At 45.2% G+C, this 57,671-nt stretch carries 57 protein-coding genes and 1 riboswitch (1 of these 58 cut by a window edge); of the genes, 42 read left to right on the top strand and 15 right to left on the bottom strand.

Annotated features, from left to right (window positions below; translation table 11 throughout):
* Positions 1–81 precede the first annotated feature (81 nt).
* From JI667_RS11775 to JI667_RS11760, 4 genes are all read left to right on the top strand, one after another.
* The gene (locus tag JI667_RS11775) at positions 82–948 is read left to right on the top strand and encodes a DMT family transporter (RefSeq protein WP_206853638.1); all 867 of its coding nucleotides are present in this window, start codon (positions 82–84) and stop codon (positions 946–948) included.
* A 132-nt stretch (positions 949–1,080) separates the two neighbouring features.
* The gene (locus JI667_RS11770) at positions 1,081–1,620 is read left to right on the top strand and encodes a serine hydrolase (RefSeq protein ID WP_206853636.1); all 540 of its coding nucleotides are present in this window, start codon (positions 1,081–1,083) and stop codon (positions 1,618–1,620) included.
* Positions 1,621–1,913: 293 nt separating this feature from the next.
* On the top strand, positions 1,914–2,165 hold the full coding sequence (locus JI667_RS11765) for a hypothetical protein (protein WP_206853633.1): 252 nt from the start codon (positions 1,914–1,916) through the stop codon (positions 2,163–2,165).
* Positions 2,166–2,206: 41 nt separating this feature from the next.
* Positions 2,207–3,238, top strand: a complete 1,032-nt coding sequence (locus JI667_RS11760) for a beta-carotene 15,15'-monooxygenase (protein WP_206853632.1) — start codon at positions 2,207–2,209, stop codon at positions 3,236–3,238.
* Positions 3,239–3,261: 23 nt separating this feature from the next.
* Here the strand turns inward: JI667_RS11760 and JI667_RS11755 are convergent, their stop codons facing one another.
* Genes JI667_RS11755 through JI667_RS11740 form a run of 4 tightly spaced genes read right to left on the bottom strand, consistent with a single transcriptional unit; the run spans position 3,262 to position 7,068 of the window.
* On the bottom strand, positions 3,262–3,915 hold the full coding sequence (locus JI667_RS11755) for an ABC transporter ATP-binding protein (protein WP_206853630.1): 654 nt from the start codon (positions 3,913–3,915) through the stop codon (positions 3,262–3,264).
* 1 nt (position 3,916) lies between these two features.
* A complete protein-coding gene (locus JI667_RS11750) occupies positions 3,917–4,975 on the bottom strand; it encodes an ABC transporter permease (RefSeq protein WP_206853628.1) in 1,059 nt (352 codons plus the stop codon).
* A gap of 51 nt (positions 4,976–5,026) precedes the next feature.
* Positions 5,027–6,397, bottom strand: a complete 1,371-nt coding sequence (locus JI667_RS23155; protein WP_206853625.1) for a HAMP domain-containing sensor histidine kinase — start codon at positions 6,395–6,397, stop codon at positions 5,027–5,029.
* The gene (locus JI667_RS11740; protein ID WP_206853608.1) at positions 6,394–7,068 is read right to left on the bottom strand and encodes a response regulator transcription factor; all 675 of its coding nucleotides are present in this window, start codon (positions 7,066–7,068) and stop codon (positions 6,394–6,396) included. Before JI667_RS11740 ends, JI667_RS23155 begins: the two co-directional genes overlap by 4 nt.
* Positions 7,069–7,640: 572 nt before the next feature.
* Here JI667_RS11740 and JI667_RS11735 point away from each other — a divergent pair.
* From JI667_RS11735 to JI667_RS11725, 3 genes are all read left to right on the top strand, one after another.
* Positions 7,641–8,702, top strand: a complete 1,062-nt coding sequence (locus JI667_RS11735) for a C45 family peptidase (protein WP_206853605.1) — start codon at positions 7,641–7,643, stop codon at positions 8,700–8,702.
* Positions 8,703–8,913: 211 nt separating this feature from the next.
* Positions 8,914–9,483 (top strand): helix-turn-helix domain-containing protein, encoded by a 570-nt coding sequence (locus tag JI667_RS11730; protein ID WP_206853591.1) that lies wholly within the window; start codon positions 8,914–8,916, stop codon positions 9,481–9,483.
* Between the two features lie 37 nt (positions 9,484–9,520).
* Positions 9,521–10,768 carry an ATP-binding protein gene (locus JI667_RS11725; RefSeq protein ID WP_206853588.1) on the top strand — a complete coding sequence of 416 codons (1,248 nt, stop codon included), beginning with the start codon at positions 9,521–9,523 and terminating at the stop codon, positions 10,766–10,768.
* A 47-nt stretch (positions 10,769–10,815) separates the two neighbouring features.
* Here JI667_RS11725 and JI667_RS11720 read toward each other — a convergent pair whose 3' ends face one another.
* On the bottom strand, positions 10,816–11,490 hold the full coding sequence (locus JI667_RS11720) for an NAD(P)H-dependent oxidoreductase (RefSeq protein WP_206853585.1): 675 nt from the start codon (positions 11,488–11,490) through the stop codon (positions 10,816–10,818).
* A gap of 155 nt (positions 11,491–11,645) precedes the next feature.
* On the opposite strand from JI667_RS11720, the gene JI667_RS11715 reads away from it, so the two are divergent.
* From JI667_RS11715 to JI667_RS11680, 8 genes are all read left to right on the top strand, one after another.
* Positions 11,646–11,939: a hypothetical protein gene (locus JI667_RS11715; protein ID WP_306465458.1), complete on the top strand. Its 294-nt coding sequence runs from the start codon at positions 11,646–11,648 to the stop codon at positions 11,937–11,939.
* An 11-nt stretch (positions 11,940–11,950) separates the two neighbouring features.
* Entirely contained in the window at positions 11,951–12,523 is a 573-nt protein-coding gene (locus JI667_RS11710) for a GNAT family N-acetyltransferase (protein ID WP_306465457.1), read from the top strand.
* Positions 12,524–12,735: 212 nt separating this feature from the next.
* Complete coding sequence (locus JI667_RS11705; protein ID WP_206853582.1) at positions 12,736–12,987, top strand: FeoA family protein; 252 nt, start codon at positions 12,736–12,738, stop codon at positions 12,985–12,987.
* A 2-nt stretch (positions 12,988–12,989) separates the two neighbouring features.
* The gene (locus JI667_RS11700) at positions 12,990–13,715 is read left to right on the top strand and encodes a FeoB small GTPase domain-containing protein (RefSeq protein WP_206853580.1); all 726 of its coding nucleotides are present in this window, start codon (positions 12,990–12,992) and stop codon (positions 13,713–13,715) included.
* Entirely contained in the window at positions 13,702–15,093 is a 1,392-nt protein-coding gene (locus JI667_RS11695) for a nucleoside recognition domain-containing protein (protein WP_206854458.1), read from the top strand. Before JI667_RS11700 ends, JI667_RS11695 begins: the two co-directional genes overlap by 14 nt.
* Before the next feature lie 114 nt (positions 15,094–15,207).
* Positions 15,208–15,816 (top strand): methyltransferase, encoded by a 609-nt coding sequence (locus tag JI667_RS11690; protein ID WP_206853564.1) that lies wholly within the window; start codon positions 15,208–15,210, stop codon positions 15,814–15,816.
* A 75-nt stretch (positions 15,817–15,891) separates the two neighbouring features.
* A complete protein-coding gene (locus JI667_RS11685) occupies positions 15,892–16,809 on the top strand; it encodes a ketopantoate reductase family protein (RefSeq protein ID WP_206853560.1) in 918 nt (305 codons plus the stop codon).
* Positions 16,810–17,015: 206 nt separating this feature from the next.
* A complete protein-coding gene (locus JI667_RS11680; protein ID WP_206853556.1) occupies positions 17,016–17,177 on the top strand; it encodes a hypothetical protein in 162 nt (53 codons plus the stop codon).
* Between the two features lie 71 nt (positions 17,178–17,248).
* On the opposite strand, the gene JI667_RS11675 is transcribed toward JI667_RS11680, so the two are convergent.
* The 6 genes from JI667_RS11675 to JI667_RS11650 form a co-directional block, all read right to left on the bottom strand.
* The gene (locus JI667_RS11675) at positions 17,249–18,568 is read right to left on the bottom strand and encodes a (Fe-S)-binding protein (protein WP_206853553.1); all 1,320 of its coding nucleotides are present in this window, start codon (positions 18,566–18,568) and stop codon (positions 17,249–17,251) included.
* The gene (glcD, locus tag JI667_RS11670) at positions 18,565–19,977 is read right to left on the bottom strand and encodes a glycolate oxidase subunit GlcD (RefSeq protein WP_206853549.1); all 1,413 of its coding nucleotides are present in this window, start codon (positions 19,975–19,977) and stop codon (positions 18,565–18,567) included. The genes JI667_RS11675 and glcD overlap by 4 nt, the downstream gene beginning before the upstream one ends.
* 93 nt (positions 19,978–20,070) lie before the next feature.
* Complete coding sequence (gene anmK / locus JI667_RS11665; protein WP_206853546.1) at positions 20,071–21,237, bottom strand: anhydro-N-acetylmuramic acid kinase AnmK; 1,167 nt, start codon at positions 21,235–21,237, stop codon at positions 20,071–20,073.
* Positions 21,230–22,135: a BadF/BadG/BcrA/BcrD ATPase family protein gene (locus tag JI667_RS11660; RefSeq protein ID WP_206853544.1), complete on the bottom strand. Its 906-nt coding sequence runs from the start codon at positions 22,133–22,135 to the stop codon at positions 21,230–21,232. Before JI667_RS11660 ends, anmK begins: the two co-directional genes overlap by 8 nt.
* Positions 22,128–23,234: a DUF871 domain-containing protein gene (locus JI667_RS11655; RefSeq protein ID WP_206853541.1), complete on the bottom strand. Its 1,107-nt coding sequence runs from the start codon at positions 23,232–23,234 to the stop codon at positions 22,128–22,130. The genes JI667_RS11660 and JI667_RS11655 overlap by 8 nt, the downstream gene beginning before the upstream one ends.
* A gap of 12 nt (positions 23,235–23,246) precedes the next feature.
* Entirely contained in the window at positions 23,247–23,585 is a 339-nt protein-coding gene (locus tag JI667_RS11650) for a PTS lactose/cellobiose transporter subunit IIA (RefSeq protein ID WP_206853538.1), read from the bottom strand.
* Positions 23,586–23,747: 162 nt separating this feature from the next.
* On the opposite strand from JI667_RS11650, the gene JI667_RS11645 reads away from it, so the two are divergent.
* From JI667_RS11645 to JI667_RS11615, 7 genes are all read left to right on the top strand, one after another.
* Positions 23,748–24,614 carry a MurR/RpiR family transcriptional regulator gene (locus tag JI667_RS11645; RefSeq protein ID WP_206853536.1) on the top strand — a complete coding sequence of 289 codons (867 nt, stop codon included), beginning with the start codon at positions 23,748–23,750 and terminating at the stop codon, positions 24,612–24,614.
* Between the two features lie 2 nt (positions 24,615–24,616).
* Positions 24,617–24,922, top strand: coding sequence for a PTS sugar transporter subunit IIB (locus tag JI667_RS11640; protein ID WP_206853534.1), 306 nt, complete (start codon positions 24,617–24,619; stop codon positions 24,920–24,922).
* A gap of 27 nt (positions 24,923–24,949) precedes the next feature.
* Positions 24,950–26,230, top strand: coding sequence for a PTS sugar transporter subunit IIC (locus JI667_RS11635; RefSeq protein ID WP_206853520.1), 1,281 nt, complete (start codon positions 24,950–24,952; stop codon positions 26,228–26,230).
* A 270-nt stretch (positions 26,231–26,500) separates the two neighbouring features.
* Positions 26,501–26,791 carry a hypothetical protein gene (locus JI667_RS11630; protein WP_206853507.1) on the top strand — a complete coding sequence of 97 codons (291 nt, stop codon included), beginning with the start codon at positions 26,501–26,503 and terminating at the stop codon, positions 26,789–26,791.
* Positions 26,792–26,806: 15 nt separating this feature from the next.
* Positions 26,807–28,138, top strand: a complete 1,332-nt coding sequence (locus tag JI667_RS11625) for a 6-phospho-beta-glucosidase (protein ID WP_206853504.1) — start codon at positions 26,807–26,809, stop codon at positions 28,136–28,138.
* 613 nt (positions 28,139–28,751) lie between these two features.
* The gene (locus tag JI667_RS11620; protein ID WP_206853501.1) at positions 28,752–29,675 is read left to right on the top strand and encodes a DMT family transporter; all 924 of its coding nucleotides are present in this window, start codon (positions 28,752–28,754) and stop codon (positions 29,673–29,675) included.
* 18 nt (positions 29,676–29,693) lie between these two features.
* Entirely contained in the window at positions 29,694–30,245 is a 552-nt protein-coding gene (locus tag JI667_RS11615; RefSeq protein WP_206853498.1) for a cysteine dioxygenase, read from the top strand.
* A gap of 43 nt (positions 30,246–30,288) precedes the next feature.
* Here the strand turns inward: JI667_RS11615 and JI667_RS11610 are convergent, their stop codons facing one another.
* Entirely contained in the window at positions 30,289–31,836 is a 1,548-nt protein-coding gene (locus tag JI667_RS11610; RefSeq protein WP_206853496.1) for a glycoside hydrolase family 10 protein, read from the bottom strand.
* A gap of 272 nt (positions 31,837–32,108) precedes the next feature.
* Here JI667_RS11610 and mnmH point away from each other — a divergent pair, with 272 nt between their 5' ends.
* The 13 genes from mnmH (at position 32,109) to JI667_RS11545 (ending at position 49,758) form a co-directional block, all read left to right on the top strand.
* Positions 32,109–33,149 carry a tRNA 2-selenouridine(34) synthase MnmH gene (mnmH, locus tag JI667_RS11605; RefSeq protein ID WP_206853477.1) on the top strand — a complete coding sequence of 347 codons (1,041 nt, stop codon included), beginning with the start codon at positions 32,109–32,111 and terminating at the stop codon, positions 33,147–33,149.
* Positions 33,150–33,161: 12 nt separating this feature from the next.
* A complete protein-coding gene (locus JI667_RS11600; RefSeq protein ID WP_206853459.1) occupies positions 33,162–33,395 on the top strand; it encodes a hypothetical protein in 234 nt (77 codons plus the stop codon).
* Positions 33,396–33,699: 304 nt separating this feature from the next.
* Positions 33,700–38,298: a glutamate synthase large subunit gene (gltB, locus tag JI667_RS11595; RefSeq protein ID WP_206853455.1), complete on the top strand. Its 4,599-nt coding sequence runs from the start codon at positions 33,700–33,702 to the stop codon at positions 38,296–38,298.
* A gap of 17 nt (positions 38,299–38,315) precedes the next feature.
* Positions 38,316–39,803, top strand: a complete 1,488-nt coding sequence (locus JI667_RS11590; RefSeq protein ID WP_206853451.1) for a glutamate synthase subunit beta — start codon at positions 38,316–38,318, stop codon at positions 39,801–39,803.
* A 568-nt stretch (positions 39,804–40,371) separates the two neighbouring features.
* Positions 40,372–41,418, top strand: coding sequence for an ArsR/SmtB family transcription factor (locus JI667_RS23150; RefSeq protein ID WP_206853448.1), 1,047 nt, complete (start codon positions 40,372–40,374; stop codon positions 41,416–41,418).
* Positions 41,419–41,430: 12 nt separating this feature from the next.
* Positions 41,431–42,345 (top strand): ABC transporter permease subunit, encoded by a 915-nt coding sequence (locus JI667_RS11580; RefSeq protein ID WP_206853444.1) that lies wholly within the window; start codon positions 41,431–41,433, stop codon positions 42,343–42,345.
* Positions 42,342–43,244 carry an ABC transporter permease subunit gene (locus JI667_RS11575; RefSeq protein ID WP_206853441.1) on the top strand — a complete coding sequence of 301 codons (903 nt, stop codon included), beginning with the start codon at positions 42,342–42,344 and terminating at the stop codon, positions 43,242–43,244. The genes JI667_RS11580 and JI667_RS11575 overlap by 4 nt, the downstream gene beginning before the upstream one ends.
* Positions 43,245–43,360: 116 nt before the next feature.
* Entirely contained in the window at positions 43,361–44,803 is a 1,443-nt protein-coding gene (gene nagE / locus JI667_RS11570) for an N-acetylglucosamine-specific PTS transporter subunit IIBC (protein WP_206853438.1), read from the top strand.
* Between the two features lie 203 nt (positions 44,804–45,006).
* Entirely contained in the window at positions 45,007–45,741 is a 735-nt protein-coding gene (locus JI667_RS11565; protein ID WP_206853434.1) for a DUF2161 domain-containing phosphodiesterase, read from the top strand.
* Between the two features lie 90 nt (positions 45,742–45,831).
* Complete coding sequence (gene shc, locus JI667_RS11560) at positions 45,832–47,730, top strand: squalene--hopene cyclase (RefSeq protein ID WP_244668296.1); 1,899 nt, start codon at positions 45,832–45,834, stop codon at positions 47,728–47,730.
* Positions 47,731–47,760: 30 nt separating this feature from the next.
* Positions 47,761–48,618, top strand: coding sequence for a heme-dependent oxidative N-demethylase family protein (locus JI667_RS11555; RefSeq protein ID WP_244668295.1), 858 nt, complete (start codon positions 47,761–47,763; stop codon positions 48,616–48,618).
* Entirely contained in the window at positions 48,590–48,841 is a 252-nt protein-coding gene (locus JI667_RS11550; protein WP_368077902.1) for a 2Fe-2S iron-sulfur cluster-binding protein, read from the top strand. Before JI667_RS11555 ends, JI667_RS11550 begins: the two co-directional genes overlap by 29 nt.
* A 110-nt stretch (positions 48,842–48,951) precedes the next feature.
* Positions 48,952–49,758, top strand: coding sequence for an arylamine N-acetyltransferase (locus tag JI667_RS11545; RefSeq protein ID WP_368077901.1), 807 nt, complete (start codon positions 48,952–48,954; stop codon positions 49,756–49,758).
* A 16-nt stretch (positions 49,759–49,774) separates the two neighbouring features.
* On the opposite strand, the gene JI667_RS11540 is transcribed toward JI667_RS11545, so the two are convergent.
* On the bottom strand, positions 49,775–49,960 hold the full coding sequence (locus tag JI667_RS11540) for a hypothetical protein (protein ID WP_206853426.1): 186 nt from the start codon (positions 49,958–49,960) through the stop codon (positions 49,775–49,777).
* A 169-nt stretch (positions 49,961–50,129) separates the two neighbouring features.
* Complete coding sequence (locus tag JI667_RS11535; RefSeq protein ID WP_206853423.1) at positions 50,130–50,786, bottom strand: VC0807 family protein; 657 nt, start codon at positions 50,784–50,786, stop codon at positions 50,130–50,132.
* Positions 50,787–51,014: 228 nt separating this feature from the next.
* Between JI667_RS11535 and JI667_RS11530 the strand changes: the two genes are divergently transcribed.
* From JI667_RS11530 to JI667_RS11520, 3 genes are read left to right on the top strand one after another with little or no spacing between them, the layout of a single operon-like run.
* Positions 51,015–51,899 (top strand): ABC transporter permease subunit, encoded by an 885-nt coding sequence (locus JI667_RS11530; RefSeq protein ID WP_206853420.1) that lies wholly within the window; start codon positions 51,015–51,017, stop codon positions 51,897–51,899.
* Positions 51,892–52,896, top strand: coding sequence for a hypothetical protein (locus JI667_RS11525; protein WP_206853417.1), 1,005 nt, complete (start codon positions 51,892–51,894; stop codon positions 52,894–52,896). The genes JI667_RS11530 and JI667_RS11525 overlap by 8 nt, the downstream gene beginning before the upstream one ends.
* 11 nt (positions 52,897–52,907) lie before the next feature.
* Positions 52,908–53,162, top strand: a complete 255-nt coding sequence (locus tag JI667_RS11520) for a hypothetical protein (RefSeq protein ID WP_206853403.1) — start codon at positions 52,908–52,910, stop codon at positions 53,160–53,162.
* A gap of 40 nt (positions 53,163–53,202) precedes the next feature.
* Here JI667_RS11520 and JI667_RS11515 read toward each other — a convergent pair whose 3' ends face one another.
* Positions 53,203–53,676 carry an acyl-CoA thioesterase gene (locus JI667_RS11515; protein WP_206853400.1) on the bottom strand — a complete coding sequence of 158 codons (474 nt, stop codon included), beginning with the start codon at positions 53,674–53,676 and terminating at the stop codon, positions 53,203–53,205.
* Between the two features lie 156 nt (positions 53,677–53,832).
* A riboswitch (cobalamin riboswitch) is annotated at positions 53,833–54,022 on the bottom strand.
* A 221-nt stretch (positions 54,023–54,243) separates the two neighbouring features.
* Here JI667_RS11515 and JI667_RS11510 point away from each other — a divergent pair.
* The 4 genes from JI667_RS11510 to JI667_RS11495 form a co-directional block, all read left to right on the top strand.
* Positions 54,244–55,758 (top strand): flotillin family protein, encoded by a 1,515-nt coding sequence (locus tag JI667_RS11510; RefSeq protein ID WP_206853397.1) that lies wholly within the window; start codon positions 54,244–54,246, stop codon positions 55,756–55,758.
* A 169-nt stretch (positions 55,759–55,927) separates the two neighbouring features.
* Entirely contained in the window at positions 55,928–56,398 is a 471-nt protein-coding gene (locus tag JI667_RS11505; RefSeq protein WP_206853394.1) for a DinB family protein, read from the top strand.
* Between the two features lie 123 nt (positions 56,399–56,521).
* Positions 56,522–57,316 carry a DUF4397 domain-containing protein gene (locus JI667_RS11500; RefSeq protein WP_206853391.1) on the top strand — a complete coding sequence of 265 codons (795 nt, stop codon included), beginning with the start codon at positions 56,522–56,524 and terminating at the stop codon, positions 57,314–57,316.
* On the top strand, positions 57,316–57,671 hold the 5' portion of the coding sequence (locus tag JI667_RS11495) for a class F sortase (protein ID WP_206853389.1). The gene runs 253 nt beyond the window's last position; only the first 356 of its 609 coding nucleotides appear in the window; the start codon lies at positions 57,316–57,318; the stop codon falls past the right edge of the window. The genes JI667_RS11500 and JI667_RS11495 overlap by 1 nt, the downstream gene beginning before the upstream one ends.

Raw genomic sequence — 57,671 nt, 5'->3', positions numbered from 1 at the left:
TGAGAGTTCGGATTTTTTTCTTTGCCCCCTTTTTTTGTTACACTGATTGAGTTGTTAAATTGTTGATTATCGGAGGAAGTCATGTCAAATCGAAATAAAGGAATTTTGTTATTATTACTATCAGCGTTCGGCTTCTCCCTGATGGCGGCTTTTGTGAAGTTATCCGGGGATGTGCCGACGATCCAGAAAACTTTCTTCCGGAATATCGTCTCTGCCTTCATTGCATTCGGTTTTGTCCGGTATCATAAGGAAAGACTATTTGGGAAAAAAGAAAATCAAAAGCTTCTATTGCTCCGTTCCTCATTAGGCGCCGTTGGAATTGTGCTGTTCTTCTATGCGATCGATCATCTCGTGTTATCCGATGCCGATATGCTGAACAAGCTGAGTCCATTTTTGACTATTATCTTTTCCGCTCTGTTCTTGAAAGAACGAACCCGCGTATTTCAGGTGGTGGCGATCATCATTGCGTTCATCGGGACATTGTTCATCATCAAACCGGCTTTTTCTTTTGATGTCATTCCGTATCTGGCAGGAGTGTTTTCTGCTATATTTGCCGCAGGAGCGTACACAGTCCTCCGGGTGCTCGGGAGCAAGGAGAAGTTTTACACAGTCGTCTTTTACTTCTCCTTCTTCACGACCGTCGTGCTGCTGCCGTTTGTCATCGGGTTTTATGAACCAATGAGCGCTAAGCAGTGGGTTTACCTGTTATCGGCAGGTGTCTTTGCGACAGTCGGTCAATTCGGGATCACGATTGCGTACAAGTATGCTCCTGCAAGGGAGATTTCGATCTTCTTCTATTCGACGGTTGTATACTCCGCTCTTATCAGCATCTTCCTGTTCGGACAGATTCCTGATGTATACAGTATCATTGGATACATTGTGATTTTCGGCGCGTCACTTTACATGTTCTTGAAAAATAATGAAGCCGGTAAAAATCAGGCAGCATGAACGAAATACTAAACCTATCCATTACACAGTGGATAGGTTTTTTTACGTTGGTGAAATGAAACATTTTTCATTTTGGAACCGTATATATAGTATCAATGTATCAATATTTAGATAGGAGAGGAGGAAATGAAGATGGCTTTATTCATTAGTGGAATCGTTTTGGTTATCGCTTTGATCATAATTGTGGCCGGCGTTAGGCAGCAAGCGGGGAAAAGAGATGAGGGCTATCTATTACACTATTTGAAACATAATGAGAATTGGAGCCTAACGGTGAATCGGAATGGGGAAACGCTCGTGTCCGTCAGGGAAGATGAGATGTTCCCGCTAGCAAGTGCGATGAAGACCATCATCGCCATAGAGTATGCAAAGCAATGCGGGGAACAGAGATTGGATCAATCCCTGAACGTTTCCCTGGAAGAACTTGATCATTATTATCTCCCTAATACGGATGGGGGAGCCCATGAAGACTGGATAGCATATTCCAAAGAAAAGGGACTGCTGCTTGGAAATAGTACTAACCTCGAAAACGTGGTGAAAGGAATGATAGTATTCAGCTCCAACGCAAACACTGACTATTTAATGGACCTTCTTGGAATCGAGGAAATTAACGAATCACTGGACGAGTTGGGGATTAACATGAGGCTCTTTACCCGGTCAATGGGGCCATGCTGATTCCAACGTATTTGAAGATGAAAAATCCTTTCTATACTAAAGACTATATCGAGACAAAGGTAAAGGAAATGTCAAAAGAGGAATACATATGAATCGCTCAAATTGTTTCACAACAGTTAAAAGAAGGTGAAAAAGCTCTGTACCTTGAGAATGAGCATTCAAGTAAGCGGCTGGACAAAATTTGGTCCGACAGATTGACCCGAAGTACCACTTTTGAATACGCCACTCTCATGGGGAAATTGAATTCAAAGACCTTTTTTCAACGTGAAACACAAGAGCGATTGGATGCTGTAATGGAAGGGATTATGGAGAATCCTTCCAATCGTGAATGGTTAAAGCATGCCGGACAAAAAGGGGGATCCACAGAGTTCCTCTTCACGAATGCTGCGTACGCAACAGATAAAGAAGGAAATTCAACAGAAGTTGCGTTCTTTATAAACGAGTTGGAAGCAGGGGAGTCAGAGACAATATCAGGGAGTATGAATTCATTCATGCTGACTATTCTAAGAGACGAAGATTTCCGAAACAAGCTGAAAGAGTTATAATGTAAGTAAATGGAATAGATGTGGAATTGGGAGGTGTGAACATGGTTCTCCGAAATTCGAAATGGTCACTATGGGCACTTGCCCTGTTAACACTCGTGCTCTTCAGCAATGTCCTGCTGTATCAACCAATCGTGCAACAGTTTCTGGTCATTGAACTTGATCGAGGTGCCGTACTGGGATCTTTAGTAGATCTGGTCATCATTTCACCGGCACTTGCCTATGCGGCGTTTAAAGTGTCAAAGAAGCAGGCAGCCGGATTCCTCGTATTTGGATTGGTACTGGCAAGAGTCATCATTCCAGAAGAATTCTTCGCTCCCTATACGATCCTCCTGTACTCAGGGATTAGCTTTGAAGCCTTGTTCTTTCTGGCGGAACTGGGGCTGATCTTCCTTCTACTCAAGAGAATTCCGGTCATCCGGGCCGAAATGAGATCATCCCAAACAGGTCCGATCTTTTCATTCCTTCCTGCGGTGGAAAGAAAGGTAAGCAGACTCCCACTCATTCGAATCGTGGCATCTGAGATCCTGATGATGTATTACGCCTTCTTCAGCTGGCGGAAAAAAGTCCCTTCTCATGACGGGGTGGTCACGATGCATCATAATACCAGTGCCATCGCCATGCATATCATGCTCATTCATGCCGTTGCCATTGAAACAATCGGTCTTCACTGGTGGCTTCACTCTAAATTTCCGATCCTGTCATTCATTCTGCTCGTTTTAAACGTGTATAGCATTATCCTCGTACTTGCAGAGATCCAGGTTACACGTTTGCATCCTGTAGAAGTGAAAAATGGCTCGATGCACATGGCTCAGGGACTTGGGCAGCGACTGATTCTGCCCCTGTCAAATATTGAACGGATAGAATGGGTAGAGAAGAAGCCAAATAAAGGCACCATGATCTTTATGCAGAAAGACTTTGAAGAGATTCTTCCTCAAGTGATCCTGTTCTTGAAGGAGCCTGTCGAAGCGACGTTGTTCATGGGTAGAAAAGAAGAGGTGTCCAAAGTGGCTTTGAGAGTGGATGATCCAGAGAAATTGAAGGGACTAATGAAGCAAAATGAAGAAAGTGCCTGACAGGTATCCTGGCACTTTCTTCTTTACCCCATCCGATACACCCAGTCACATTCCCCGATCATTGACTCATCATGGGTGACCATGATGGTGGCAATATTCCTTTCTTTCGTTTCTTTCACTAATAATTCCACTACGGATTTTCCCCTTTCCCGGTCGAGGCTCGCTGTGGGTTCATCGGCAAGAATCAGCTTCGGTTCATTCATTAGGGCACGTGCAATGGCGACCCGCTGCTGTTCGCCGCCTGAGAGCTGTTTAGGGTAATGGAAGCGCCGTTCTTCAAGTCCAAGATGAGACAATAATTCCAATGCCCGTTCCTGAAGGCGGTCCTTCTGGCTGGTGAGCTTTCCGACGAGCAGTAATTGTTCTTCGACGGTCAGAAATGGAACCAGATTGGATTGTTGAAAGATAAAGCCTATTTCCTTGAGGCGCAGGGACGTTTGTTCTTTTTCATTCATCTCATGGACGTTTCTCCCGTTGATGATCACTTCACCACTTGAAGGACTGGTCAACGCCCCGATGATGGACAGGAGTGTGCTTTTTCCAGAACCGGAAGGCCCAAGGATCGCACCGAACTCCCCGCTGTTGACCCTCATGGAAATATGATCAAGGACCGTGAGTCGTTCATGTCCCTGTTTGTATGTCTTCGTAACCCCGTTTAATTCCAAAATCGATGTCATCTTAATTCACCCCTCCGATTGCTTCTAAAGGATCTACATTCATAATGCTCCTGAAGGATAGGAGGGAACCGATCCAAGCCATGGCCATAATCAAACCGCTGTATAAGAGGATCATTCCGGAAGTTATTTCAAACGGGACATCCCCGGGAATCAGTTGTGTCAATCCATACGTAAGGGTATTTCCTGTCAGGATTCCGAAGATCGAAAGAATGGAAATCTGGACAAAAAGGGCGCGAAGGAGAATGCCTGCTTTTGTCCCTATTGCTTTCAGTACCCCGTATTGATGAAGCTTTTGCAGCGTCATGACATAGAAGAACGTTGCCAGTACGATCGCCGAAATGATGAGCAAAAAGATCACCATCATCTTTAAAGACCCCTGTTCCGCCGAAAAACCCGGTACGTTTGAAAGAATGTCATCCTTGGTTGCCGCCTCCAGATTGAAAGGGATATCATCTCCTTCATGGTCTGTGAAGAGAAGTGCCTGATATCTAAGGTCATCACCAAGCAGATCCTTCCACGTCTCAATCGACGTGAACATGGCCGGCGTATGCCCGTAACTGAAGCGTTCTTTCGTAAATCCCCGTATGATCCAAGTTTTCTCTCCATAGGTGAAAGTGTCCCCAGGCTTGTATCCTTCTTTTTTTAGGCCGGGGTCTGCAATGATCTCGTAAGGTGCAAGTTTCACACTTTCTTCTCCTGCCGGCATGAATGGGCCGTCATAATCTATGGCGAAGAGACTGATATTCACGGTTTCCCCTTCATGGGTCATTTCCACCATCTTCAATCCAAGGGGAGAGCCCCCTTTTACAGCGTCGATATCGTCAGGTGTCATCATAGATCGTTCAAGTTGATGTTGATCGCTTTTTTCGACCACGTATGTGTCAGCGGTCATGTTCTTTATGGCAGAGGCGTTATCCACGGACAAACCATTGGCCAATCCGGATATCGATAACACCAGGCTGGTAATCAATGTGATGATGCCTGTAATTAATAAGAACTTCATTTTGGCATAGCGAATTTCTTTCCATGCGAGAAACAAAAAAATCACCTTCCCTTTCATACCTTCCCCTTCATCATAAAAGGAAAGTATGAACGGAAGATGAACATAGGATTAAGGAAGCGTCAGTGTAAAGGTAGTCCCACCGTCTGGAATGCTTACTACATGAATTTCTCCATGATGAAGAGTGATGATTTTCTTCACAATGGAGAGACCGAGTCCGCTGCTGTTCCGTTCATGACTGCGTGACTCATCCACTTTGTAAAAACGTTCAAAGATCTTACCGATATGTTCTGGAGGAATGCCGATTCCGTTATCCTCTATCCTAAACATGATGCCTTTTACTTCCTGGTGAAGGGAAAGACGGATTTCACCTTCAGGGGGTGTGTATTTAATGCTGTTGGATAAAAGGTTCTCGAAGGCCTGGTAAAGCAGATCTTCGTTTCCTGGATAGGTTACCTCATCTGCCTCCAGTGAAAGGGCAAGGTCTTTTTCTTCCCACAGCCATCTCGTTTGACTAATGAGAGTTTGCAGCATCCCCGTCAAATTAACAGATTCACAATTGATGACTCCATGATCCTTATCAAGAGAGGCAAGGGTCAAAAGCTGTTTGCTAACCTTGGACAACCGTGTGCTTTCAGATTCAATCACCTTGGAGTAGGCATCCTGCTCTTCTTTGGAAAGGGACGGGGAACGCATCAGATTCGCATACCCTTTCATGGAGGACAGGGGAGTTTGAATCTCATGTGACACATTCGAAACGAATTCCTGCCGCATTTGTTCGACCTGCATCAGCTGCCGGCTCATGAACATGAATGATTTGGCAAGTGTCCCGATCTCATCCTGTCGGTTCTCCTTCAGCTGTATGGAATAATCCCCGTCAGTGATTTTCTTTGTAGCGACAGTGAGCTCCCTGATCGGCTTCACCAGATACCTTGTACTGAAGAAGACAATCAGCATAGTTAGTGCGATCGTCAGGAGGAGCAGGACAGCCAGGAGAATGTGGATCTCATTGAACTGCTGCTTGATGTCCGGTCTCATGAACACGGCATGCGGTTTCCCGTCGATTTTGATCGGGACACCAATCGAGTTGGACAATTCGTTAGCGAAAAAGCCGGTCACAAAAGTAGTAGAAGGATATTCAGCCATGCCGTGGTATGTATGGCCATTCAATACATCCTGTATCACACCGGGGGGCAGGGATCGATTCCGAAAAGCGGCTCCGTAAAATGTGCCTTCTCCCTTTCCATCCGTTACGTAAAATTGATAACTGAGTTTAGCCGTCTTTTCAAAAAAAGTGGATTCGTCCATGGAGGCAGCTTCAAATAGATCTACCACATCATTGGCGATTTCTGTGTTTTTCTTATCATTGGAAGGCTTTAAGATCTTCTGATAGTAAAGGTTCGAGCCAATAAAGGCGATTACGCTGCTTATCAACATGATGAAAAGGGTGACAACAACGATCCGGATATAAAGGCTCTTCACTTGTGCACCTCCAATTTGTATCCGACTCCCCGTACGGTGGTGATGGTAAAGAACTGGGAAGCATCCCGGAACCGTCCACGCAGTCTTTTAATATGCACGTCGACAGTTCGATCATCCCCTTCAAAGTCCATTCCCCATATATGTTGGATGAGCTCATCCCTTGTAAATGTCCGGTTAGGGAAACTGGCAAGATAATATAAGAGTTCAAATTCCTTGAGGGGGAGAATCATGGTTCTGTTCCCGGCCTTTACCTCATAAGATCGTTTATCCAGGGTCATGTCTCCAAGGCGGACGGCTTGCGAACCTGCGCGTTCGAATCGTCTCAAGATTGCCTGCACCCGGAAGAGGAGCTCTTCCTTCTCAAAGGGTTTCACCATATAATCATCGGTGCCCGCCTGGAATCCTTTGGCCTTATCCATGATACTGCCCCTGGCCGTCAACATAATGATCGGGATATCATGGTCTGACCTTATTTCTTCTGCGAGCTGAAATCCGTCTTTATTCGGCATCATCAGGTCGACAATGGCAAGATCGACAGTTTGATGGAGGAGAGTGACGGAAGCCGCTTCCCCGTCTGGTGCCTCTGTCACCATGTATCCATTTTGCTCTAAATACACGCGGACGAGCTTTCGCAGATGTGGATCATCATCAACCACAAGAATTGATATCATAAGGGCACCTCATTTCTGAAAACGATTTTTTATGATTTCACTTTAGCACAAGTGACGGAGAGGAAACCAATTTATGACGAAAACTCCCCTCCTTGGATATATGAGAGTAAAATATACTTTTACCCATATCTTTTTTCCGTATCCATCCGTTATAGCCATGAGAGGATGCAAAGGAGTGAAGACAATGCAAATGAGGTCGGTGTACAAAAGGGACGATGAGGCAATGGAGGAAATGGTCCCAAAACTGTTACGATACTGCTATAAGTGTGGGGGAAAGGGGATCGATTGAAAGTAGGAATGGTAGGAAGCAGTTTCTATTTGTTCTTTTTTTTGTTTATCCTGTACCAATGGGTGACATATGTACCTCAATATCCAGGTGAAGACGGATTTATGGCTTTCATCAGTTTTTTTGTTGGGTTATTGGTAACGGGTATGGCTTTCGTCATATGCTTGGTGATAATTGTTTTTCTTCCGGTTGATAAGCGTGTATAAGAGAGAGGGCGATTGCTTTCCTTTTCCAATCCTTTCTATTATCCTTGTAGAATAGATTCTGACGAAAATGAGGTATTAGCATGAAAACAATACATAGCGATGTGATTCAATTTCGTGGATCCCATTATGACTTCGGGTATATGCAGGGGGAACGGATAAAGGATTCCATCACGGTTCGAAATCGCGAGAATCAGTGGAAGGTCCGAAAGCCGCGCTTTTCGATCAGCATAAAAGAAACAGAGGTGGCGATCAAACGCTTTGCCCCAGGGATCTGGGAGGAACTCCTTGGCTTACAGGAGGCACTTGAATGGCCCATGGAAAGGGTACTGAAGGAGTTTGGCGGCTACCGGGTGGAGTACGTGAAATCGGGATGCTCCATTGTTACCGGAAAGGACTATTTAATCAGAAATTATGATTATCATCCCAAAACCTATGAGGGGCGCTATACGTTCTTTCAACCCACGGATACAGGATACGCGATCATCGGTCCAAGTCAGCGCGTGACCGGCAGGATGGACGGCATGAACGAAAAAGGTTTGGCATTGGGATATAATTTCATGCATCGGAAAAATCCCGGTGATGGTTTCATCTGCTGTATGATAGGACGATTGATTCTGGAATCCTGTAAAGATGTTACGGAGGCCGTTGATATGCTGAAGGAAATCCCTCACCGGCACTCATTCAGCTACGTCGTTTATGACAGGAGCGGGGAAACGTTTATCGTGGAGACCTCACCGCGCGGGGTGGAGGTTCGAGAGTCCAATGCATGTACCAATCATTTTGAAGTGATGACCCAAGAGAACCGGAATCACCTGGTTGATTCTAAACGAAGGTTGGAAATCATTCAGGAGAACGGTACTGGTGATGCTCGGAGTGCCTTTAGGTTAATGAATGACACAGATAAAGGTGTTTTTTCAGATCTTTACGGCAGCTGGGCAGGGACGATTCATACATCGGCATATCTTCCGAAAGAGATGAAAGCCTGGTTTGCTCTCGGAGGGGACAGGGAGCCGGTTGTGTTTGACTTTGCTGAGTGGCTCGAAGGGAAGGATATCGAGACGGAGAAAATCATAGGTGAAGTGGCTACAGACATTCCCTTTGTTCATATGGATGAGGGAGCCGATTGGTTTAAAGATAAATAACAGGACTTCAGGATGACTCCTGAGGTTCTTTTTTTATGAAGGAAAGGCGTTTCAATTTCCATTTTATTTGAATATATTTTCTGTTTTTTCCTTTATTGTAGGGCTTTTAGTCGGTTTTACGTTATTTTGCAATAGTGACAAAATAGTCACATAGTTTTTGAATATTGAATCAGTATAATAGAACTAGAAAGGTTTTTTAGGAGGGATGCGAATGAGTCATCAGAAGAGAAATTGGCTAGAGAGATTAAGAAAAATGAAGGGGTATAGCCAAGAAGACATTGCCTATTTAGTTCACATCGATAGATCTTATTATTCAAAGATTGAAAGTGGCGTAAGAATTCCAAGTAAGAGGCTGGCAGAGAACTTGGCGGACTTATTGAAATTTCATGTTTCCATCTTCGAATTAGAAGAAAATCCCTTTTATTTTGCCCTCCAAGATTCTCCCATGGTGATCGCCCATTTTGATTTGGACCTAAGATATACGTGGATTTTTAACCCGAATCCTGAACTTGACCCCGTCGCTGTGATTGGTAGGAACGATGTGGAATTAGGGGACAACCACGGTACGAGGGAATTAATGAAAGTAAAAGAAGAGGTAATAAAGAACCGTACATCATTGAGAAAAATTATCACATTCCCGATAGCTGATCAAATGTATGAGTATGATGTAAACTGCCATCCATTATTTAATCATAAAGGAGTGCTGATCGGGGGATGTTCGGCCTCTACACAATTGATAAAAGAGGAAGATCGGAACCACGATTATGAAATTCACACATGATAAAGGTTACCGATTGAAATGAAAGAGGGGTGTTTGTTTGCATGATTCTGTCTTAACGAACTTATTAATGAACTTTTTATTTATTCTAGTGGGACTACTCCTTTTCGCCCTTTATTATGACGCCACAAAGAAGCACCCTTCAAAAGGGATTGTCATCATCCTATCCACCGTTACGATTCTATTATGTGTGATGTTCAGTAATAAGCTCGCAAATGGCGTCTATGTAGATTTGCGAAGGATCCCCTTTTTTCTGGCAAGCTTATATTTTGGCCCGGTTGTTTCCTTTGTTCTATTGATCATTATCATAGCACTGCGGTTCGTCATCATTGGGAGCGGTCTTATCCATTTAGTGATTCTCAACTATTTTGTCACCTTTTTAATTTTGGCAGCCTTTTCAAAAGGGTTTCTGCGCGCTAAGAAAAAAGTGAAAATGCTATTCCTGGTTATCATCTGTTTCAGTATGACGATATTTAACCTTCTATTTGGGTATATTCATCAAGCAGAAGTCACGATGGATGAGTATCTGTATCTCGTTCTTATTCCCCTGGCTGCCACTGTTATCTCTGTGATGATCGCGGAGATGATACGGAAATTAATGGAGCTGAAAAAGACTCTGTCTCAACACGAGAAGATTCAGGTTGTGAGCCGGTTGGCGGCGAGTCTTTCCCATGAAATCCGAAATCCATTAACTTCATCCAAAGGATTTCTGCAGCTGGTACAAGAAGAAAAAGACGAAAAAACACAGAAAGAATTTATAGATTTGTCTTTAAAAGGGATTGATCAGGCGACTCAAGTCATAGAGGAATATTTGACGTTTACCAATTCAACGCCAGAAAAGGCGGAAAGTATCGATGTAAAGGATTGTCTTATGGAGCTGATTGACATCGTGAAACCAAAGGCTACACATATCTCCTTCCGATATCAACTTTTAGAGGGTATTCATGTAGAAGGGCAACGCCATATTTTTATTAAATGCATGGGGAATATCATGACCAACGCTATAGAGTCCATGCCTCGGGGTGGGCAGATATCGATTGGAATGGTCGAGAAGGAGAACGTAATCATTTCCATTTCTGATTCAGGAAAAGGAATGACCGAAGAGCAGATTCGACGTTTCGGTGAACCGTTCTTTACAACAAAGGATGAAGGTACGGGCCTCGGGATAATGGCAGCCACGATCATTGTTCATTCCATGAAGGGGAAAATTGAAGTGGAAAGTGAACTGAACAAAGGTACAACGGTGAAGATCGAATTGCAAAAAGCCATTAAGACAGAGGCAGGATAATAAGCGAAAAAAGGAATCCCGACGATTGCGGGATTCCTTTTATTTAATTAAACAAACTTCACGATATCATCAAATGGACGACGGGATTTCGGCGCTGGATCTTTGACCCGGTAACCGAAAGCCACCATGACGGAAATGCTGAAGCTGCCGTCTTCCAGTAAACCTTCCTCCTCTAGCAGCTTATTCATCTTCTCAATATCAAACCCTTCGATCGGGCAGGAATCTACTCCGATTTGGGCAGCGGCGGTCATCATATTGCCAAGGGCAATATACGTCTGCTTTCCCGCCCAGTCGTATAGAGGCCGGTCTCCTTCAAGTAAATCGAAATCAACTTTCTGGAATTGTTCAATCCGCTCTAAGTACTTTGCCAAATGATCTTCAGGCATATTCTTCTTATATTTGAAATGATCCTGTAAATAGTCAGAATCGTACTTGGTATCCTGTTTGGTTCTCGCCAGGATTACGACGAAATGACTGGCATCAGGGAGTTTACCGTATGCTCCCCAAGCTGTGTTCTTAATCTTTTCCCTAAGTTCAGGATTTTGGATGACCAGGAATCTCCATGGCTCGAATCCGAAGGAACTTGGAGACAGGCGGCCCGTTTCCATAATGAATCTGAAATCGTCATCGGACACCCTTTTATTCGGATCAAATTCCTTGGTGGCATGTCTGAAATGGTAGGCATCTAAAATGTCTTGCTTGATTTGGTCTTTTGTAGACATTGAATATTCACTCCTTATCCATTAATTTCAACATGTTTAACTTACCACAAGTTCCGAAGGTTAATCATGTGATGTGATTGGGTGAACTCCTTTTTGGTGTATTGTGAAACAAATGGTTGATTTAATCCGTATATAGGTAAAAGAAGGAAAAGGAGATGAACGAAATGGAACTCATCTGGATCATCATTGCGGGGTGCGGAGCACTTTTTCTATTCAATTGGCTGATGGGCTACAGAAAAGGACATATTCAGATCGATTTTGAAGAGCGATATTTTAAAGAAAAAGAGTATATTGAAGCGATCAAACGAGAGCTTGCAAAGCAGGGGAGAAACGTGGAATATAAGGGTGACAGGAAATTCGATATAGACGGTCGTAGGTATTTATTTATTGAACGGAATGTTTCAATGGGAGGAGTTCCACTGCAAAGGACAATCTTAAAGCCTGTATAGAGGTAGGCATATTGTTTATCGATTGGGGGGAAGAGTTATTGAATACTGTTGAGATAAGTATAGTTTCGGAATTTGATATAAACGGAAACAATCGAGATCACCTGCAACGGTTATTATGTGAGTGCTTCGGAGGTGGGTATCCTGTGGACAGGATCTATTTCAAACAGAAGCCTCACTTAAGATTTCTGGCATACACAGAGGATTGTTTGGTTGGTCATATTGCATGTGATTATCGGGTGATGAATCTGAATGGAGAGCGTATAAATGTGTTAAGCCTCATTGATGTGTGTGTTTCATCCAATATGCGTTCTCAGGGGATCGGGTCTCAATTATTAAAGAAAACAGATGAATTTTGTCATGATCGGGACATTGACTTTATTGTGTTATTCGCGGATAATCCTGATTTATATGAACATAACGGGTTCCAAAGGGTACAGAATCGATGCAAGTGGTTAAAGATCAACGATAAGGATCAAACGACATACGGAATCGGACATGGAGTCATCAATGAGCTCATGATTAAAGCGGTTGGTGAGAAAGGTTGGGAAGAGGGAGAGCTTGATCTATTAGGATATCTGGGTTAATACGTGAGTTTCATATGTGTGATTCAAAAAGGGGTATCTGGCTGGCAGATGCTTCTTTTTTTATGCCCTAAATGGATGTCCACTTAAAAAATCTACAAAAATATGAAACTTTGTTTGACATTTCAGGAGTGAAGGGAATAAGATGAACATATAATTTGCATAAGGGAAACTTTTTAACGTGAAGACAATATAATTTACCGGAGGAATGAAACATGTCCGAAGTCAATTCAATGCTGCTTTCTGAGTGTAAGCCGGGAGACCGCGTTCTTATAACATCATTATCATTAGAAGGAACAATGAGGAGAAGGTTGCTGGATCTGGGGTTTGTGAAGGGATCTGAAGTGGCCGTCGTCCAAAGAAGTCCACTTGGTGACCCTATGGCCTTTCGGGTCAGTGACACGACGATTGCACTGCGAAAAGAAGAAAGTTCAAGGATTCATGTTGAGAAATTGGGAGGTGCGTAACCATGGGTTCATACAGAATTGCTCTTGCAGGAAATCCGAATACAGGGAAAAGTACGTTATTTAATTTGCTGACGGGATTACGTCAGCACACTGGGAACTGGCCGGGAAAAACGGTCATACACGCTGAAGGTGAGTTCAAGCACAATGGATCGGATTTCACCATCGTTGACCTGCCAGGAACGTACTCCCTTTATTCCAATTCAGCGGACGAAGAGGTTGCCCGTGATTATATTATTTTCGATAAACCGGATGTGACACTTGTCGTCCTCGATGCAACGTCCTTGGAAAGAAATATGAACCTGGCCCTGCAAGTGATGGAAATGACGGATCGAGTGATCGTGGCCCTCAACCTAATGGATGAAGCAAAGAAAAAAGGAATCGAAGTAAATAGTGAGGCACTCAGTAAAAAACTTGGTGTACCTGTTGTGAAGATATCGGCAAGAAATAAAACGGGCATCAAAGAGTTATTGAATATTGTCCAAGAAATGGCCCAAGGAAATGTACCGACCACCCCATACCGCATGACCTATTCAGAGGATATCGAAGCAAAAATCGAAGAGCTCTCACCAAAAGTACGGCAGATGATTGGGGATGAGTTCCCGATTCGATGGATTTCCTTGCGATTATTAGATGGAGATGAAAGTATACTAAACTCGTTGAATGACTACTTCAGGAGGGAACGTAAGGGAGGAGGAATGACAAATGTCTCAATCAATGCAACCACATGAAGGAGATCAGGGCCTGGCGCATTTATTCAATCATGCCAAAGGGATGTCGAGTGACAACCTGCGGGATGAGATCGTTGAAAACATCTATTCGACGAGCAGAGGAATCTGTCAGGAAGTCGTCAAGTACAAAAATAAAGAAAGAATTCATTCCGAAAAGCTTGATAAAGTGCTGACCTCACCAATATGGGGATTTCCGATCATGCTTGCCATGCTTGGAGCGGTTTTCTATCTGACGATTGCCGGAGCAAACGTCCCATCCAGTATGCTGGCACAAGGTTTCGCCTGGATGGAAGGACAGCTGACTCTGCTCTTTAATGCCATGAATGCACCTGCATGGCTGCATGGTGTACTGGTACTTGGTTTCTTCAGGGGAACCGGGTGGGTGATCAGCGTCATGCTTCCCCCGATGGCGATCTTCTTCCCGGCATTTGCGCTGCTTGAGAACTATGGCTATTTACCTCGTGTTGCCTTTAACATGGATCGCCTCTTTAAGAAGGCAGGAGGACACGGAAAGCAATCCTTGACGATGGCAATGGGCTTCGGGTGTAACGCCGCTGCCATCATGTCGACCAGGATTATTGAATCGCCAAGAGAACGGATGCTTGCCATTCTGACAAACAACTTCGTTCCCTGTAATGGACGCTGGCCGACATTGATCCTGCTCGCTTCCTTATTCATGGCAGCAGGATATGCAGGGGGAATGGCTTCCCTTGTGACGGCAGGAATGGTCATGACCATGGTGATGATCGGAATTACAGTGACCATTGCCGTATCGTGGGTGTTATCCAAAACAGCCCTTAAAGGGGTTCCGACCCATTATACACTGGAATTGCCGCCATACCGTCGTCCGAAAATCTGGAATACCGTGTTACGTTCAAGTCTTGATAAATCCTGGTATGTATTAAAAAGAGCTGTGATCGTGGCAGCACCAGCTTCAATCATCACTTGGATCATCGCCAATATCAATATCGGCGACACGAGCATTCTAATGCATTTCGTAAACTTTCTTGATCCGTTCGGTCAGGCTCTAGGTATGGATGGGTTCATCATGGCTGCCTTCATCATCGGGCTTCCGGCCAACGAAATAGTCGTACCGATCCTGATCATGGCGTATCTTTCCCAAGGGGCGATGCTCGAGCTTGATGACCTGACAGAACTAAAAGCCGTTTTCGTCAGTCATGGTTGGACGTGGCTCACGGCACTCAATATGATGCTCTTTTCACTGCTTCATTTCCCTTGCGGCACGACGCTTGTGAATATCTATAAAGAAACGAAAAGTAAGAAATGGACGTTCATGTCCTTTGCGATCCCGACAGCGATTGCCATCGGTGTTACATTCCTCGTAGCTACCATTGTCAGGGCACTGGGCTGGGTGTAACAAAGAAGAAAGCAAATCCTTTTTAAGAGGGTTTGCTTTCTTTATGTCTGAAAGGAATGTGGAATCGTGGTACGATGGAAGAATATATACGGCAGGTTTCATAAGGAGAGCAGAATGAAGGAACATGATTATGATACATTATTGAATATTAAAACCGGAGAACGTCAAATAGGATTTCACAGATCCTTTCATTATCACCGCTATGAGCCGACACCTTACGAAGCACTCCTGGAATTGTTTCAGTATTATGAGCTGAAAAGCAGTGACCGGGTGGTGGATTTCGGGTGTGGAAAGGGAAGGCTGAACTTCTTCATTCATCATCTCTTCCGGTCCACGGTTGTCGGCGTGGAAATGAACGATGAATTCTACGAAGACAGTCTGAGAAACCTCAGTGCTTATCGGGAAAAAGTGAAAGTCAAAACGGACGAGATAACATTCCATCATTGCCTGGCAGAAGAATATGAAATTCATCCAAATGATAATCGATTCTACTTCTTTAACCCGTTTTCTGTACAAGTCTTCATGAAAGTCATTAATAACATTCTCTTTTCAGTTGAATCCTTTCCACGTGACATGGAAATCCTTTTATATTACAGCTCAGATGACTATGTTCATTATTTAAATGAACACCCATTATTCCAGCTGCGAAAAGAAGTCCCTTTAACGGGCGAATATGGGAGTAATGAATATGAGCGATTTCTGGTGTACGGACTGATATATTAATCAGAATTTTTGATTTATCCGCTTTCATGCCGGAGAATGAGGGAGAAGAAAGAAGTAGAGAGGGAGGCGGATGAAATGAGAATATTGATTGTCGGTGCAGGGGCCGTTGGTGGTTACTTCGGAGGCAGATTGATCGAGAAGGGTGAGGACGTCACATTTCTTGTCCGGGAAAAAAGGGAACATCAGCTGAGAGAACATGGATTGCAAATCGAAAGCGTCCACGGTGATTTTCACAGTCAGCCAAAAACCCTTAAAACGGGTGAGAAAACAGATCCATTTGATGCCGTCATTCTGTCTACCAAGGCCTATCATTTGAAAGGGGCGATTGAAAGTCTAACGCCTTATGTAGGAGAAGGCACGATGATCCTTCCATTGTTGAATGGGATGTCCCACGTGGATGACCTTATCGAAGCTTTTGGGGAAGAAAAGGTAATAGGCGGGTTGTGCTTTGTTGAATCTACGCTTGATGGTAATGGCAAGGTTCTTCAGACCAGTCCGGTCCATGACCTGGTGTTCGGGGAAAGGAATGGCGAGCGGACAGAAAGGATCGCAGAGCTCGAACAAGCTTTCTCAGGAACGAGAGCGAACTTCCGTTTATCCAACACCATCAATCAGGAAATGTGGCATAAGTATCTCTTCATCACGACATTGTCAGGTGTCACATCCCTTTATCGTGCTCCGATTGGTCCAATAAGGGAAACGGATGAGGGGGCGGATAAGATCAAAGCGGTCCTTTCTCAGGCCGCAACGGTCATGAGGAAATTGGAGGCACCCCTTGCTGAGAATATTGAAAAAGCCCTCTTCGACAAAATCAAGGGAATGGGTTACAGCATGAAATCTTCTCTCCAGCGTGATATGGAGAAAGATCTTTCCGTTGAGACCGATCATTTATACGGTTATTTGTTGGAGGCTGCAGAAAGGGATGACGTGAAGGTTCCTGATTTGAGGTTGATTTATGGGAATTTGAAGATTTATGAGATGGCCAGTCGATGAGAATAGAGACATCAGACGCCTTTAGGGGGGTCTGGTGTTTTTTTTATGTTCAGCAGGTGGTTAAGTGGAAGTATTCAGCTGCTGAAAAATCCAGAACAAACCACAATATTAATTTACTTGCGAAAAGACGCAAAAAATAGAAACCATTCCTCCGTCTAAAACGTATATATCCTTATAATCCATCTCGACCCATAAGGAGGCTTCTCATGAACAAGTTCATCTCGATAAGCGCAGTGCTAGCCGCCATCGCCACCATCACCCTCTGGCTTACAAAAGGTGCCGCCAATCCCCTCTCACTGCTTGCAGCCTACGGAATCATCCTGTCATTCCTCGTCTACTTTTCATTCTTCAAGACAAGAAAGCCATAAAAACGGAGGGACGGACCTCCAACCATCCTTTTGCCCACTGGCAAAAGGATGGTTGGAGAGGTCCGTCCCTCTTATTCGACTGCTTCTAACAGGAAGTCGACGATGTGAATGGCGCGTATGGTGTCAGACAGTCCTTCTCGTTCGATGCCGAGTTTCATTTGGAGGAGACAGCCCGGGTTGGATGTGATGATGGTGGTGGCCCGGGTGTTTTCGACGTTTTCCATTTTGTGATCGAGGATCTTCATGGACATGTCGGATTCGACGATATTATAGATGCCCGCAGACCCGCAGCAATGGTCGGCTTGTTTCATCTCGACATAATCGGCCCCTTCCACGGACTGAAGGAGCAGCCTTGGTTCTACAAATGTCCGCTGCACGTTGCGCAAGTGACAGGAATCCTGGTACGTGATCCGTTGTGGTGCTACAGTCAATGTCGTTTTATGAAACTCCAATTCTACCAGAATCGAAGAGATGTCCTTGATCTTCTTTTTAAATGTGACAGCACGTTCTTTCCACTCGGGATCATCTTTCAGCAGGTGATCATAATCGACGAGGAATGCTCCACATCCCCCTGCATTGGAGATGATGTAATCGACGCCTTCGTCTTCAAATGCCTGAATGTTCCGTTTGGCGAGCTCCTTCGCTGCATCCTTCTCACCGCTATGTCCATGCAAGGCACCGCAGCAGGTCTGCGTCTTTGGAATCACGATGTCGCATCCTGAGAGCTGAAGCAGCTTCGCCGTGGCTTTATTCGTTTCCAGGAACATGGTGTCCATTAAGCACCCGGAGAAAAAAGCGACTTTTTTCTGAACCTCTCCAATTGAAGAAAGGGAAGTCGGACGATTTTTCATCTCTTTCAGTTTCGGCACTTGAGGGAGAACCCGCTCCATGGTCGACAGGCTTTCAGGGAACAGCTTCATCACCCCTGTTGTATGGACAGCCTTCTGTAAACCGGAACGCTGATAAATTCCGAGAAGGTTCGTGACCATCCTCATTCGATCAGGATGGGGAAATAACCCTTCAAAAACGGTCTTCCGGACAATCCGGGCAGGAAGGGAGTGTTTCTTATTTTGATTGATGATATCCCGGGCTTCTTCTAATAAGTGTCCATAATTGACTCCTGAAGGGCAGACAGGTTCACATGCCCTGCATCCGAGGCACAGATCCAGAGTACGCTCGACTTCTTCGTCAGGTTCGATCACACCATCAACGACTGCCTTCATCAAGGCGATGCGCCCCCGGGGGGAGTGAGATTCCTTAAATCCTGATTCGATATAGGTAGGGCAGGAGGGAAGACAGAACCCGCATCTCATGCAATTCAATAGTTCATCTTCGTTCATACGTGTTTTGAACTCTTGTTGTATCTTTTGCTTTTCCTGGAGGGTTGTCATCTTGAAATCACCACACGTTTTCTCGATTCTTTAGCAAATACCTTGTTTGGATTCATAATATTATTCGGGTCGAATGATTGTTTAATCATCTTCATGGCGCGGATTCCTTCAGCCCCGAGTTTCCATTCGAGGTAAGGGGCTTTCATCATGCCGACCCCGTGTTCTCCCGTAATGGTGCCGCCCAATTCAATGGCGTGTGCGAAGATTTCTTCAAAGGCTGCTTCGACCCGCTCCATTTCATCTATGTCCCTGGCATCTGTCGCAACGGTCGGGTGAAGGTTTCCGTCTCCCGCATGTCCAAAGGTGCAGATCTTCAAATGGTGTCGCTCTCCAATATCATTGATGGCCTTCACCATCCTGGCAATTTCCGATCGTGGAACCGTTGCATCTTCGAGTATCGTTGTCGGTTTAAGGCGGGCAAGGGCCGACAGGGCAGAGCGCCTGGCCGTACGAAGAGCCTCTGCTTCGATCTCCGTTTTGGCGAGCTGAACGGATACGGCATCGTTTTCGACGCACACTTCCTCCATCCGTTTCATATCACGGGCAACCACTTCCGGAGGACCGTCCTGTTCGATCAGCAGTACAGCTTTCACATCTGTTGGCAGTCCAATTTTGGCGAAATCCTCCACCACTTCCAATGTAGGCTGGTCCAAGAATTCCAGTGTTGTCGGAATGATCCGATTGGAGATGATGCTCGATACACTTTTTGCCGCTGCTTCGATATCCTGATAGTGGGCGAGCATCGTTTGTTTCGTTTCCGGCATGGGTACGAGCTTTAATGTTGCTTCCGTGATGACACAAAGGGTTCCTTCAGAGCCGACAAACAGACGGGTCAAATCATATCCTGCCACGTCTTTTGCAAGTTTTCCCCCGGTACGGATGATATCTCCATTCGGGAGTACCGCTTCAAGGGCGAGTACATAATCACGTGTGACGCCATATTTCAATCCCCTCAGTCCACCGGAGTTTTCATTGATATTCCCACCGATCGTGGAGATTTTCATGGAACTCGGGTCCGGCGGATAAAATAGCCTCTTGGCTTCAACGGCGTGGATCAGATCGAGGGTCACCACACCGGGCTGGACGGTAATAGTCAAGTTCTCTTCATCCAATTCTATTATCTTGTTCATATTGGTGAAAAGGAGGACAAGGCCGCCTTCCGTTGGGCACGTTCCGGCGCAAAGATTTGTACCAGATCCCCTTGGTACAATGGGAATGAGATGTGCATGACAGATCTTTACGATTTCTGATACCTCTTCTGTTGACCGGGGAACGATGACGGCATCGGGCATGGATTGATAATTCGGTGTTGCATCATAGGAGTACACTAGATTTTCAGCAGGCGTATCACGGTAATTTTCTTCGCTTACGATGCTGATAAACTTCTTTTTGATGTCAGGAGTGATCATATTGTTTTCCACCTTTTTAACATGTTTTTACATCTGTTTCTGGATGAGAAGAGAGACGGTGCCTGGGTTAAGGTCCGTCCCTCCAGAAGGATATTATGTTGTGAAAACAGGGCGGGGAGTGATGGACCCCAGGATGACTGGTTTACTCGCTCCTGTTGCTCCAGGGACATTGCCGGGATTTCCGTGGAGGGTTTCGTTTGCCAATATGGCGAAGGCAATCGCTTCCTTGGCGTCGGAGGAAAAGCCGATATCTTCTTGAATGATGATCTTCACTTCATGGAGGAGTTCACGTATCATGCAAAAAAGCGTCCCGTTATAACTACCGCCTCCGCCGATGATCACCTCTTTGATGGGCTGTTCAGGGAAGACGAATGTCTTATAGGCATGGGTAATCGTAAGAGCCGTAAAGTAAGTGGCCGTCGCAATCAGATCTTCTTTCGCAAGGTGTCCATATTCGTGAAGGATCCGGTTCACGAACACCTCACCAAACAATTCCCGGCCTGTCGATTTAGGCGGGGCTTTCTTGAAAAATTCCTCTTCCCATCCCATCCAATTCGTTGCTGCATCTTTATGGATGGTGCCTCTCGCGGCAATCGCTCCACCCTCGTCAAAAGATAGCCCGAATAGCTTCTCGCAAAGTCCATCGATCACCATATTTCCTGGTCCGGTATCAAAGGCAAACACGTCTTTCAGGGAGCAATTCTCCGGGAGGACCGTCACATTTCCGATACCGCCGATATTCTGGAGAAGTCTGCCTTTATCCTTATTCCTGTATAGAAGGAATTCGGTATAGGGGACGAGTGGGGCACCTTCACCGCCTGCAGCCATGTCCATGGAACGGAAGTTGGATACGACCTGTGTGTTGGTACGATAGGCGATGACGCTCGGTTCTCCAATTTGAAGGGTGGAAGCGACCGAATCCTCTGTATGAAACGGCTGATGATAGACCGTTTGGCCATGGGAACCGATGAAGCTGAGCTTTGCTACAGAAATATCGGCTCCCTCACAAACCTTCATCACGGCATCGGCATATATTTCACCAAGTTCAAAATGAAGGCTTGATAGAAGAGGGGTGGAAGAATCTGAGGGACTCATCACATCAAATATTTTCTTTTTCACCTGAGGAGGGAACGGAGCGGTTGAATAATGGACAAGCTCCACCACTGTCCCCGTACCCGCTCCTTCAATGGATACAAGGGCTGCATCCACTCCGTCAACGGACGTACCGGACATGAGTCCGACTGCTAAGCGCTTACTCATTTGTCATCTTTCCTTCCCGAATGGCCTCGACAATATCCACTGCACCTGTAGCGGGAGATGAGGAATTCATCATAAATGTCGGTTCGATAAAGCTTTCTGCAATCGTTTCTTTAAATGTAGATTGCACAACCTGATTTCTCTCAAGGACACTGCCTTTTAAAGCAATGACAGGATTCTTTTCAATCTGTAGATTCTCAATTAGAGCCATTGTCTGTGCGGCAAGCTGTTTACCCGCTGACTTTAATAAGTCAAGAGCTCTTTCATCACCAGCTAATGCTTCTTTATGGATCACTTTCGCAAGCTGGGCAATGTCTCCCTTGGATGAAGAATAGATAAAACCTTTCAATCCCCTGTCATCACTCGCGCCAATTTCATTCATCAGGCTACGGGAGAGGGGAGAGAGAGAAGTGCCGTAATCCCGTTCAACGGCAATCTGCTTACAGGCGAGCAGTGAAATATGATAAGCACTTCCTTCATCCCCGAGTAAGTGACCCCATCCACCGCTCGTTCCGGACCTGTTTCCGTTCCTTCCGTAACTAATCGATCCCGTTCCGGCAATCGTCATGACACCATTCCGATTTCCGATCAAACTGAAGTAAGCAAGAGTGGCATCATTTAATAGAACGATAGGTAAAGAAGTCATTTTCTCCAGTTCCGATTGGATCCTTTGGGAGAGATTTCCCGATCCCCCTCCCGCCATCCCGATCACAATATGAGAAACGCGGGTCTGATCCAGGCATTGTTGAACGACGGATGAGAGATTTCTCAACGCTTCCTCATATGAAACAGACGGGTTACCGTGACCAGATAAGCTTTGGAAAAGGATATTCTTCTGCATATCCAGAACAAGCCCCTGAACCTTCGTGCCTCCTGCATCGATGCCTATCACTCTAGTCATTTATAGAAACCTTCCCTGCCTGAAAGGCAAATTTGCTCCAAGGCTTCAAGTAATCCAATAGGAAGATTTCTTCTTCACGGATCCGTCCCACTACGTTTGTTTTCCCTGAGTTCTCCATATCCTGTAGGGCGATCTGAAGTTCTCCCGCATATTGGGCGTACAGATCGTTTTCAATGATGATGTCCCCTCGTTTAATGTCTCTCGTGTTATGAGGGGCAAATTCGCTTCCTCTATATTTGACCCTGCTTTGAGTAGAACGGATCATATAATCGGATACATCCCCCCGGTAAAAATGGGGTTCTTCAAAAATGATTGTCTTCTCTAATTCGGTAGTCGTTTCGTAGGTTTCGACCGTAAATGTAAGCTTGGAAGTATTCAGTGTGCTAAGGAGCTGCATTTCATGTTCAGATGCATAAGCATTACTGATGATGACGTCATCAATCAACCCGGTGGCAAAAAGATGTTTTGCCTGGACATCGATCGGAAGGGTACGGTGCATTTCTAATGTGGGAAGACCTTCTGTGACCGGCCACGGACCGAATGTCGCATCAGAAGAAGAGACGAATGCTGCCGTCCTCATTCCAAAGTCTTTGAATTTTTGGCTGCATTCGATAAAAAACGGATAAGATAAACCTGAATATCGGTGAGGATAAAAATTATGGCAGCCCAGTAGCTGATCCTTATTTGGTTGGTAGGTCATGATATTGTCGATGTATTTCGTGGCGTTACTCATATTGAGCTCAATTTTCAAATCATATGGGTTGTAGGACATCATTGATTCTTCGTGACCTGTATATCCCAAATCAAGGCGGATACCGTTAGCACCGAGATCGGAAAAGAAGGATAGGTCATCATAAGAGATACCGAGCTCTTTGAAAATACGTGGACTGATATCGGCAACGACTTCCATGTTCTTCTCCCGGGCATATTTGATCGTTTCTTTGAAGTTCAAAATGATTCCATCTTTGTCGCCTTCAACGGATAATAAACAGGTAAACACACGCTTAAATCCATAAGAAGCAGCCAGTGCCAAATATTCCTTATCCTTTATTGTGGTAGAATGGTTTGGATAGATTGAAATGCCAAGTTTTTTACTCATCGTGATGCCTCCTTAATTCGATTTGCTTTCAAGGGTATGGATTCTTTTCAACATCGGGATCATCTGCTCTATTAATGAAATTTCACTGATTGAGGTCATCAAGTGGTCCTGTGCATGGATCATGAGAAGGGATTTATCAAATTCTTCCCCGTTGATTTCTGCCTGGATCAGGCTTGTTTGTGTCTTATGCGCTTTATTCAGTTCTTCATGGGCGGTTTTCACCATCTCTTCGGCCTCATTGAACTTTCCTTCATGTGCTTTTGCAAGGGCTTCATAAGCCGTACTCTTTGCATTTCCACCATTCGATATAATGTCAAAAATCTCCATCTCTACGTTGCGAACTTCTGCCATTGTCTATTCCTCCCTATCCCAATTTAGAACTTTTTTCTACACAAAAATAGTAAAATAAAAATTTAAATATTTTAAAATAATATTGAAATTTAATTTCATTATCGCATATAATCATATTAAACTGAAAGCCTTTTCAAGACAATCATTTTTTTGGAGGTGACCATGACAGAATTCCAGGTTTTAAAACACATCAAAAGTCAGATGGAAAGCTATACACCATCTGAAATAGCGGTTGCTCAATACGTGCTGGAGTTTCCCGAGAAAGTGATGGAAATGACGACGAAGCAACTTTCACAATCATGCGGCAGCAGTGAAGCGGCCATCATACGGTTCTGCAAACGAATCGGGATCAACAGCTTCAGCGGTTTGAAAATCGAACTTGCCAAAAGCACGAACATTCAAGAAACCCAAAGTCATGACATCAATACCCTTCTTCATTTTGAAGATAATCTTGATACCGTCTTCAACAAAGTGTTGGTCAATACCCATCAAGCGATCAAGAACACGGAAAGACTCTTTTCCATCGAAGAACTGGAGCGTGCTGTAAACGCGTTTCATCAAGCAGAAAGAGTCTACCTTTACGGGGTTGGCGGATCCGCTGTGGTAGCGGAAGATTTCACGCAAAAGCTGTTAAGGCTGAATTATTTGGCATTTCAGGCAAGTGATATCCACGTACAGATGATGATGGCTGCAAACCTTACCGAGAGAGATGTTCTATTCGTGGTGTCCACCTCAGGTCAGACGAAGGAAATCTTGAAACTGATGAACGTGGCACAGGAAAAAGGGGCCACCATCGTCCTTCTGACGCAACACGGAAAATCACCGGCAAGAAAGCTCGCTGATATCGTACTTACGATCTCCGAGGAAGAACACAATATCCGAATCGGGACCATGACGGCAAGAATTGCTCAACTCGTCGTGATTGATGCTTTATTCGTGGCAGTATGCATGAAAAAAGGACATGGTGTTTACGAACAAATTATTCATACACATGAAGTGGTACAACGAATGAAAGAGGAGGAGGAATAAAGATGAAAGTGTTATTCGTATGCTCTGGAGGTATGTCGAGTGCCATCGTCGTCAAGGCTCTGAAGACAGAGGGAACCAAAGAGGGGATTGAAATGGAAGTACACGCCATCGGAACGGGGGAAGTATCCGAGGAGATCTCAAAGGGATGGGATGTTTGTATGGTAGCACCTCAGATCAGACACCGTTTTGATCAAGTGAAGAAAGCCGCCGATGAGGCAGACGTTCCATGCGGGCCGATACCGCCGCAGGCTTACACGCCACTTGGTGGACCGACTTTACTGAAAACAGTAAAGGAATTGGCAAACTAATTTAATAGGAAACAAGGGGGTAGTAACATGCAAAAGTTTGTGAACTTTCTGGAGAACAATTTGTCAGGTCCGATGGCCAGACTCTCAGAACAAAGGCATTTGCAAGCAATCCGGGATGGGGTTATTTCAGCACTGCCATTTATTATCGTCGGTTCATTCTTCCTGATTTTAGCGTTCCCGCCACTGCCGGATGCCGGTATGTTCGGTGACATTAAGCAATGGGCCGCCGACAACATCGTCGAGATTCTGATTCCATACAGGCTTACCATGTTTATCATGTCGCTCTATATAGCTTTCGGGATCGGGTACAACCTCTCGAAAAGCTATAATCTGGACCCGTTATCCGGCGCACAGATTTCAGTAGCGGCACTTCTATTGACGATTACACCGAAAGTCATGGACGGAGAGGGATGGGTCCTGCCAATGACCAATCTCGGTGGTCACGGATTATTCGTTGCCATGGTCGTCTCGATCCTTGCCGTCGAAATCCTCAGATTTTGTAAAACGAAGAACATCACGATTAAAATGCCAGAACAGGTTCCGGCATCGGTTTCACGAAGCTTTGAAGCACTTATTCCTGTAGCGATTGTTATTTTACTCGTTTCATCGATTACTGTTTTAGGGGGAGTGGATCTTCACCATTTAGTGGGTGTAGCGGTTGCTCCATTGGTGACAGCAGGAGATAGTATTTTCGGTGTGTTGGTACCGGTATTCTTAATTACATTCTTCTGGTCATTTGGTATCCATGGGGTATCCGTAGTAGGAACCGTTGCCCGTCCATTATGGGAAGTATTTCTTGTGAAAAATGCAGATGCCGTTGCAAACGGTCAGGCGATCCCGCATATCGCACCGGAAACATTCTACCAATGGTTCATCTGGATCGGTGGATCTGGTGCAACCCTTGGATTGGTTCTTGCCATGGTATTCTTCTCACGTTCCAAGTATTTGAAAGCGCTTGGGAGAACTAGTATCGTACCGGGAATCTTCAATATCAATGAGCCGATCATCTTTGGTGCTCCAATTGTATTGAATCCGATTCTGATCATCCCATTCGTTACGATTCCATTGATCACAGGTACTCTTGCATATATTGCAACATCAGTAGGGCTTGTTTCACCTACGTATATCATGCCTCCTTGGACACTTCCGGCCCCGATCGGAGCGTATCTTGCAACAGGCGGTGACTGGAGAGCGATTGTGATGGTTCTCATCAACATCGGAATCTCATTCGCCATCTACTTCCCATTCTTCAAAATGTACGATAAGAAGATGATGAAAATGGAAGAAAGCGATCAACAAGCAGCGTAGAAAAGCCTCGAGCCTCAAGCCGCCGGAGCTGGACAAAGAAAAGCGGAGGCGGCTCACACTGAGGCGACAAGCATAAGGCAAGCCCGCCGGAAAGGCGTCCTTTGCCTTTTTGGTGGGATTGCCTTATGACCTCGAGCCTCAAGCCGCCGGAGCTGGACAAAGAAAAGCGGAGGCGGCTCGTTCAGGCCAACCTAGCAATCTACTATACTAAGAAAACAGAAGTGGGGGTCCTAGGATTCCCACTTCTTTACTAGGTCAGGAGTGATGGAAATGACAGAAAGCGTTGTGCCAAAGAGAATCGGTTTTAGAAGTGTGTTTGTATTATTAATCTCTGTATCTATTGGCCTCTTATTACTTTCAAAGCCCTTGATGAGCACGGGTCTTGCAAAGGAATGGAGTGTATTTTTGGCAACAGGTATTTCAGCTTCAATCGGACTCTCGTTTACTTTATTGAAGATTGAAGGTCCGGTCGAAGATGCATCTGTTAAAAGGAAGCGGATATTATTAGCCGTTGTGGTCAGTTTCATCATCAGTTTCATACTGGCTTTTGTGGCCAGATAACAGGGGGCATATACAATGGAACAAGGAATCAAGGTCGTGACGATCGGCGGGGGTTCAAGCTATACTCCCGAGTTTGTAGAGGGATTGATCAAGCGGTATGATGAACTGCCGGTTCGTGAGCTGTGGCTCGTGGACATTGAAGCCGGAAGAGAGAAGCTGAATATCGTTGGGAACTTAGCGAAGAGGATGGTGGAAAGTTCAGGTGTACAGATGGAGATCCATCTTACCCTGGACCGGAAAGAAGCATTGAGAGGTGCAGACTTTGTCACCACCCAGATGAGGGTCGGACAACTGAAAGCCCGGATTTTGGACGAGCGTCTGCCGATCAAATACGGCATGATCGGTCAGGAAACGAATGGGGCTGGGGGACTCTTTAAAGGAATGAGAACGATTCCTGTCCTATTGGAAATATCAGAAGAAATGCAGGAACTGTGCCCGGATGCCTGGCTGATCAATTTCACGAACCCTGCAGGCATGGTGACAGAAGCGTTGCTTCGTTATGGATCGCATCCAAAGGTTGTCGGTGTTTGCAATCTTCCCATCAATACGAGGATGACTCTGGCAAAACTTCTTGGTGTCGAGGTTGAACGCCTGCATATCCAATTTGCCGGACTCAATCATATGGTCTATGGGTTGGACGTTCTCGTGGACGGAGAATCTGTATTAGGGGAAGTATTGGATATCATGAGTGATCCAGATAGGCAGGTCAGCATGAGGAATATTGCGCCCCTTCCGTGGGAGCCTGAATTCATCAGGAGTCTCGGAGTCATTCCTTGTCCCTATCACCGATACTTCTATAAGACGAACGATATTTTGGAAAAACAGCTAGAAGAATTCAAGACGGGTACAACCCGTGGGGAAGTCGTTCAGCAATTGGAGAATGAGCTGTTCGATTTGTACCAGGATGAAAGCTTAACCGTTAAGCCTCCGCAGCTTGAAGAGCGGGGAGGAGCTTATTACAGCGACGCTGCATGTAACCTCATATCGTCCATCTATAACGACTGCGGGGATATCCAGACACTGAACGTACGCAATGACGGGGCTATCAGTGATCTGCCTCAGGAATCTGCCGTGGAAGTGAACTGTATCGTGACGAAAGAGGGACCGAAGCCGATAACCGTCGGAGAGTTGCCCGTTTCCGTCAGTGGGCTTGTCCACCAGATCAAATCCTTTGAACGGGTGGCTTCAGAAGCCGCCGTAACTGGATCGTATGAGAAAGCATTGCTTGCCATGACGATCCATCCACTGGTGACGAGTGACGTGAAAGCGAAACAGCTGTTGGATGAAATGCTTGAGGTTCATAAAGAGTATCTGCCTCAGTTTGGTGAGCGAGTGGCTCATAAATAAAGCGAAGAAGCTCCATAGTGGGAATTTAAATGAGGTGCCAATATTAAAAATATGTGCCGAATAGTAGCCCCAATCATTATAGGATTTGTAAAAGTAGAACTCGCCTCAGTTGGCGGGTTTCTTTTTTTTAGGAAAACAAAAACCCATATGTAAACACTGGTGGTATGATTCATCTTCATCTTAAGACGTCATGTTCTTTATAGAAAAACCAGCAATGATAAGCGGAGATTTTCCGGTTACAATCAGAATACCACTTGTTTGGGAGGCAAATTGGCGGAGTTTTTCCGCTTATCAAAAGAAAAGTCAACCATTTTTGGGCATTTTGAGTGAATAGGCGGAATCTTTCCGTCTATTTCAGTTAATTTAAATGAAAATATTAAAATAAACGGAATTTCTCCGTCTATTTGTCAGTTCGAGTGCTTAACCAAATCTTCCCTAAGCGATAGGTGCATGCCCGTACCGGAAAAGATACTATATTCCCGAAACGACTAACCATATTTCCAAAACCAACCAACTTATTTCCAACACAATTCAAACCCCTGCACATCTTTCACCTGGACGAGCATACCTTGTTAGAGAGAATACGAGTTCAGAAAGAAAGGATGCCCCGTCCATGATTCCAATAAAAACGAAGGCTGCCGCCTCTTTATATGCCACGATGTCCATCAGTTTCTGGGGGATCTCCTTCGTGTCGACCAAAGCGGTGCTGGATACACTTGATCCCTATACACTCCTCGTTCTGCGGTTTGCAATCGGAGCCCTGTTTCTGCTCATGCTCCTATTAGTAAAAGGAGATAGGCTCACCATCCCCATGAAGTATCTCCCTCACTTGATTATACTTGGTGTGCTCGGTGTCTTCATTCATCAGGTCATCCAGGCGACGGCCCTTCTGACCATCGACGCTTCCTCGGCTGGGTGGATGATTTCATTTTCTCCTGTGTTCACCGTCATCCTTTCCATGATGTTTTTACATGAGAAAATGACTCTCCCTAAAGCCGTGGGGATGATCATCGCGATTACAGGTGTGCTGATGGTGACGACAGCGAGGAGCGGGCAGTCTATCGGATTTGCGGTTAACATAGGGTATATCCTGATGATTCTCAGTACATTGAACTGGGCCGTCTACTCGGTGCTCCTGAAGAAACTTCGGATCGAGCTTCCATCCCTCGTCATTACTTTTTATATGAGTCTCCTCGGTTTCAGTTTGACTATCCCGTTCCTCATCCGTAACCGCGGCTGGGAAAGCATTTCCCTTTTATCAAATGTGGAGTGGGCCCACTTGATATTCCTCGGTGTATTTGTTTCAGGTATCGCGTACTGGTACTGGGCCAAATCATTGGAGGTATTGGATGCGTCCAAGGTGTCGATGTTTCTCTATTTGGAGCCTGTCATGACTCTTATTGCGGCGATCATTCTTCTGCATGAGAAAATTGTATTCATAAGCATAATGGGTGGAGTCATAATTATAATAGGAGTTGTCATTGTTAATGGCCAGATGATTTCTATACTCCATCGGTTTCTGTGGAGGAAACGATAACAACAGGGGGGATCCGCTGTGACCTTAAAGGAACGGTTAAAGAATCGATTGGATGGATTGACCGATCCTTCAACGAATGAAATGAAAGAAGTCTTGAAGTCTCTTCATTTAACTCTTGAGGAGTTACAACCGTACTTGAAGTCTCCAGAAGGAAAGCCATATTTTCGAAAACTCCTTTATCAAAATGAAGCAGTCGAGCTTCTCGTGATGAATTGGTCCGATATTGAATGTGCCCCGCATGATCACGGGGACTCGAAGGGTTGGATCCAGGTCATAAACGGGAGGTCGGTCAATACAATCTTTGAAGTGAAGGATAATCAGCTTCCACGGGAAATATTTGACCGGGAATATAAGGAAGGTTCTTTCTTTTTTGCACCGAAGAAAGGTGTTCACAAAATGAGGAAGGGGGGTGGGGATGACCTGGTGACCCTCCATCTCTACTCTCCGCCCATTCAGGGTATGATGGTGTACGATCTGGAAAAGTGTGCTGCCTGTGTGGTGTCTGATGAATGCGGGGCATGGTGGCCGGATCATATCAGACAAAAGATAAAGGAAATGCAGTTGAAATAATAAGGAGCGCTTCACCCTGATGGGGGAAGCGCTCCTTTCATGATTAGCGGACTCTGACTGTTTTTGCATCCTTACTTTCTACCCCTGTCGGAGATACGGACGTCACACCATACGTGTACATTCCATCTTTATTAGCAGTAGTATCTTCATAGATTGTCAGGTCATCCTGGGGATACACGACATCAATGATATTCGCCGGATTCTCGTAATCTCCTTCTTTCACGCCGTCAAAGCGGTAGATGACATATTTTCTTGCATCTGAATGCTTCTTATCATCGATGGTCAAGGTGATACCTTCTTCCTGCTTATCCGCTTTTACCGTGTTCGGTTTCTTCGGAAGGTCATCATTGTTCCAAGGTGTTGCAGGTGTCAGTGCTTTTTCTGTGTATACGTCATTGCGTAAAATATCAGCGTACCCAAGAGGGTTCTCGAAAACTTGTCTGAGGGAGAAATGCATCTGTCCGAGAGCCGTTCCGTTATCACGGTTGTCCATGATTTGCTCCGGCAGCTCGTAAGGATTGAACCATTCCTGATCAAAATTGTCCCCTACCTTATAATCGGCCATCCCGATGTACAGATTGACCGGGTGCTCATAAGAATACTCCGTCACTTCCCGGCTCCACCAATCAAGGAGGACAGAGTAGTTGGCGACAGCGAGTTTCCTAGACCAATAGATTTGGGGGGTGATATAGTCGATGCTGCCATCCTTGATCCACTGACGGGTGTCGGCATACAGGTCGTCGAAATTCGTTTGTCCGGCCTGAGTTGCACTTCCTGTAGGATCATCGGCAATGTTTCTCCATACGCCAAAAGGGGAAATCCCGAATTGGACATAGTCTTTGATTTCTTTGATTTCAGTGTTGATATCTGCTACCAGTTCATCGACGTTGTTGCGTCTCCAATCGTCGATATTGTCGAAGGCACTGCCATATTTCTCGTATGTATCTTGATCTGGGAAGCTTTCTCCTGCAATTTTATAAGGATAGAAATAATCATCCATATGAACCGCTTCTATGTCGTAGTTGCTTACCAGTTCTTTTACTGTATCAATGAGGTATTGTTGCACTTCGGGAATGCCGGGGTTCAGATAATACTGTTTACCATACTTCAGCACCCATTCGGGATGGAGCTTGGCAACATTATTGTCTGCCAGTGATTCGATGGTTTGATTGGGCATCGTGATGCGGTAAGGATTCACCCAGGCGTGTACTTCGATTCCGCGCTTATGGGATTCGCTCAACATGATGGCCAGTGGGTCATACCCCGGGTCGGTGCCCTGCTTGTCCCCGGTAATGTACTGGGACCACGGAGCGAGTTCAGAGGGATACAAGGCGTCAGCGGTCGGCTTGACTTGATAGATTACCGTATTGAAGTTTAATTGTTTTAACTCATCCAGGGTCCTCTTCACCCAGTCTGTGAATTCCTGCTGATCCATTCCGGGTGCCATATCAATATTCACCACGGTTGCCATCCACGCAGCACGCATTTCGTGCTTTGGAGCACTTGTCTCTGCCGCTTTAGCTTTCCCCGTAAAAGGAAGTGCCAGTGAGAACATCAACACGGCGATGATCATGTACTTTACTGCTTTCATGAACAAACTCCTCTCATTCGGTCTAAAAGAAACCGTTTTCATTTTATTGAAATAATACTTCAATAAAATAATTAAAAACATGAAATATTATTTCTAATACCATTATAGTGGGAGATGAACTGATGGTATATAGTACCAATGAGGTGAAAAATCTGAATATTCAATGTATAAACAGGATGAAAGGACTAGTTGAAACGTTCTAAAATAGAATCAAAACGGAAAGAATATTTAGTGTAAAATAGGACATAGAGACAGTAAGGGGAGTGTTCGTTATGTTCAAGGATCTAACCATAGAACAATGCGATTTACATAAGTATACGTTTGTCGATGTAAGATCACCTTCTGAATACAGGGAAATGACGATTCCGGGAAGCGTGAACATCCCTGTGTTTGATGATGGGGAAAGGGCAGAAGTCGGGACGCTGTATAAACAGGTGAGTAAGGAAGTGGCAACGGACCGGGGGTTGGAGATTTTTTCAGGGAAGCTTCCTGCCTTTATCCGTGAGTTTCGAAAGCTGGATGGGGAGATTGTCGTGTTTTGCTGGCGGGGCGGTATGAGGAGCAAAGCGGCTGCGACCTTCCTTGACCTGATGGGGATCAAGACTTACAGGATACATGGTGGTGTCAGAGCCTATCGTCACTGGGTGCTGAATGAGTTGGAGGCTTTCGAAATGAAGCCCGCTTCTTTTGTATTGAACGGCGGGACAGGCAGTGGAAAGACTGCGATTTTGAAGAGACTTCAAAGGAAAGGGTATCCAGTCCTCGATATTGAAGGACTGGCCAACCATCGGGGCTCCATTTTCGGGAAAATAGGTCTAACCCCGCACAATCAGAAAACATTCGATTCCCTGCTCCTTCAAGAACTGATGAAGCTTCAAGAATCTCCTTTTCTATTGTTTGAAGCGGAAAGTAAACGAATTGGAAAGCTCCTTCTCCCTGACTTTTTAGTAGAGGAGAAGGAAAATGCCTTTCATATCTTTATTGAGATGCCAATGAAAGAAAGGGTGGACCATATTTTGGAAGAGTACCGCCTTCATGAGCATCATGAAGAATTTGCAGATGCGTTCAGGGTCATTAAGAGAAGAATCCACAGCCCTGTGGCGAATGAAATCGAGAATGAGCTGAAACAGGGACATTATGAGCGGATCCTGGAATTGCTCCTTGAATACTATTATGACCCGCGTTACAGGCATATGGCCAATCAATATCCTGTGGATCGAAGGATTTCGGTGAAGGTCAACTCAATCGAAGAAGCCTATCAAGAGATCAAAAAGCTTCTTCAGAATAAAAATTCATTAGTTCCAGCTCAGTGAGACTATCCCCTCATGATGGGGGAAGTCTTAGAAGCAGAAGTGCTGAAAGAAGCTTTAAGGAAGAGGGACGGACCTCCGAAGTTTTTCGGAGGTCCGTCCCTCTTTCATGTGGTTTGGAATGTTGGAGAGGTGGGAAAAGAAGAAGAGTTTCAGCTGCTTAAACTGAACGGTATTTCAGTAATTGAAGGCAAGGTCCGTCCCTCAAAAATCAGCTTTATTTTGTTTGCGAAAAAATTTTTTTACTAATTATTTTGTATGAAAATTCATGTTGGGTTTTGTGGAAATTTGCTTAGGAATGCGAAATATTGTAAGCGATTTCTTTATGATAACATCAAGCGTTAAAGTATTCTGAATATTAAGTTAAAATAATGATTAATATATAAGCTTTCCGCCTCGTTATTACACATATATTTGGATAATCTGCGTATTTTTCATTAACATAATTTTTCGTTTTTTCTAAATTTCATGATATACTAACGAAAATTAAGAAAATTTAATCATTCGGTTAATTATTCAAAAAATATACACGTTTAGTAGAGGAGGACACTGGATGAAAACGAATCTTCCTGTAGCGCAAGGCATGTATGATCCTGCGCAAGAACATGAAGCATGTGGAATTGGAATGATTGCAAATATAGATGGGACAAAAAGTCACAGCATCGTTCAAAATGCCATTAATATTCTATGTAACTTAGAGCACCGCGGAGGACAATCTGCCGATACAAGTACCGGTGACGGTGCAGGTATCCTCACCCAAATCCCTCATCATTTCTTTAAGAAGCAATGTGAAAAAGAGGACATCACCCTCCCAAGGAAAGGCGAATATGGGATTGGGATGGTCTTCCTTCCTGAAAATTATGACAAGCGCCAGAAGAGTAAAGAAATCTTTGAACGCATCATTGAAGAAGAGGGTCAGAAGACACTCGGTTGGAGACCTGTTCCACTTAATGATTCCTTTGTAGGGAAAGTGGCATCGAAGTCGAAACCGTTCATCCGTCAAATTTTCATCGGGGCATCGGAAGACATGCAGTCACGGATGGATTTTGAGCGCAAGTTATATGTGATCCGGAAGCGAATCGAAAAAGAAGTAGAGACCGTGGAAGGACAAGAGGACGTTTACCTTTGCAGTTTGTCTTCTACGACCATCGTCTACAAAGGGATGCTCATCCCGGAACAGCTCGATTCCTTTTATATTGACCTCAACCACCCTGAGTTTCGTTCAGCTTTAGCATTAGTACACTCCCGCTTTAGTACAAACACTTTCCCAAGCTGGCAACGATCTCATCCTAACAGATATACGATCCATAATGGTGAATTCAATACATTGCGAGGGAACGTGAACTGGATGCGCGCACGTGAAAAGCTGTGCAGCTCAAGTGCCTTTAAAGCCGAAGATCTGGAAAAAATCCTACCCGTTATCGATGAGACAGGCAGTGATTCCTCTATGTTCGATAACTGCTTTGAATTCCTTCATTTATCTGGAAGATCCCTTGCACACACGGCCATGATGATGGTTCCGGAACCTTGGGAAAACGATGACACGATCCATCCAAAGAAGAAGGATTTTTACGAATATCACAGCTGTTTGATGGAGCCGTGGGATGGACCGGCAGCCCTTGTGTTCACGGATGGAACGCAAATCGGTGCGTGCCTTGATCGTAACGGACTTCGGCCTGCCAGATACTATGTGACCAAGGGCGGCATGATCGTCCTGGGTTCCGAAGTGGGTGCCCTCGATATTTTTGCCGATGACATCGTCTATAAAGATCGACTGCAGCCTGGAAAGATGCTTCTCGTCGATTTGGAAAAAGGACGAATCATCCCTGATGAAGAGATCAAGCTGCGCGTTGCTTCAGAGCAACCTTATAGACATTGGCTGGATAATAACAAATTGGAACTGGAAGACCTGCCGGAAACGACTCATGAAGTGGTTCAACTGGAATCTGAAGAAGTCCTTCTTCAGCAACAGGCATTCGGCTATACGACAGAGGAACTGAACAAAATCATCAAGCCGATGGTGACGGATGGAAAAGATCCGGTAGGCTCAATGGGGTATGATTCACCTCTTGCCGTTCTTTCCAGGAAGCCTCAGCTTCTTTATAACTACTTTAAGCAATTATTTGCTCAGGTCACGAATCCACCGATCGATGCGATTCGGGAGCAGATCATTACTTCAGTGGGAACCACGATTGGGGCAGAAGGAAACCTGGTGAATCCGGGACCTGAAAGCTGCAGACATATCCATTTAAAGACACCTATCTTAACTGGGGAAGAACTGGAAAAGCTTAGACACCAAAACGAAAAAGGCTTTGAATCTGTCACGTTATCCATTTTGTTTGATGTAACCGAAGAAGGAAATCAATTCGAAGGTACTTTGGATGCTCTTTATGAAAAAGCTGACCAGGCCGTAGCAGATGGGGCGACACTTCTTATTTTATCCGACCGTGGTGTGGTGAAGGAGAAGGCTGCCATTCCAGCACTTCTTGCCGTGTCAGGTCTTCATCACCATCTCATTCGTGAGGGGACGCGTACGACCGTCAGCATTATCCTTGAATCAGGAGAGCCACGGGAAGTCCATCATTTCGCAACCCTGCTCGGATACGGGGCAGAGGCCATCTACCCATATTTAGCGTATGAAACCCTGCGTGATCTGATCGGAAAAGGTGAGCTTCAAGACAAGACGTATGACCAAGCGGTAAAGAGCTTTGTGAAATCAGGAACGGACGGTGTCATCAAGGTCCTATCCAAGATGGGGATTTCAACGATTCAAAGTTACCGTGGGGCCCAAATCTTTGAAGCTGTCGGCATTCATAAGGATGTCATCGATAAATATTTCACCCGGACCGCTTCAAGACTCGGCGGAATCGGAATGGACATCATTGAAAAAGAGGTACTACTAAGGCATACGAAAGCATTCAATGAACGAAAAGATAATCAGCGTACATTAGAATCCGGAGACGAGTTCCAATATCGCCGAGACGGAGAGGATCATGCGTACAATCCAAGTACGATCCACACACTCCAGCATGCATGCCGTACGAATAATTATGAGCTATTCAAGAAATATTCCACTATGTTGACGGACGAGAAGCAGAATCTGCAATCTCTGCGCGGACTTCTTTCGTTTAAAGAAACAAAGGCTGTACCGATTGATGAGGTGGAATCAGTTGAAGAAATATGTCGCCGTTTCAAGACCGGCGCCATGTCATTCGGTTCCATCAGTCAGGAAGCCCATGAAGCATTGGCCATTGCCATGAATAAAATCGGTGGGCGAAGCAATTCAGGAGAAGGTGGGGAGCACCCGAGTCGCTTTGTCCCGGATGAAAATGGAGATTCACGCCGCAGCTCGATCAAGCAAGTGGCGTCAGGGCGTTTCGGTGTAACGAGTCACTATCTTGTGAACGCAGACGAAATTCAAATCAAGGTCGCTCAAGGGGCCAAACCAGGTGAAGGGGGACACCTCCCTGGTAAAAAGGTATACCCTTGGGTTGCTGAAGTCAGGGGATCAACGCCTGGAGTAGAGTTGATTTCTCCACCGCCTCACCATGATATCTATTCGATTGAAGATCTTGCCGAGCTGATCTATAACCTTAAGAATGCGAATCCTCAGGCGCGGATCAGTGTAAAGCTCGTATCAGCTGTAGGCGTTGGAACGATTGCTGCAGGTGTCGCAAAAGGAAGGGCGGACGTCGTGCTGATCAGTGGGTACGATGGCGGTACAGGTGCTGCACCGAGGACCAGTCTGAAACATACAGGATTGCCTTGGGAAATCGGTCTTGCCGAAGCGCATCAAACTTTATTGTTAAACCGCCTTCGTGACCGTATTGTCGTTGAGACGGACGGGAAGATGATGACGGGACGGGATGTCGTTGTGGCATCACTTCTGGGAGCAGAAGAATACGGCTTCTCGACTGCACCTCTTGTCGTTCTTGGCTGTGTCATGATGCGCGTGTGTCATATGAATACATGCCCAGTCGGAATCGCGACACAAGACCCTGAGTTACGTAAAAAATACACAGGTGACCCTGAGCATGTAGCGAACTTCATGCGTTTCGTTGCCCAGGAAACAAGGGAGCTTATGGCTCAGCTTGGATTCAGGACCATCAATGAAATGATCGGGAGAACCGATATTCTGGAAGCCAATGAGGCAATCGACCATTGGAAAGGAAAAGGTATCGACCTTTCAGCTCTTCTTCATCAGCCGGATGTGCCCGAGAAGGTTGGCAGATATGCGACCCGGAAGCAAGATCATGAGCTTGAGAAGACGCTGGATTATCAAGAACTGATTCCGCGTTGCCGAAACGCGATTGAAACAGGTGAGCCTGTTGAATGGACCACAGCGATCCGAAATATTCACCGTGTGACCGGTACGATGCTTGGAAGCGAAATCACCAAACGTTATGGAGCGGAAGGCTTACCGGAAGATACGATCCGCCTGACTTTTAAAGGCTCAGCAGGCCAAAGCTTCGGTGCCTTTATTCCGAAAGGACTGACGTTGAGACTGGTCGGCGATTCCAATGACTTTGTAGGAAAAGGATTATCAGGTGGGAAGATCATCGTTCATCCGGATCCGACAGCCACATTCATTCCTGAACGTAATACGATTATAGGGAACGTTTCCTTCTACGGTGCATCCGGTGGAGAAGCCTATATATATGGAGTGGCAGGCGAACGTTTCTGCGTCCGAAACAGCGGGGCTCAGGTTGTCGTTGAGAGCGTAGGGGATCACGGCTGCGAGTATATGACGGGAGGAAAAGTGGTCGTCCTTGGATTGACGGGGCGAAACTTTGCTGCCGGAATGTCAGGCGGGGTCGCATATGTCCTGGATGAAGATGAAAACTTCCGCTCAAGGTGCAATCAGGAACTGGTCCTGGTTCAGCCATTATTTGATCCTGAAGAGATGAAAGATGTGTATGACATGATCGAGAGATACGTTCACTATACAAACAGCAACAATGGAAAGAAAATCTTAGCCAACTGGGAATCCTACGTATCTAAATTTGTGCGCGTGATTCCAAAATCTTATCTCAAAATGAGAGAGAGGATCAGTGAGCTTGAAAATAGCGGATTAGAGAAATTCGATGCGGAAATGGCCGCATTTGAAGAAGGTACGAAAGAAGAGAAAAAAGTACTGGAACCTGCGAATTAATCAGGGAGGGGGATATCATGGGAAAAGCAACAGGATTTATGGAATATAAGCGGAGGACATTGGATGAACGGCACCCGGCTGAACGGACGAAAGATTGGGACGATTATACGTCCCCTCTTTCGGAAGAAGAAGTCAAGAAACAAGGGGCGCGCTGCATGGACTGCGGCGTTCCCACATGTCAGTCCGGGATGGAAATCAACGGATCGACTACAGGTTGTCCCGTTTATCACTTAATACCAGAGTGGAACGATCTGGTGTATCAGGGACAATGGAAAGAGGCCTTGAAGCGTGAGCATCAGATGAACAACTTCCCTGAATTCACCGGCTTCGCCTGTCCGGCACCGTGCGAAGGGGCTTGCGTCCTCGGGATCAACGAGCCGCCTGTTGCCATCAGGACCGTTGAGCGATCAATTATAGAAAAAGGGTTTGAAGAGGGGTGGGTCATTCCGGAACCGCCTGCGTTCCGCACCGGTAAACGTGTCGCCGTAGTGGGATCGGGTCCGGCAGGGTTGGCGTCTGCAGCACAGCTGAATAAAGCGGGTCACCTCGTCACAGTGTTTGAGAAGAATGACCGGGTAGGTGGTCTCTTGACGTATGGTATTCCTGAAATGAAGCTTCCATACTCAGTCGTGAAGCGCCGTGTCGATATTTTAAAAGAAGAGGGTATTGAATTTGTGACGAATACGGAAGTTGGAAGAGACTATACGGTCGAAAATCTCCGGGAAAACTTCGATGCAGTGATTTTATGCGGAGGAGCCGCCGTTCACCGGGACATCCAGGTAGATGGGCGTGATTTGAAAGGCGTGCATTACGCAATGGAATTCCTGCAGGCCAATACAAAAAGCCTATTGGATTCCAACTTACAGGACGGTAACTATATTTCTGCTGAGGGCAAAGATGTCATCGTCATCGGCGGAGGGGACACGGGTACAGACTGCCTGGCCACTTCTGTACGACATAATTGTAAAAGCCTCATTCAGTTTGATATCTATGATAAAAAGGGCGCCATGCGGGATGAAATCGGCAATCCATGGCCGCAGTATCCCGTCATTCACCGGGTGGAGTACGGTCAAAAGGAAGCTGCAGAAGTACTGGGCGAAGATCCTCGTGCGTATGCCGTCATGACGAAGAAATTTGTCGGCGATGAACATGGCCATATCAAAGAAGTTCATACAGTCAATGTGAAGCTTCGTTATGATGACGAAGGAAACAAGATCCGTGATGAAATCCCGGGAACTGAAAAAGTCTGGCCTGCGGATCTAGTCCTTCTAGCCATTGGATTCAGCGGTCCGGAGCAAGATCTGATCAAGGAACTAGAAGTCGAAACTAACAGCAACTCCACTGTAAAAGCAGAGTACGGAAACTACATGACGAGCGTCGATGGCGTCTTCGCTGCCGGAGACATGCGCCGTGGCCAAAGCCTCATCGTCTGGGCCATCAACGAAGGCCGTGAAGCAGCCCGCGAATGCGACCGCTACCTCATGGGCACGACCGAATTACCTTAATATTTTTGAGGGACGGACCTCCGTCGGGCTTGATGCCTGATGGGGGTTTTTGATTTTTTGGGGACGGACCTCAGTAGGTATTTGGATGCCTTTTTAATGGAAGCAATAAATCATAGTGGGTGGTATAAGATTTGCGAGGATGTGGATCTGAAATTCGTTTAAAAGAGAAGGAGGTAGCTACTTTCTAAGGGAAATATGGTGAACATCATGATATTTGCTTGAACATGCGAGTGAAATCTCTAAAAAGGTTTCATATTTGCTCCTGTAGATCGTCTTGTAGAAGATTTCTAAAGAGGTTCTAGAGATAATTGCGTCATTTTTACAGGTGATTGCGTCATTATTAAAGAAATTGCGTCATTTTTGCCTAAGTTGCGTCATTTCAATTAGTAATTGCGTCTTTTTCTATTTTATGGAAAATACCCACCCCCCGTACCCTAGCAACCCCCATCCGAGGTCCGTCCCTCAAATTCCTCTTGACATTACTACCAATATACCGTAATTTATGTTTAATTTATCCAATTTAGTAATTTGATTAGATGAATAACGAATCAGTTGAGGAGGATTTGTGGTGAGTGTTGAAATTGTGTTTTCCCCATTTAATGAATTAATGGCCAGTTTGCATGTGCTGTGTAATCCGGTGCATCATCCCTATCGAAGGAAGTGGACCATGGAGGTAGAGGAATCACTCCCGATAGAAATGGTCGAAGAAATCCGCCTGTTAGGTTCGCTCTCGTACGAGTGGATGTACTTCATGAATATCCGTAACGAGTATCGACTGAATGAATCTTCAACCGAGGAAGTAATCGAGTTTATTTGTTCAATGCCAGATGAGTCATTTATTTTTTACATGTTGGGAGAACAGTATAGTGCGGATATGCTTCTAACCTGGAAGAAGGACACCAGGATGTCCCCCTTGAACCATCATCAAAAGGACTTGTTAACCCAGCCTAAGCAGTGGAAGGCCCGCATTCATCAGCTTCTGTACGATTACAACGAAAAAATCTTTCAGCCGGAATTATTCCGGATTCGCCCATGGATTAAGAGGGCAGTTGCAACGTTTCAACAGAAGCTTGACCTCTCTTTCCCGGGGGCACTTAACGAAGTTCACCCCGATGTTACTTTAAAAGACCAAACGATTAAAGTCCAAAAAGGAGAGACCTATCGATTTCCTTTATCGGACTATCCCCACATCACTTTACAGCCATCTACTTTCATTACTCCCCACGTCATGCTTGGTGTATATCCGGGTAGGCTTTGTCTTGGGTTGCACGTGGCTGTTCCGGAAACAGAAGAGATGAAAGATGAGCCGCCGGAAGATTTAGTGCACATGTTTAAAGCCTTGGGAGAAGCAACAAGATTGAAGATTTTGCGGGACGTATTACTTCACCCTTATAGTACGAAACAGCTTGCTGAAAAACATGATCTTTCTGAAGCGACCATTTCCAGTCATATCAAGACTCTTCAAAAGGCAGGTTTGGTTAAGAGTGAGCGCAAAGGGTATTACATCTTTTATTCGGGAAACAGAGAAAGGATGGAGTCGTTGCGATCCGATCTGAGTCAATTCATCTCACTCCCATTACTGGAACAATTTATTTATGAGTCTGATTTTACATAAGGGGCCAAAAAGATGAGAACATTCATGAAAGAGATAGGTCAATTTGGATTGACGTGCACAAGTATCATTCTCATTCTTGCTTCACCTGCCCTGATAATCGGACTGAAGAGTTTTACATCATCCACCCTGACGCTTCTGCAGGGAGTCTTCCGGCCTGACACTCTTTCTTATAACGTACATTCGGAAACGCTCTCCTTTTCCCGGATGCCTGAGGCGCGATCGGTCGAATTCCATGAGAAGCTGGTGGCGATTGAATTGTTTCCCTCTATACTAGATGCCTATTTTTATAGTATGTCCTTGCTGATCGGGGGCTTCATGATGGCAATCATGATGGCTTCTCTTGCCTGCTTGTTTTTTATTCGGATCCCTTCTTATTTGAGAAAAGTGACATTCTCCGCTATAGACGTACTCGAATCGCTTCCTGATGTGTTCTTTATCTTTAGTGTTCAATTATTTGTTGTATGGTTTTACAAGCAGACAGGTGTTGAATTGGCCCTTGCTTATTCAACGATCGACCATCAGGCCATTCTCTTGCCACTCTTGACATTGAGCATCGTACCGGGTATTTACCTTCTTAAAATGCAGCTTCTTTTGATGAAAGAAGAGAAGGAAAAGGATTATGCACTTTTTGCGAAATCAAAGGGCCTCTCCGATGCGTTTATCTCGTTTCACCACCTTTTCAAAAATACGGTGATGGAGTGTCTGGCTCATTTACCCGTCATCATCCTGTGTCTGCTCACAAATCTCGTTGTTATTGAATATCTGTTTCAGAGCAACGGGATCATGAGGTTTATCATGGAAGATCAGCCTGCATCATCCTGGGCCTTTATGCTCATCCTTAGCATGACACCATTCTTTATTATAATAAAAGGATCAAGTCGATATCGGCATCGATTTTATCAAACGAAGGGAGAGGGAAAAGAGTGAACGTGATAAGGATGTTACCACCGTTTCTATTAGGTTTCATTTTTATTCTGAGCGTCATTTGGCCAATGGTATCAGTGGAGCCTGTCGTAAAGCCTTTTCTCTATGATGCAGATGGGGCAGTGTTGGATACTACCCCTTATCCGCCTTCTAGTCTTTACTGGCTGGGGACGGACCGGGAAGGCAATGATTTATTTTATATGCTCGTGACGGGAGCGAAGTGGACGATGTTATTTGCTTTCGTTATCACGCTGTTGAGGATCTTTCTGGCAACATTAATGGGAGTATGGCTCAAAAACTGGTTCGTTTCGCCATATGGGGAAGGGTTGCTGCAAGCGTTCACCTTCATCCCCCAGTCCTTGATATCCATTATCTGGATGACCCCTTTCTTGCTGTATGAGGTAAGAAGTGCACCACCCTTTACCATGGCTGAATCCGTATTCCTACAGATCATTGTGATGACGGCAGTGGGGGTACCGACGACTGCGAAAATGATCGGGGAAACCGTACGTCATATCCATTCATTTGAATTTATGGATAGTGCCCGGGTGCTGGGTGGATCGTCCCTTCATCAGGCAAGAAGACATATTCTCCCCCATCTATTCCCGAGACTTATCGTTTTGTCAGGCAGGCAGCTCGTACAAGTCCTCACCCTTATGTTGCATCTCGCTATTTTTCATATTTTTATAGGAGGAACGATCATTACATCGGGACAGGAGCATGACCAATTCAATGTACATGCAAGCATGACCCAGGAGTGGGCCGGTTTGATCGGTAGCCGATACGGAGAGTTATTATTGGAACCCTACATCGTATTTTTTCCGGTCATGGCGTATTCCTTGTTGATCCTATTGACCAATATGACGTTCAAACATCTCGAAAACTCTTCTCAGAAGGTCTGAATGCGCCGGCACCCACTTCTAAACAAGTGAATGCCGGAATATTTTTTATAGAAGGTCTTTGTCCTCATTAGAGAGACGAGGCATCTTCAAAAACAGACTGATAGGAGGAACACAAAATGATGAAATACTTGCAGCGTATTGGTCGTTCGTTGATGCTGCCTGTTGCCGTGTTACCGGCTGCTGCGATCCTGATGGGAATAGGCTATTGGATCGATCCATCCGGATGGGGTGCTGACAGTCCCATAGCCGCTTTCCTGATCAAGGCAGGGGCATCAATCATTGATAATATGTCGATTTTATTCGCGGTCGGGGTCGCACTGGGGATGGCGAAAGCGCGAGATGGATCTGCAGCTCTAAGCGGACTCGTCGCCTACCTCGTCATTACCACATTGCTTTCCACAGATTCCGTTGCTTTGTTGCAGGGCATTGACAAAGAGGCAGTTAATCCTGCATTTGGGAAGATCGGAAATCAATTTGTCGGGATTCTCTCAGGGATCGTCGCGGCAGGTATGTACAATCGATTCAGTCATGTGAAGCTTCCGGATGCATTTGCCTTTTTCAGTGGAAAACGATTGGTCCCGATCATGTCGGCGATTGCCATGCTGGTCGTCTCTGGTGTGATGCTGTTTGTATGGCCGGTCATATACACGGCGCTTGTTTCCTTCGGGAAGGAAATCAGCGGTCTCGGGTTTACAGGGGCCGGATTATACGGCTTCTTTAATCGATTATTGATTCCTACAGGCTTGCACCATGCACTGAATTCCGTGTTCTGGTTCGATGTGGCGGGTATCAATGATATCGGGAACTTCTGGTCGGGCACTGGAGAAAAAGGTGTGACGGGGATGTATCAAGCGGGATTCTTCCCGGTGATGATGTTTGGTCTTCCGGCAGCGGGGCTTGCCATCTATCATGCAGCGAAACCGGCTAAGAAAAAGCAGGTCGCCTCACTGATGCTTGCAGCAGGTTTTGCTTCCTTCTTCACCGGAGTGACGGAGCCAATTGAATTTGCGTTCATGTTCGTAGCTCCTCTTTTATATGTAGCACATGCAGTGCTGACAGGGTTATCCCTTGCGATTGCTTCTTTCTTCCACTGGACTGCAGGCTTCGGCTTCAGCGCCGGGTTCGTCGATTTTGTACTGAGCTCCAGGCTTCCCCTGGCAAATCTTCCGTATATGCTATTGATTCAAGGTGTGGTATTTGCTTTCCTTTATTATTTCTTATTCCGTTTTATGATTGCGAAATTCAATCTTATGACCCCTGGGCGTGAAGAAGAAGGAGAAGAAGGCGAGAAAGCTACAACACTCACAGGAGAAGACAAGTTTGCTGTCATGGCAGCAGAAATCTATGCCGGACTCGGCGGAGATGAAAATGTCACCTCGGTTGAGAATTGTATTACGAGATTGAGAGTGGAAGTGAAGGATATGGAGGCTGTGAATCAGGACCGGATCAAAGCGGCGGGCGTTCCAGGCATCCATGTGGTTGGTGACAATAGCATTCAAGTGATTGTCGGGACTTCAGTACAATTTGTAGCAGATGAGATAGAGAAGATCCGTGGGTAAGGTTTTTCTTAAGGGCAGATGGAGATGTCGTTTTTTTCAGAATCGTAGATAAATGGAGGTATTGGCTGATAATCGATTCCACCTACCCTTCCAGAGCTCCACGATGAGATGCCAGGACCTCTTTCTTTCTCTGAAACTGCAAAATTATCTGAAATGGTCTATACTTTATCATATAGAATTTTTTCCCGGAAAGGTTTTTACCCATGACGAAATTGAAAGAATCGGATCTTTATCAACCGATCCAAAACCATTTTTATAAACAGGGATATCAGGTGAACGGTGAAGTGAATGACTGTGATTTGACGGCGATAAAAGAAGACGATCTTGTCATCGTCGAATTGAAGCTTTCCTTGAATATAGAGCTTCTGATCCAGGCAACGAAGCGCCAGCGGCTGACGGATCTTGTTTACATTGCGATTCCGAAACCGAAGAATACCCGTTCAAAGCGCTGGAATGATATACGCCATCTGGTCAGGCGTCTTGAACTTGGTTTGATCACCGTTTCCTTTACGACGAAGACCCCAAAGCTTGATTTTGTCATTCATCCGGAAGCCTTTGACCGGAAGAAGGTCATGAGAAATAGTATAAAGAAGCGGGCAGCCCTTGTGAAAGAAATCGAAGGCCGCAGTGCGGATTACAATATAGGCGGAAGCAATAAAACGAAGATCATGACCGCTTATAAAGAGAGCTGCATTCATATCGCCTGCTGTCTGGAAGCATATGGACCCATGTCCCCGAAGAACTTAGCAAAGCTTGGAACCGGTGACAAAACGCCGTCTATTCTTCAGAAGAATTACTACAGGTGGTTCGAGAGGGTAAAAAGAGGAGTGTATCAAATCACCGATTCCGGCAGGGAAGAGATGCATCATTATCCTGAGCTTGTCAGCTATTACTCACAGAAAATAGAAATAAATCAAGAAGAGCCTGCTCCCCGGTAACCGGGTGGCAGGCTCTTCTTTGCTTCTCACTACTAGTACCCGTGTTCTTCTCATATACATAACATCATAGAAGCTAGGTGGGGGGGACAAATGATGAAAAAGAATATAGAAAGCACGATCCGAACTATTCAACAGCATCTTCTGCAGATGCAACGTGCAGAAGGAAGCTGGTCCTTTTGTTTTGAAAACAGTGTGATGACCGATGCGTATATGATCATTCTTCTTCGCTCATTGGAGATGGGTGAGGAAGAACTCATAAGCAGGCTTGTGAACCGGCTTTGGAAATTGCAGTCAAGGGAAGGGACGTGGAAGCTCTTTGAAGACGAGAGGGAAGGAAACCTGTCATCAACCATCGAGGCATACTTTGCCCTGAGGTTCAGCGGCATGGTCAGCGAGGAGGATAAGAGACTGCTGAGAGCAGAGCAGTTTATCAAGAAAATGGGTGGGCTTCACAAGGCTCATTCCATTACGAAGTTCATGCTGGCTGTTCAAGGTCAATATGACTGGAAGCATCTCCTGCCGATCCCCATACAATTCCTGTTACTTCCGAAAGTATTCCCCGTGAATTTTTGGGATTTGAGCAGCTATGCCCGTGGCCACCTTGCTCCGTTGATGCTGCTGAAAGATCTTCGTTTCCAGTTGAGAACAAAGGGTACACCACAAATACAGGAACTTTCCCGATTTCTCAGTGAAGTGAGGTACAGTCAACGGGAATTGAAACTATTTTCAAAAATCAATCAGGGCATACAGTCACTTGCGAACATTCCATCCTATCTTCATCAACAAGCCCGGCAGTTTGCCCTCGAATATATGCTGCAGCGATTGGAGAGGGACGGGACCTATCTCAGTTACTTCAGCACGACATTTTATATGATATTTGCCCTGCTGGCACTTGGATACAAGAAAAGTGATCCTACTATAGTAAAAGCGGTTCATGGGTTGAAAGAATTGGCTTGTGAAACGAAGAATGGCCTTCATATTCAAAATTCACCTTCGACCGTCTGGGACACGGCCCTTATCAGTCATGCCCTTCAGGAATCGGGATTGGGGGTTGATGAACCATACATTGAGAAATCAGTGGATTACCTTGTCAAAAAGCAGCACTTCAAGTATGGTGACTGGGCTTTTGAGAGCGGAGTAAAGCCCGGGGGATGGGGCTTTTCGGAGACTAACAGCATTCACCCTGATGGGGATGATACAACAGCGGCTCTAAGGGCCATTACGTATGCTGCAGCGGGGAACCCACATATCCTGCCGTCTTGGGACCGTGGCCTGGAATGGGTACTCGGCATGCAAAACCTGGATGGTGGCTTTCCGGCTTTTGAAAAAAACAAGACGAAAACGATTCTCTCTTCTTTTCCAATGGACGGGGCAGAAGCTGCGGCCATCGATCCATCCACCCCTGATCTAACGGGAAGAGCGTTGGAGTTCCTGGGCAGACAGGCAGGACTGAACAAAAGTCATCCCCAAGTAAAAAAAGGGGTGGAGTGGCTTAAATTGATGCAGAAGGAAGATGGATCCTGGTACGGACGATGGGGTGTCTGCTACATCTATGGTACGTGGGCGGCCATCACGGGGATGAAAGCAGCGGGGGTCTCATCATCTGATAAACATCTTCAAAGGGCTAAAGAATGGTTGGAGAGCATTCAGCAAAAAGACGGCGGATGGGGGGAGTCTTGCTACAGCGATCAGAAAAAGTCATACGTCCCTCTTTCCTTCAGCACCCCTTCACAAACAGCGTGGGCCTTGGAGGCACTCATTTGTATCGAAGAAAAACCGACCCCTGCGATTGATTTAGGAATGATGGCGCTCCTCGTTATCATGAATGAAACAGAAGGCAGTACAAACAAAACATACCCGACAGGAGTGGGACTTCCGGGAAACTTCTACATTCATTACCACAGCTACCAATGGATATGGCCCTTGATTACACTCAGCCGGTATAAAGAGAAATACGGTTGGGGTCCGTCCCTCATAACGGTAAAATAAAAGTAAGAATTTTCAAACAAAGGTGGTGCTATGATGAAACTGGATTCGTTCCCTTATCCCTTTAAGGGCGATGGGTATCGGTATTCAAATAATTCTGTTCCACTGGAGGAGGCGGGTTGTGTAGAAGTTACCTCTTCTTATCGGGAAGAAATCCAACTGAAACGGAAACTGTTAACCCGCCATCCCGAACGATGCTTCCAGTCCCTGCCCCACACATGGAAGGCTCAATGGGAAATCACGGAGCTTGTCATTCAACATCTCATACAGTTCTACCCTCAGATGTTTTCCCTTGAAATAAAAGACGATGCATGGACGTTCCATAATCATATGCTGAACGAGAAGACAATCTTTATACCAGGGTATGGTTCGTCTCTATCCATGGAGCCCCTAGATTTTATCGGCAGGCACGTACAAGAAGACCTCATCTTCATGATGGAGCGGGACGGGGAACTGTATCTGGATGCTGGGCAATTATGTTTTCCTGCGAACTGGTCCCTTGCGTTCAATATGGGGATGAGCTTCAAGGAGATACACGGACCGATACCCGGTTTTAAAAATGAGGGGTTGGATCAGCGGATTTTTACATTCTTAATGAGGATGGAAGCGGGAGATCCATGGGTAAGGAGGAACTGGTCTTTAATGGCGGGAGATCGCCTGGATACTTCTTTTGAGACGTATGATGAGTGGGGAAAGGGAAGAAGGAATGTGACTAGGGAAAATGTGGGGAAGTACGTTCACGTGAGGGTGGAAGTACAGAAGCTTTATAGGTTACCGGGTTCACGTGGGCTGCTTTTTACCATCCATACTTATCTATTACCACTTGAAGAATTTACGAAGAATGAAACGTCAGGATTTTTTGGTGGAAGTAGAAAACGGACCCACCATTAAAGTGCCAAAGGACGGGACATTATTAGAAGCCCTTCTCAAGGCAGGGGTCAATGCGCCATATTCCTGCCGGGTCGGTCGATGCGGAACCTGTGAGGTCAACGTATTGGAAGGTGAAGTCGATCACGGTGATTCTTTTTTAAGCGATCGTGAGAGGAGTGAACACAACTCGATCTTAACGTGCGTTTCCAGGGCAAGAGCAGAGAAATTGCGGATTCAACTTTAGTGTATTCTGACAGGGATATGGCAATTTAGCCCCTGAATCCCAAAATGCATGCCAGGGGTTGAATACGTCAATGAGAAGCAGGTAAACTTTAAAGACTAACCAGAAAGGATGTGCCCGCCATCAACAATTTAGACAAGCTATTCCGCAAAAGGATTCAGTATTCGAATCCAGATCCTGTAACTTTTCAGGATCTGGATATCATATTAGAAAAAATGGCGAATCATATACCATTTGAGAATGTATGCATTATGGAAGGAAGGTCCCGTATTCTGACCAAGGATCATCTGTTGAATAAAATGCTCATTATGAATGAGGGGGGGCTTTGTTATGACCTAAATTCACTCCTATATTTATTCCTCATAGAGAATCAATACGATGCTTCCCTGATACAGGGGGTTGTCTATGATCATGCTGCAGGGAAGTTTGGGAATATTGGGAGGACTCATGTGGCGGTTCTGGTGCGACATGAGGGACAATTGTATATTCTGGATGGAGGATTCGGGGGGAATGTTCCCTTGAAACCTGTTCCATTATCAGGGGAAACGGTCTCTTCCTCAAACGGGGAGTTCAGAATAAGAGAAGGAAAAACCCATCATGGGGAGTATCGATTAGAAATGAAACTGAAATATAAGGACAGGGACTGGAGAATCGGATACGCGTTTGATATCGATGAAACAATCAGAGATGTAAGCTGTTTGGACAACGTCCGCCTCACGGTAGAAAAGCATCCTGATTCACCCTTCAATAAGCATCCGTTACTGACAATGCGGACGGAAGACGGCAGTGTTACCTTGACCGACACTTCCTTTACTCAATGGAAGAGTGGAAACGTTGAGAAAAAAGAAATAGACCATGAGAAATATAAAGAACTTCTGGAATACTGGTTTTCTCAGCCATTTAAAAAAGACCCGGAATAAATCCGGGTCTCTCCCTTCACTTGCCGAGTATCGCCATAGTCCCTTTATAGATTAAGAAAAGTGAGAATATGAGTATAGCTAGAATACCAATGATGTCCGTTACCGGGGATACACTCGCTAGAAACGTACCTGCCAATGGAACCCTTAACAGTGCGAAACCGGAAAGAATACCCGCTACCAACAAAAGAATAAATCTATCCATTCTGAGATGCCTCCTCTCGGACTATTATATGTAGGAGGGAATGGAAAGTTGAACCCAATATTTGTAATTGTTTCGTTTGACAAGTTCTTTGATCAATAATAGAAAAAATAGGCTGAATGTTCCATAATGTGGAATTAGAAGGGCGGCAGAAGGTATGACTTCCAAAATGCTAGATGGCCTCTTCTTTATCCACTTCGTCCTGAACTTCTTTAATTAAATGAGGAGATTCTTTAATTATCTTCCCTATATAGAAGAATCCGATAATAGTAACACCCGTCATGATCCAGCTGAATGCCTGGCGCAGAATGATCCCTTTATCGAATGCCTCTACACCATACTCCATAATGAGCCAAGCTTTCACAATGGCAAGGATCCCACTCCTTAAAGCGAAGGAAAGCGTGATCAGCTGAAACAAGATATATAAAGGTTTCTTATAGAAAAGTCGCTTACTAAACATGCGGTCATGACCTTGGAGCTCTGCAAAATCAAGACCAAAGTAAAGGGTGATGGGCCTTCTGAGGACCATGGTCCCTAAGAAAAACAAACTGATCCCGGCCGCGTAATAGACATTATTCCAAAGAAGCTGTAAAGACGAACCAGCCAGTACGTCGATCAGCGTACCGATAATCAAGGTGAAGAGAATGAACAGGCCGAAGGTATTCACTTTCTTCATTTCAATGAACCGGTAGATCGTATAAAGGATACCCGGCACTGAAGAAAGGAGCATGGCATAATAATCCCCTGTGTAATCTCGTAAAATCTTCCACACAAATAGAGGGAGTGCCACATAAATCATGAGATCCCAGAGAACAATATTTTTCTTCATTTTTATCACACTTCCTTTTATCTTATACAAAGATTACGGTTCCCAAGTCAATAAAGTTTCAAGAATATGTGAGGAATTGATGATACATACAAGTAAAAGAAGCCCTGTATTTGCGACATAAAAACATAGTAGTAAAAATTTTCTAAATACATTTACAAATTATATTACATTATTGTAACATGAATATAGTAAATTTGTATCAATTTGGAAATTCATTGGAGGGTTTTTATGAAAAGGATGCCAGAGACTTCCTTTCATTTTCTGGTTGTTGTGTTGGGGTTGTATCTGCTTAGTGGAATCGGTTCATTGCTCGCATACGATACAGAGCTATTGATTAATCTAGCTGCCTACGGGGATCGATTGCAGCAGACGTGGGTGGAGATCATGCATCCGTCATCCATCTACATATATTGGGGAGAGGGAAATAAGCAATACAGCATCAATGAAGTCTTTTCTGAAACGTATGTATATTCGTTCCTGATTCTTTTCAGTTCGTTCTTCTTAGCGGTAAGTCTGTCGGTGCTTTTAAGCTATTCCCTCATGTTATTGCCCCGGAAAGCCTATCGTTTCTCTACTAAAATCGTCAATTTGCTGGATGCTTTACCGGATGTGTTTATTGTGGTTCTATTTCAGCTTTTTATCATTTGGATATTTAAAAAGACGAACCTGTTGGTGTTCGATATTTATGCCATGGGTGAAGAGCGGATCTACTTTTTACCTATTCTCTGTTTGTCGGTTCTGCCGGTTGTGTTCTTACTAAAACAGTTTCTGTTTCAGTTAAAAGAAGAAGAAGGTAAACCCTATGTGGAGTTTTCCTATTCAAAAGGATTCAGAAGGGCGTATACAGTTTGGCATCATCTGTTCAGGAATGTATGGATTCACTTCTTCTTCCATCTCAAACCGATCTTTTTATTGATGCTTTCTAACTTATTAATCATTGAACTTCTATTTAACATCAATGGGTTCATGCAGACGTTGCTGCGAACGGCGACCAGTTCTCCGGCTGCATTCTTCCTTGGGATGCTCCTCATATTTGTCCCGTTTTTTATCGTATTTACGGTAGGCTCTAGCATTCTATCAAAGTGGTTGGAAGGGGGGGACCAGTATGAATAGCTGGATGTCCACACGATTAGCACTACCTGTCCTGATCCTAGTTGCTTTTATTAGTGTCAGCTTTCTGGTACCCGTCATGAATCCCGGTTATGACGAGGTGGTGGACTATCTCTCCGATGAGGATGGGAGAGTGATAGCGGCACCGCCGTTCAACCCTGGTGAAATGCCTCCCCTAGGGAGTGATAAACTGGGAAGGAATTTTCTGCTGCTCTTATTAGCCGGAGCAAAATATACTATGTTTGCCGCTCTGGCCATTGCCCTATTACGTATGGTTCTAGGATTTTTCTTTGCTGTCATGTATACATTCCTTCCTGCCTTCTTCGGAAGATTCATGAAAGGGCTGGGGGAGTCATTTCAATATATTCCTCTCGCCATTATCGTATTTGCGTTACTCGTTCCCCTTGAGGGAGCTTTTCAATCCGAAGCACTGTCGTCCAATCGATACTTCTTCATTCAAGTAGTTGCGATTGCCGCTGTGACGATCCCATCTCTCGGGATTTATTTAGGAGAAGAGATGAAGCTTTTTATGAAGAGTGAATTCATACAGGTATCACGAACGATGGGGGCAGGCCGACTTCATTTATTCAAGCAGCATCTGCTTCCACAGTTCAGAAGACACTCAATCGTGTTATTTTCTGAACAGGTTTCCCAGACCCTTGCTCTGCTCATACAACTCGGCATCCTTCATATGTGCCTTGGCGGCCTGAAGATCGCTGACTTCGGCATCATGGAAAGCATCCCTGTTTATTTTTCCGAAACGAACGAATGGGCTGCGACGATCGCCATCAACATCCAGCAGATCTTTCTGCGTCCGATGCTTGTCGTTGTCCCACTGACTTTATTCGCCATCTTGATCCTGTGCGTGAACGTTATCAGTTCCACCCTTAGGAGATCCTTGATTGAAGGGGAGGGTGCCAAAGTTAAGAAGAAGTCGAAAGAACAACTTTTTGAGAAAGAGGTCTCCGTCTCATCAGACCTATTTACCTTGAAGCGATAGGAGGAAGAGGGATGAAGGAGAATCAGGGTGGAAAGGTTTTTCTGGTAGTATCCATATTATTATTCCTTTTAGGAGGAGTTGTTTCCATATACACTGGGTTTCAACCATACTCTGAACATTCCGTATGGTTTCCCCTCATACTTCTCGGTACCAACGTAATGTATGTTGTTATCAACATTAAAGAAAGCCGCCGCTATTATACAATAGGACATAGCATAATGGCCTTCTCTGTTCTGATATACATCCTTATTCCATACCTGATATAGAAAACACTCGGAAATCATGATGATTTCCGAGTGTTCTTTTTTATAAAATCGATGCACGGTTCTTTCTATGTTCCTTTCGCAGAGGTGCCGTCTTAAACAATCTCTCCTCTTCTTCTGATTGTGGAACGACCTTTGGCACCGGTTTGGGCTGACCATCCTCATCCACGGCGACCATGGTCAGAATTGATTCCGTCGTTAGCGTTTTGATACTATTCAGAAGGTTCGTCGAGTAAACCTTCACATACACTTCCATGGATGTTCTCCCTGTTGATGTGACATAGGCTTCAAGACTTAAAGCGTCACCGACTGTCGCAGATGATAAAAAATCCACCGAGTCAATTGAGGCTGTCACGACGACAGAGTTTGAGTGCTTCATGGCCGATAGAGCCGCGATTTCGTCAATATAAGAGAGAACTTTCCCTCCAAAAATGGTTTGCATATGATTGGTATCCGGCGGCAGTACCAATCGGGTCTGTACGGTTCGTGAACGCTCAACCGAATAGGCTTGTTCCATTCTTTTCATCTCCCTGATTGTATAATGGCGAAACAAAAAAAGCATCTTCCTTTTTGAAAAGAAGATGCAGCTACTCCAAACGGGCGTCCAGGATCCCTTGGTTCCCTGTATGACGTTTCATATGCGCAACACCCTCCTATCTCCCGTAGGAACTTTCGTGTTCTTCTCAGCTTGGCAGGTCTCCTGGCTCGGCGTCTCCGATTCCACATTCCTTCCCATTTCAACGTGAAACAGTGGATCTATATGAAATCTCAGCCTGACAGTGGCGGGACCGCGTTGGATTTTCACCAACTTCCCTTTTAAGGAAATGACCTCAATCATTTCCACCAGTGAGCAATGATTAAATTGTGAACGGTATTATTTTATCATAGTCAGTCCTGATTCGAACTTTCATAACTGTAAGAATAAGATACAAAAGACGATGGAAGGAACAAATTAGGAGATTCACAAATTAATTGAAACTTTTCCCCTGTGGGCTCCGTATATAGTAGTGTAGCTAGCACTTTTATATACATTTAAATCAGACAGCATGCTGGTTTAAACTAATTGTTGAGAGGGGTTGTCAGAATGCTAGGATCATTGAGTGTGATCGGTTTTTTCGTTTTCTTGATTCCTGTACTGGTCATTGCGGCTATTGTAGGGGTCGCATATTATTTCTGGATGAGGTTCCGCTATCGTACCGCAAAATCCAATCAGGCACTGATCATTACCGGACCGAAACTGGGGGATCCTGAAAAGGAATCGAATATATTCACCGACCAGGAAGGCCGTTCCATGAAAATCATCCGTGGTGGAGGATACAGATTAAGACGTTTCCAAACATCCACGCCTGTTAATCTTACATCTTTCCAATTGAAACTTTCCACTCCACGAGTGTATACAAACGGTGGAGTTCCGATTGTCGCCGATGCAGTGGCGATGGTAAAGGTTGCCGACACCCTGAACGGGATCGCCAACTATGCCGAGCAGTTCCTTGGCAAGGATCAAAAGGAAATTGAAGATGAAATCATCGAAGTGCTGGGAAGTAATCTTCGTGCCATTCTTTCAAAAATGACCGTCGAAGACATTAACAGCAACCGTGAAAAATTCAATGCCGACGTGTCAGAAATTGCCCAGAAGCAGCTTGACTTGATGGGCTTTAAAATCACCTCACTCGGATTGACGGACATCCGGGATGCTGACGAACAAAATGGATACTTAGAAAATCTTGGTCGTCCACGTATCGCAGAAGTGCGCAAACAAGCAGAGATTGCTGAAGCGAACACGGAACGAGAGACCCGTATTCATCGTGCCCAAACCGACCAGGAAGCAAAAGAAGAAGAATATAAACGCCAAATTACGATTGCAGAATCGAAAAAGGAAAAAGACATCAAAGATGCTGCCTTCAAAGAAGAAACAGAACGTGCAAGAGCAAAATCCGAACAGTCATACGAGCTTGAAAAAGCCAAACTGGCCAAAGAAGTAAAAGAAGAAGAGTTGACCCTTCAATTCCTTGAGCGGGAACGTGCCGTCAAGCTTGAAGCGGAAGAATCCAAGGTCCGTAAAACGAAAGCCGATGCAGACTATTACGAAACGACCCGTAAAGCAGAAGCGGAAGCACGTAAGTCGGAAATCGACGGAGAAGCAAAAGCCAAGATCCGCAGGGAAGAAGGATCTGCTGAAGCCGACGTTATCCGTGAACGAGGTAAAGCAGAGGCAGAATCCCGTAAACTCCTAGCTGAAGCCATGGAGAAACACGGAGATGTCATCATCACCGAGAAACTCATTGAAATGCTGCCGATATTCGCTGAGAAGATCGCTCAGCCTCTAAATAATATCGATTCCGTCAAGATCATCGATTCAGGTAATGGCCAAGGAGTTCCATCCTTTGGTAAAAGTATCACAAGAACGATGCTTGACATGCAGGAGCCGCTCCGTGAAATGACTGGCATCGATGTAGGTGAGTTACTGAAGTCATATGCCAATAGAACCCAGCCCGTGCATTATCAGCCTGCTGTATCCGGGTCGGCAGATAAGGAAGTGGCAGTTTCAAACGAAGTGGAAGAAAAAGAGTTTGAGGAAGCTGGAAAGGGAAGTGAATAGGAAGTAAGAAGAGAGATGTTCCCGATAGGGGCATCTCTTTTTTTAGTGAAATTGGTGCCTGGGTGAAATGTGGTTCCGGTCCTCGTTTCAAGAAGCTTCCACTGTAAGATATGTGTGAATCGGTCTCTGCTTGTATAATAAGGGGTAAACGATCAAAAGGAGAATGGATATGAATATATACTGTCAAAATGTGCTGCACCAAATAGAAATAGCCGTTTTATCTATCATGGGAATGATGGATACGCTTACCGATAAAGACCTGACAAAAAGACCCACCTCTTCCAGGCATTCCGTCGGGGAGCTGCTCTCCCACATCTCTCTCATCTGCGGGGCAGACGCCCTTATTGCCGCTGGTGCAGGACAACAAGAAATGGAGGAGTTCTATTCTAGTAAAACATTGAACTCATTAGATGATATTAAAGACGAACTCTTACATCATTTCAGCAGTTTGAAAGAAGGGGTGGGAGCCATGACGGACGAGATGCTGACGGAGGAGACGACATCCTATTGGGGGGTGACGTATACCCGGTTTGAATGGCTGGTGGAAATTGTTGCCCATCTTTATCATCACCGTGGGCAGCTTCACGCTATGCTTGTCCACTGTATCGACAGAGACCCACAGGTTCAATTATTTGAATGAATACGAGAAGAGAGTTCAATGTGCTGTTGTGAGGGTTAAATCTTGAAAACTATTTTAAATGATTGTACATTTAGTATACAAGTAGTAAACAAAACTTGTACAAAATCAAAAGGAGTGGATGAAATGAAAAAGATTTTCTCGATTTTTGCAACAGTAATGCTTATGTTATCACTTGCCGGGGGTGCTTTTGCTGCTGAGAATGATGCAATGGTCCGTATTGTCCATGCTTCTCCTGATGCACCGGCTGTCGATGTATATGTTGACGGAAATGCAGTGGTGGAAGGAGCGGATTTTAAAGCAGCGACGGATTACATGAACCTTCCTGCGGGAGATCATAAAGTTGAAATTTACGCAGCTGGAACGATGGGCAGCGAAGATCCGGTCATTTCTCAAGATCTAACCGTTGAAGCAGGGATGGCTTACACAGTAGCGGCAGCCAATACGCTTGAAAACCTGGAACTGGTCGTAGCTCAGGATTCTATGGATGTAACGGAAGGAATGACAAAAGTCCGCGTAGGACATCTTTCGCCTGATGCACCAACCGTTGACGTCGGTCCTGTAGGTGGAGATGCATTATTCAGCGGGGCTGAATTCAAGGCCATCACGGACTACAAGGAATTAGATCCGGGAACATATGATTTAGAGATCAGAACGCCAGAAGGAGATCAAGTGCTGGATCTATCGGGTACGATGCTTGAAGAAAACACTGTATATAGCGTATTTGCCATTAATACAGCGGATCAATTAGAAGTGCTTGTCCTTAAGGATTATACGATGATGCCAGGAAGCATGCCTGAAACGGGTATGGGGGGAGCAGCGGCTGAGCAGTCGTCCACTACTCTTCCAATCGTTCTTGCAACAGCTGTACTTGGTGGAGCAGCACTTATATTCGTCACTCGCAGAAAACTACAAAAGTAATGAAAAGACTTCTATACTTTATTCCCTTGATGGCTCTTTTGGCAGCATGTGCTGCCGAAGAGCCTCAAACACTTTCTGACAGTAATGTTCAATCATCCACCATTGAACAACCTGCAGAGCCTGTGGTGCCTGAGAGTGTGAAGGTAGATGAAGAGAATAAACTGATACCAGCCTTCCTGTCCATTCCGAAGTTTGATATCGAGGCACCGATAAAAGAGTTCGGCCTCGATTCAAAAGGGAATATGGAGCTCCCGGAGAACGGAAAGGATGTTGCCTGGTTCGAACCAGGATTTCAGCCTGGTGAAAAAGGAAATGCGGTTCTGGCGGGGCATGTCGATGATGAGAAAAAACCGGC

The sequence above is a fragment of the Bacillus sp. NTK074B genome, assembly GCF_017303375.1.
Taxonomy (GTDB): Bacteria; Bacillota; Bacilli; order Bacillales; family Bacillaceae_B; genus Rossellomorea.
Note: the sequence above shows the minus strand (reverse complement) of the source record. Positions and strands in the feature narration are given on the sequence as shown.

Coding starts and splice junctions, on each gene's coding strand:
- JI667_RS11775 (WP_206853638.1), top strand. CDS start 82: ATGTCAAATCGAAATAAAGGAATTTTGTTATTATTACTATCAGCGTTC.
- JI667_RS11770 (WP_206853636.1), top strand. CDS start 1,081: ATGGCTTTATTCATTAGTGGAATCGTTTTGGTTATCGCTTTGATCATA.
- JI667_RS11765 (WP_206853633.1), top strand. CDS start 1,914: ATGGAAGGGATTATGGAGAATCCTTCCAATCGTGAATGGTTAAAGCAT.
- JI667_RS11760 (WP_206853632.1), top strand. CDS start 2,207: ATGGTTCTCCGAAATTCGAAATGGTCACTATGGGCACTTGCCCTGTTA.
- JI667_RS11755 (WP_206853630.1), bottom strand. CDS start 3,915: ATGACATCGATTTTGGAATTAAACGGGGTTACGAAGACATACAAACAG.
- JI667_RS11750 (WP_206853628.1), bottom strand. CDS start 4,975: ATGAAAGGGAAGGTGATTTTTTTGTTTCTCGCATGGAAAGAAATTCGC.
- JI667_RS11740 (WP_206853608.1), bottom strand. CDS start 7,068: ATGATATCAATTCTTGTGGTTGATGATGATCCACATCTGCGAAAGCTC.
- JI667_RS11735 (WP_206853605.1), top strand. CDS start 7,641: ATGAAAACAATACATAGCGATGTGATTCAATTTCGTGGATCCCATTAT.
- JI667_RS11730 (WP_206853591.1), top strand. CDS start 8,914: ATGAGTCATCAGAAGAGAAATTGGCTAGAGAGATTAAGAAAAATGAAG.
- JI667_RS11720 (WP_206853585.1), bottom strand. CDS start 11,490: ATGTCTACAAAAGACCAAATCAAGCAAGACATTTTAGATGCCTACCAT.
- JI667_RS11715 (WP_306465458.1), top strand. CDS start 11,646: ATGAACGAAATGGAACTCATCTGGATCATCATTGCGGGGTGCGGAGCA.
- JI667_RS11705 (WP_206853582.1), top strand. CDS start 12,736: ATGTCCGAAGTCAATTCAATGCTGCTTTCTGAGTGTAAGCCGGGAGAC.
- JI667_RS11700 (WP_206853580.1), top strand. CDS start 12,990: ATGGGTTCATACAGAATTGCTCTTGCAGGAAATCCGAATACAGGGAAA.
- JI667_RS11695 (WP_206854458.1), top strand. CDS start 13,702: ATGCAACCACATGAAGGAGATCAGGGCCTGGCGCATTTATTCAATCAT.
- JI667_RS11690 (WP_206853564.1), top strand. CDS start 15,208: ATGAAGGAACATGATTATGATACATTATTGAATATTAAAACCGGAGAA.
- JI667_RS11685 (WP_206853560.1), top strand. CDS start 15,892: ATGAGAATATTGATTGTCGGTGCAGGGGCCGTTGGTGGTTACTTCGGA.
- JI667_RS11680 (WP_206853556.1), top strand. CDS start 17,016: ATGAACAAGTTCATCTCGATAAGCGCAGTGCTAGCCGCCATCGCCACC.
- JI667_RS11675 (WP_206853553.1), bottom strand. CDS start 18,568: ATGACAACCCTCCAGGAAAAGCAAAAGATACAACAAGAGTTCAAAACA.
- glcD (WP_206853549.1), bottom strand. CDS start 19,977: ATGATCACTCCTGACATCAAAAAGAAGTTTATCAGCATCGTAAGCGAA.
- anmK (WP_206853546.1), bottom strand. CDS start 21,237: ATGAGTAAGCGCTTAGCAGTCGGACTCATGTCCGGTACGTCCGTTGAC.
- JI667_RS11660 (WP_206853544.1), bottom strand. CDS start 22,135: ATGACTAGAGTGATAGGCATCGATGCAGGAGGCACGAAGGTTCAGGGG.
- JI667_RS11655 (WP_206853541.1), bottom strand. CDS start 23,234: ATGAGTAAAAAACTTGGCATTTCAATCTATCCAAACCATTCTACCACA.
- JI667_RS11650 (WP_206853538.1), bottom strand. CDS start 23,585: ATGGCAGAAGTTCGCAACGTAGAGATGGAGATTTTTGACATTATATCG.
- JI667_RS11645 (WP_206853536.1), top strand. CDS start 23,748: ATGACAGAATTCCAGGTTTTAAAACACATCAAAAGTCAGATGGAAAGC.
- JI667_RS11640 (WP_206853534.1), top strand. CDS start 24,617: ATGAAAGTGTTATTCGTATGCTCTGGAGGTATGTCGAGTGCCATCGTC.
- JI667_RS11635 (WP_206853520.1), top strand. CDS start 24,950: ATGCAAAAGTTTGTGAACTTTCTGGAGAACAATTTGTCAGGTCCGATG.
- JI667_RS11630 (WP_206853507.1), top strand. CDS start 26,501: ATGACAGAAAGCGTTGTGCCAAAGAGAATCGGTTTTAGAAGTGTGTTT.
- JI667_RS11625 (WP_206853504.1), top strand. CDS start 26,807: ATGGAACAAGGAATCAAGGTCGTGACGATCGGCGGGGGTTCAAGCTAT.
- JI667_RS11620 (WP_206853501.1), top strand. CDS start 28,752: ATGATTCCAATAAAAACGAAGGCTGCCGCCTCTTTATATGCCACGATG.
- JI667_RS11610 (WP_206853496.1), bottom strand. CDS start 31,836: ATGAAAGCAGTAAAGTACATGATCATCGCCGTGTTGATGTTCTCACTG.
- mnmH (WP_206853477.1), top strand. CDS start 32,109: ATGTTCAAGGATCTAACCATAGAACAATGCGATTTACATAAGTATACG.
- JI667_RS11600 (WP_206853459.1), top strand. CDS start 33,162: ATGATGGGGGAAGTCTTAGAAGCAGAAGTGCTGAAAGAAGCTTTAAGG.
- gltB (WP_206853455.1), top strand. CDS start 33,700: ATGAAAACGAATCTTCCTGTAGCGCAAGGCATGTATGATCCTGCGCAA.
- JI667_RS11590 (WP_206853451.1), top strand. CDS start 38,316: ATGGGAAAAGCAACAGGATTTATGGAATATAAGCGGAGGACATTGGAT.
- JI667_RS11580 (WP_206853444.1), top strand. CDS start 41,431: ATGAGAACATTCATGAAAGAGATAGGTCAATTTGGATTGACGTGCACA.
- nagE (WP_206853438.1), top strand. CDS start 43,361: ATGATGAAATACTTGCAGCGTATTGGTCGTTCGTTGATGCTGCCTGTT.
- JI667_RS11565 (WP_206853434.1), top strand. CDS start 45,007: ATGACGAAATTGAAAGAATCGGATCTTTATCAACCGATCCAAAACCAT.
- shc (WP_244668296.1), top strand. CDS start 45,832: ATGATGAAAAAGAATATAGAAAGCACGATCCGAACTATTCAACAGCAT.
- JI667_RS11555 (WP_244668295.1), top strand. CDS start 47,761: ATGATGAAACTGGATTCGTTCCCTTATCCCTTTAAGGGCGATGGGTAT.
- JI667_RS11540 (WP_206853426.1), bottom strand. CDS start 49,960: ATGGATAGATTTATTCTTTTGTTGGTAGCGGGTATTCTTTCCGGTTTC.
- JI667_RS11535 (WP_206853423.1), bottom strand. CDS start 50,786: ATGAAGAAAAATATTGTTCTCTGGGATCTCATGATTTATGTGGCACTC.
- JI667_RS11530 (WP_206853420.1), top strand. CDS start 51,015: ATGAAAAGGATGCCAGAGACTTCCTTTCATTTTCTGGTTGTTGTGTTG.
- JI667_RS11525 (WP_206853417.1), top strand. CDS start 51,892: ATGAATAGCTGGATGTCCACACGATTAGCACTACCTGTCCTGATCCTA.
- JI667_RS11520 (WP_206853403.1), top strand. CDS start 52,908: ATGAAGGAGAATCAGGGTGGAAAGGTTTTTCTGGTAGTATCCATATTA.
- JI667_RS11515 (WP_206853400.1), bottom strand. CDS start 53,676: ATGGAACAAGCCTATTCGGTTGAGCGTTCACGAACCGTACAGACCCGA.
- JI667_RS11510 (WP_206853397.1), top strand. CDS start 54,244: ATGCTAGGATCATTGAGTGTGATCGGTTTTTTCGTTTTCTTGATTCCT.
- JI667_RS11505 (WP_206853394.1), top strand. CDS start 55,928: ATGAATATATACTGTCAAAATGTGCTGCACCAAATAGAAATAGCCGTT.
- JI667_RS11500 (WP_206853391.1), top strand. CDS start 56,522: ATGAAAAAGATTTTCTCGATTTTTGCAACAGTAATGCTTATGTTATCA.